This window comes from Sphingomonas phyllosphaerae 5.2 (genome assembly GCF_000419605.1).
GTDB classification, from domain to species: domain Bacteria; phylum Pseudomonadota; class Alphaproteobacteria; order Sphingomonadales; family Sphingomonadaceae; genus Sphingomonas; species Sphingomonas phyllosphaerae_B.
Map to the genome: position 1 here is coordinate 111,031 of NZ_ATTI01000001.1, position 54,639 is coordinate 165,669.

59 protein-coding genes and 2 pseudogenes (2 of these 61 cut by a window edge) are annotated in these 54,639 nt (G+C 69.6%); 20 read left to right on the forward strand and 41 right to left on the reverse strand.

Annotation, left to right across the window (positions count from 1 at the left end; all coding sequences use genetic code 11):
- Both SPHPHY_RS18725 and SPHPHY_RS0100590 read right to left on the reverse strand, forming a co-directional pair.
- Window positions 1-266, reverse strand: the 5' portion of a protein-coding gene (locus tag SPHPHY_RS18725) for an RNA-binding S4 domain-containing protein (RefSeq protein ID WP_419554960.1). The gene continues 55 nt to the left of window position 1, outside the view; only the first 266 of its 321 coding nucleotides appear in the window; its start codon is at window positions 264-266; its stop codon lies off the left edge, out of view.
- A 14-nt stretch (window positions 267-280) separates the two neighbouring features.
- Window positions 281-2,764 (reverse strand): helicase-related protein, encoded by a 2,484-nt coding sequence (locus SPHPHY_RS0100590; protein WP_022684776.1) that lies wholly within the window; start codon window positions 2,762-2,764, stop codon window positions 281-283.
- A gap of 206 nt (window positions 2,765-2,970) precedes the next feature.
- Here SPHPHY_RS0100590 and SPHPHY_RS0100595 point away from each other — a divergent pair, with 206 nt between their 5' ends.
- Together SPHPHY_RS0100595 and SPHPHY_RS0100600 are read left to right on the forward strand one after the other, a co-directional pair.
- On the forward strand, window positions 2,971-4,431 hold the full coding sequence (locus SPHPHY_RS0100595) for a M23 family metallopeptidase (protein WP_022684777.1): 1,461 nt from the start codon (window positions 2,971-2,973) through the stop codon (window positions 4,429-4,431).
- A gap of 162 nt (window positions 4,432-4,593) precedes the next feature.
- Window positions 4,594-5,001, forward strand: a complete 408-nt coding sequence (locus SPHPHY_RS0100600) for a DUF1489 domain-containing protein (RefSeq protein WP_022684778.1) — start codon at window positions 4,594-4,596, stop codon at window positions 4,999-5,001.
- Window positions 5,002-5,054: 53 nt separating this feature from the next.
- On the opposite strand, the gene SPHPHY_RS0100605 is transcribed toward SPHPHY_RS0100600, so the two are convergent.
- From SPHPHY_RS0100605 to SPHPHY_RS0100630, 5 genes are all read right to left on the reverse strand, one after another.
- Complete coding sequence (locus tag SPHPHY_RS0100605; protein WP_022684779.1) at window positions 5,055-5,963, reverse strand: prephenate/arogenate dehydrogenase family protein; 909 nt, start codon at window positions 5,961-5,963, stop codon at window positions 5,055-5,057.
- Window positions 5,963-7,111, reverse strand: coding sequence for a histidinol-phosphate transaminase (hisC, locus tag SPHPHY_RS0100610; RefSeq protein WP_051148244.1), 1,149 nt, complete (start codon window positions 7,109-7,111; stop codon window positions 5,963-5,965). The genes SPHPHY_RS0100605 and hisC overlap by 1 nt, the downstream gene beginning before the upstream one ends.
- Window positions 7,112-7,502: 391 nt before the next feature.
- Window positions 7,503-8,273: an alpha-ketoglutarate-dependent dioxygenase AlkB family protein gene (locus SPHPHY_RS18730; protein WP_022684782.1), complete on the reverse strand. Its 771-nt coding sequence runs from the start codon at window positions 8,271-8,273 to the stop codon at window positions 7,503-7,505.
- Window positions 8,266-8,499 (reverse strand): hypothetical protein, encoded by a 234-nt coding sequence (locus SPHPHY_RS22160; protein WP_022684783.1) that lies wholly within the window; start codon window positions 8,497-8,499, stop codon window positions 8,266-8,268. The genes SPHPHY_RS18730 and SPHPHY_RS22160 overlap by 8 nt, the downstream gene beginning before the upstream one ends.
- 26 nt (window positions 8,500-8,525) lie before the next feature.
- Entirely contained in the window at window positions 8,526-9,023 is a 498-nt protein-coding gene (locus tag SPHPHY_RS0100630) for a hypothetical protein (protein WP_022684784.1), read from the reverse strand.
- Window positions 9,024-9,195: 172 nt separating this feature from the next.
- Here SPHPHY_RS0100630 and metX point away from each other — a divergent pair, with 172 nt between their 5' ends.
- Genes metX through SPHPHY_RS0100645 form a run of 3 tightly spaced genes read left to right on the forward strand, consistent with a single transcriptional unit; the run spans window position 9,196 to window position 11,354 of the window.
- Window positions 9,196-10,326, forward strand: a complete 1,131-nt coding sequence (metX, locus tag SPHPHY_RS0100635) for a homoserine O-acetyltransferase MetX (protein ID WP_022684785.1) — start codon at window positions 9,196-9,198, stop codon at window positions 10,324-10,326.
- Window positions 10,323-10,916 (forward strand): methionine biosynthesis protein MetW, encoded by a 594-nt coding sequence (gene metW, locus SPHPHY_RS0100640; protein ID WP_022684786.1) that lies wholly within the window; start codon window positions 10,323-10,325, stop codon window positions 10,914-10,916. The genes metX and metW overlap by 4 nt, the downstream gene beginning before the upstream one ends.
- A gap of 24 nt (window positions 10,917-10,940) precedes the next feature.
- Window positions 10,941-11,354 carry a response regulator gene (locus tag SPHPHY_RS0100645; RefSeq protein WP_043130171.1) on the forward strand — a complete coding sequence of 138 codons (414 nt, stop codon included), beginning with the start codon at window positions 10,941-10,943 and terminating at the stop codon, window positions 11,352-11,354.
- Here SPHPHY_RS0100645 and SPHPHY_RS0100650 read toward each other — a convergent pair.
- From SPHPHY_RS0100650 to SPHPHY_RS0100680, 7 genes are all read right to left on the reverse strand, one after another.
- The gene (locus SPHPHY_RS0100650; protein ID WP_022684788.1) at window positions 11,332-12,888 is read right to left on the reverse strand and encodes a PAS domain-containing protein; all 1,557 of its coding nucleotides are present in this window, start codon (window positions 12,886-12,888) and stop codon (window positions 11,332-11,334) included. The genes SPHPHY_RS0100645 and SPHPHY_RS0100650 overlap by 23 nt on opposite strands.
- An 11-nt stretch (window positions 12,889-12,899) precedes the next feature.
- The gene (gene ssb, locus SPHPHY_RS0100655; protein ID WP_022684789.1) at window positions 12,900-13,457 is read right to left on the reverse strand and encodes a single-stranded DNA-binding protein; all 558 of its coding nucleotides are present in this window, start codon (window positions 13,455-13,457) and stop codon (window positions 12,900-12,902) included.
- Window positions 13,458-13,557: 100 nt separating this feature from the next.
- Window positions 13,558-15,408: a ferrous iron transporter B gene (gene feoB / locus SPHPHY_RS0100660; protein ID WP_022684790.1), complete on the reverse strand. Its 1,851-nt coding sequence runs from the start codon at window positions 15,406-15,408 to the stop codon at window positions 13,558-13,560.
- A 22-nt stretch (window positions 15,409-15,430) separates the two neighbouring features.
- On the reverse strand, window positions 15,431-15,694 hold the full coding sequence (locus SPHPHY_RS0100665) for a FeoA family protein (protein ID WP_022684791.1): 264 nt from the start codon (window positions 15,692-15,694) through the stop codon (window positions 15,431-15,433).
- A 48-nt stretch (window positions 15,695-15,742) separates the two neighbouring features.
- Window positions 15,743-16,396: a COQ9 family protein gene (locus SPHPHY_RS0100670; RefSeq protein ID WP_022684792.1), complete on the reverse strand. Its 654-nt coding sequence runs from the start codon at window positions 16,394-16,396 to the stop codon at window positions 15,743-15,745.
- The gene (locus SPHPHY_RS18735) at window positions 16,393-17,319 is read right to left on the reverse strand and encodes a DMT family transporter (RefSeq protein ID WP_051148344.1); all 927 of its coding nucleotides are present in this window, start codon (window positions 17,317-17,319) and stop codon (window positions 16,393-16,395) included. The genes SPHPHY_RS0100670 and SPHPHY_RS18735 overlap by 4 nt, the downstream gene beginning before the upstream one ends.
- A gap of 225 nt (window positions 17,320-17,544) precedes the next feature.
- A complete protein-coding gene (locus tag SPHPHY_RS0100680) occupies window positions 17,545-18,147 on the reverse strand; it encodes a TlpA family protein disulfide reductase (RefSeq protein ID WP_022684794.1) in 603 nt (200 codons plus the stop codon).
- Window positions 18,148-18,163: 16 nt separating this feature from the next.
- On the opposite strand from SPHPHY_RS0100680, the gene argH reads away from it, so the two are divergent.
- From argH to SPHPHY_RS0100705, 5 genes are all read left to right on the forward strand, one after another.
- Window positions 18,164-19,522, forward strand: a complete 1,359-nt coding sequence (gene argH / locus SPHPHY_RS0100685) for an argininosuccinate lyase (protein ID WP_028056332.1) — start codon at window positions 18,164-18,166, stop codon at window positions 19,520-19,522.
- Window positions 19,519-19,758, forward strand: coding sequence for a hypothetical protein (locus tag SPHPHY_RS0100690; RefSeq protein WP_022684796.1), 240 nt, complete (start codon window positions 19,519-19,521; stop codon window positions 19,756-19,758). The genes argH and SPHPHY_RS0100690 overlap by 4 nt, the downstream gene beginning before the upstream one ends.
- Window positions 19,759-19,778: 20 nt before the next feature.
- The gene (gene lysA, locus SPHPHY_RS0100695) at window positions 19,779-21,035 is read left to right on the forward strand and encodes a diaminopimelate decarboxylase (protein WP_022684797.1); all 1,257 of its coding nucleotides are present in this window, start codon (window positions 19,779-19,781) and stop codon (window positions 21,033-21,035) included.
- A gap of 94 nt (window positions 21,036-21,129) precedes the next feature.
- Complete coding sequence (locus tag SPHPHY_RS0100700) at window positions 21,130-21,885, forward strand: precorrin-2 dehydrogenase/sirohydrochlorin ferrochelatase family protein (RefSeq protein WP_022684798.1); 756 nt, start codon at window positions 21,130-21,132, stop codon at window positions 21,883-21,885.
- On the forward strand, window positions 21,882-22,838 hold the full coding sequence (locus tag SPHPHY_RS0100705; RefSeq protein WP_022684799.1) for a zinc transporter ZntB: 957 nt from the start codon (window positions 21,882-21,884) through the stop codon (window positions 22,836-22,838). The genes SPHPHY_RS0100700 and SPHPHY_RS0100705 overlap by 4 nt, the downstream gene beginning before the upstream one ends.
- 43 nt (window positions 22,839-22,881) lie before the next feature.
- Here SPHPHY_RS0100705 and SPHPHY_RS0100710 read toward each other — a convergent pair whose 3' ends face one another.
- From SPHPHY_RS0100710 to SPHPHY_RS0100795, 18 genes are all read right to left on the reverse strand, one after another.
- Window positions 22,882-23,280 (reverse strand): flagellar protein FliS, encoded by a 399-nt coding sequence (locus tag SPHPHY_RS0100710; protein WP_022684800.1) that lies wholly within the window; start codon window positions 23,278-23,280, stop codon window positions 22,882-22,884.
- Window positions 23,281-23,299: 19 nt separating this feature from the next.
- Window positions 23,300-24,820: a flagellar filament capping protein FliD gene (fliD, locus tag SPHPHY_RS0100715; protein WP_022684801.1), complete on the reverse strand. Its 1,521-nt coding sequence runs from the start codon at window positions 24,818-24,820 to the stop codon at window positions 23,300-23,302.
- A 34-nt stretch (window positions 24,821-24,854) separates the two neighbouring features.
- Window positions 24,855-25,979, reverse strand: a complete 1,125-nt coding sequence (locus SPHPHY_RS0100720) for an EscU/YscU/HrcU family type III secretion system export apparatus switch protein (RefSeq protein WP_022684802.1) — start codon at window positions 25,977-25,979, stop codon at window positions 24,855-24,857.
- On the reverse strand, window positions 25,979-26,752 hold the full coding sequence (gene fliR / locus SPHPHY_RS0100725; RefSeq protein ID WP_022684803.1) for a flagellar biosynthetic protein FliR: 774 nt from the start codon (window positions 26,750-26,752) through the stop codon (window positions 25,979-25,981). The genes SPHPHY_RS0100720 and fliR overlap by 1 nt, the downstream gene beginning before the upstream one ends.
- 117 nt (window positions 26,753-26,869) lie before the next feature.
- Window positions 26,870-27,151 (reverse strand): flagellar biosynthetic protein FliQ, encoded by a 282-nt coding sequence (locus SPHPHY_RS0100730; RefSeq protein WP_022684804.1) that lies wholly within the window; start codon window positions 27,149-27,151, stop codon window positions 26,870-26,872.
- Between the two features lie 149 nt (window positions 27,152-27,300).
- Window positions 27,301-28,194: a flagellar type III secretion system pore protein FliP gene (fliP, locus tag SPHPHY_RS0100735; protein ID WP_022684805.1), complete on the reverse strand. Its 894-nt coding sequence runs from the start codon at window positions 28,192-28,194 to the stop codon at window positions 27,301-27,303.
- Window positions 28,191-28,469 carry a flagellar biosynthetic protein FliO gene (locus SPHPHY_RS0100740; RefSeq protein ID WP_022684806.1) on the reverse strand — a complete coding sequence of 93 codons (279 nt, stop codon included), beginning with the start codon at window positions 28,467-28,469 and terminating at the stop codon, window positions 28,191-28,193. The genes fliP and SPHPHY_RS0100740 overlap by 4 nt, the downstream gene beginning before the upstream one ends.
- 14 nt (window positions 28,470-28,483) lie before the next feature.
- Window positions 28,484-28,774, reverse strand: a complete 291-nt coding sequence (gene fliN, locus SPHPHY_RS0100745; RefSeq protein ID WP_022684807.1) for a flagellar motor switch protein FliN — start codon at window positions 28,772-28,774, stop codon at window positions 28,484-28,486.
- On the reverse strand, window positions 28,771-29,709 hold the full coding sequence (locus SPHPHY_RS18740) for a flagellar motor switch protein FliM (protein WP_022684808.1): 939 nt from the start codon (window positions 29,707-29,709) through the stop codon (window positions 28,771-28,773). The genes fliN and SPHPHY_RS18740 overlap by 4 nt, the downstream gene beginning before the upstream one ends.
- 6 nt (window positions 29,710-29,715) lie before the next feature.
- Window positions 29,716-30,396: a flagellar basal body-associated FliL family protein gene (locus SPHPHY_RS0100755; RefSeq protein WP_022684809.1), complete on the reverse strand. Its 681-nt coding sequence runs from the start codon at window positions 30,394-30,396 to the stop codon at window positions 29,716-29,718.
- A gap of 16 nt (window positions 30,397-30,412) precedes the next feature.
- Complete coding sequence (locus SPHPHY_RS0100760) at window positions 30,413-32,791, reverse strand: flagellar hook-length control protein FliK (protein WP_022684810.1); 2,379 nt, start codon at window positions 32,789-32,791, stop codon at window positions 30,413-30,415.
- A gap of 55 nt (window positions 32,792-32,846) precedes the next feature.
- On the reverse strand, window positions 32,847-33,254 hold the full coding sequence (locus tag SPHPHY_RS0100765; RefSeq protein ID WP_022684811.1) for a hypothetical protein: 408 nt from the start codon (window positions 33,252-33,254) through the stop codon (window positions 32,847-32,849).
- On the reverse strand, window positions 33,247-34,575 hold the full coding sequence (locus tag SPHPHY_RS0100770; protein ID WP_419554962.1) for a FliI/YscN family ATPase: 1,329 nt from the start codon (window positions 34,573-34,575) through the stop codon (window positions 33,247-33,249). The genes SPHPHY_RS0100765 and SPHPHY_RS0100770 overlap by 8 nt, the downstream gene beginning before the upstream one ends.
- Window positions 34,572-35,342, reverse strand: coding sequence for a flagellar assembly protein FliH (locus SPHPHY_RS0100775; RefSeq protein WP_022684813.1), 771 nt, complete (start codon window positions 35,340-35,342; stop codon window positions 34,572-34,574). Before SPHPHY_RS0100775 ends, SPHPHY_RS0100770 begins: the two co-directional genes overlap by 4 nt.
- Window positions 35,335-36,363, reverse strand: a complete 1,029-nt coding sequence (gene fliG, locus SPHPHY_RS0100780; protein ID WP_022684814.1) for a flagellar motor switch protein FliG — start codon at window positions 36,361-36,363, stop codon at window positions 35,335-35,337. Before fliG ends, SPHPHY_RS0100775 begins: the two co-directional genes overlap by 8 nt.
- Window positions 36,360-38,111, reverse strand: a complete 1,752-nt coding sequence (gene fliF, locus SPHPHY_RS0100785) for a flagellar basal-body MS-ring/collar protein FliF (protein WP_022684815.1) — start codon at window positions 38,109-38,111, stop codon at window positions 36,360-36,362. Before fliF ends, fliG begins: the two co-directional genes overlap by 4 nt.
- A gap of 1 nt (window position 38,112) precedes the next feature.
- Window positions 38,113-38,475: a flagellar hook-basal body complex protein FliE gene (fliE, locus tag SPHPHY_RS0100790; RefSeq protein ID WP_022684816.1), complete on the reverse strand. Its 363-nt coding sequence runs from the start codon at window positions 38,473-38,475 to the stop codon at window positions 38,113-38,115.
- On the reverse strand, window positions 38,472-39,743 hold the full coding sequence (locus SPHPHY_RS0100795; protein ID WP_022684817.1) for a sigma-54 interaction domain-containing protein: 1,272 nt from the start codon (window positions 39,741-39,743) through the stop codon (window positions 38,472-38,474). The genes fliE and SPHPHY_RS0100795 overlap by 4 nt, the downstream gene beginning before the upstream one ends.
- Window positions 39,744-40,014: 271 nt before the next feature.
- Here SPHPHY_RS0100795 and SPHPHY_RS22365 point away from each other — a divergent pair.
- Both SPHPHY_RS22365 and SPHPHY_RS22370 read left to right on the forward strand, forming a co-directional pair.
- Window positions 40,015-40,422: pseudogene (locus tag SPHPHY_RS22365) on the forward strand (flagellin protein FlaA); the annotation flags it as partial.
- Window positions 40,423-41,157: 735 nt separating this feature from the next.
- Window positions 41,158-41,409: pseudogene (locus SPHPHY_RS22370) on the forward strand (flagellin); the annotation flags it as partial.
- Between the two features lie 649 nt (window positions 41,410-42,058).
- Here the strand turns inward: SPHPHY_RS22370 and SPHPHY_RS22620 are convergent.
- The 9 genes from SPHPHY_RS22620 to SPHPHY_RS18745 all read right to left on the reverse strand — a co-directional run bounded on the left by SPHPHY_RS22620 (window position 42,059) and on the right by SPHPHY_RS18745 (window position 48,481).
- Window positions 42,059-42,193, reverse strand: coding sequence for a hypothetical protein (locus SPHPHY_RS22620; protein ID WP_022684819.1), 135 nt, complete (start codon window positions 42,191-42,193; stop codon window positions 42,059-42,061).
- Between the two features lie 52 nt (window positions 42,194-42,245).
- Window positions 42,246-43,019 carry a sigma-70 family RNA polymerase sigma factor gene (locus SPHPHY_RS0100810; RefSeq protein WP_022684820.1) on the reverse strand — a complete coding sequence of 258 codons (774 nt, stop codon included), beginning with the start codon at window positions 43,017-43,019 and terminating at the stop codon, window positions 42,246-42,248.
- The gene (gene flhA, locus SPHPHY_RS0100815; protein ID WP_022684821.1) at window positions 43,016-45,079 is read right to left on the reverse strand and encodes a flagellar biosynthesis protein FlhA; all 2,064 of its coding nucleotides are present in this window, start codon (window positions 45,077-45,079) and stop codon (window positions 43,016-43,018) included. The genes SPHPHY_RS0100810 and flhA overlap by 4 nt, the downstream gene beginning before the upstream one ends.
- Before the next feature lie 4 nt (window positions 45,080-45,083).
- Window positions 45,084-45,950 carry a hypothetical protein gene (locus tag SPHPHY_RS0100820; RefSeq protein WP_022684822.1) on the reverse strand — a complete coding sequence of 289 codons (867 nt, stop codon included), beginning with the start codon at window positions 45,948-45,950 and terminating at the stop codon, window positions 45,084-45,086.
- A gap of 103 nt (window positions 45,951-46,053) precedes the next feature.
- Window positions 46,054-46,365: a flagellar protein FlgN gene (locus tag SPHPHY_RS0100825; RefSeq protein ID WP_022684823.1), complete on the reverse strand. Its 312-nt coding sequence runs from the start codon at window positions 46,363-46,365 to the stop codon at window positions 46,054-46,056.
- The gene (gene flgM, locus SPHPHY_RS0100830; protein WP_028056335.1) at window positions 46,352-46,660 is read right to left on the reverse strand and encodes a flagellar biosynthesis anti-sigma factor FlgM; all 309 of its coding nucleotides are present in this window, start codon (window positions 46,658-46,660) and stop codon (window positions 46,352-46,354) included. The genes SPHPHY_RS0100825 and flgM overlap by 14 nt, the downstream gene beginning before the upstream one ends.
- A 68-nt stretch (window positions 46,661-46,728) precedes the next feature.
- Complete coding sequence (locus SPHPHY_RS0100835) at window positions 46,729-47,244, reverse strand: flagella basal body P-ring formation protein FlgA (RefSeq protein WP_022684825.1); 516 nt, start codon at window positions 47,242-47,244, stop codon at window positions 46,729-46,731.
- Window positions 47,241-47,786, reverse strand: coding sequence for a flagellar motor protein MotB (locus SPHPHY_RS0100840; RefSeq protein WP_022684826.1), 546 nt, complete (start codon window positions 47,784-47,786; stop codon window positions 47,241-47,243). The genes SPHPHY_RS0100835 and SPHPHY_RS0100840 overlap by 4 nt, the downstream gene beginning before the upstream one ends.
- Window positions 47,783-48,481: a motility protein A gene (locus SPHPHY_RS18745; protein ID WP_022684827.1), complete on the reverse strand. Its 699-nt coding sequence runs from the start codon at window positions 48,479-48,481 to the stop codon at window positions 47,783-47,785. The genes SPHPHY_RS0100840 and SPHPHY_RS18745 overlap by 4 nt, the downstream gene beginning before the upstream one ends.
- 401 nt (window positions 48,482-48,882) lie before the next feature.
- Between SPHPHY_RS18745 and flgB the strand changes: the two genes are divergently transcribed.
- The 8 genes in view from flgB to SPHPHY_RS0100885 are tightly spaced (at most 32 nt apart) and all read left to right on the forward strand, a layout consistent with a single transcriptional unit that may run on beyond the window.
- A complete protein-coding gene (flgB, locus tag SPHPHY_RS0100850) occupies window positions 48,883-49,236 on the forward strand; it encodes a flagellar basal body rod protein FlgB (RefSeq protein ID WP_022684828.1) in 354 nt (117 codons plus the stop codon).
- A 3-nt stretch (window positions 49,237-49,239) separates the two neighbouring features.
- Window positions 49,240-49,650 (forward strand): flagellar basal body rod protein FlgC, encoded by a 411-nt coding sequence (gene flgC, locus SPHPHY_RS0100855; RefSeq protein ID WP_028056337.1) that lies wholly within the window; start codon window positions 49,240-49,242, stop codon window positions 49,648-49,650.
- A 2-nt stretch (window positions 49,651-49,652) separates the two neighbouring features.
- Window positions 49,653-50,360 (forward strand): flagellar hook assembly protein FlgD, encoded by a 708-nt coding sequence (locus tag SPHPHY_RS0100860; protein ID WP_022684830.1) that lies wholly within the window; start codon window positions 49,653-49,655, stop codon window positions 50,358-50,360.
- A gap of 24 nt (window positions 50,361-50,384) precedes the next feature.
- Window positions 50,385-51,689 carry a flagellar hook protein FlgE gene (locus tag SPHPHY_RS0100865; RefSeq protein WP_022684831.1) on the forward strand — a complete coding sequence of 435 codons (1,305 nt, stop codon included), beginning with the start codon at window positions 50,385-50,387 and terminating at the stop codon, window positions 51,687-51,689.
- A gap of 32 nt (window positions 51,690-51,721) precedes the next feature.
- Window positions 51,722-52,474 carry a flagellar basal body rod protein FlgF gene (locus tag SPHPHY_RS0100870; RefSeq protein WP_022684832.1) on the forward strand — a complete coding sequence of 251 codons (753 nt, stop codon included), beginning with the start codon at window positions 51,722-51,724 and terminating at the stop codon, window positions 52,472-52,474.
- Between the two features lie 15 nt (window positions 52,475-52,489).
- The gene (gene flgG, locus SPHPHY_RS0100875) at window positions 52,490-53,281 is read left to right on the forward strand and encodes a flagellar basal-body rod protein FlgG (protein WP_022684833.1); all 792 of its coding nucleotides are present in this window, start codon (window positions 52,490-52,492) and stop codon (window positions 53,279-53,281) included.
- An 8-nt stretch (window positions 53,282-53,289) separates the two neighbouring features.
- Window positions 53,290-54,021, forward strand: a complete 732-nt coding sequence (locus SPHPHY_RS0100880; RefSeq protein ID WP_022684834.1) for a flagellar basal body L-ring protein FlgH — start codon at window positions 53,290-53,292, stop codon at window positions 54,019-54,021.
- On the forward strand, window positions 54,021-54,639 hold the 5' portion of the coding sequence (locus tag SPHPHY_RS0100885) for a flagellar basal body P-ring protein FlgI (protein ID WP_022684835.1). Its footprint extends 476 nt past the window's final position; only the first 619 of its 1,095 coding nucleotides appear in the window; the start codon lies at window positions 54,021-54,023; its stop codon lies beyond the right edge, outside the window. The genes SPHPHY_RS0100880 and SPHPHY_RS0100885 overlap by 1 nt, the downstream gene beginning before the upstream one ends.

Genomic DNA, 54,639 nt, shown 5'->3' on the forward strand with positions numbered 1-54,639 from the left:
GTAGAAAGCGGCGCGGCCAGTGCCAGTTCCTGATAGCATTCCTGCGCTTCGGGCGCGGCACCGCGACGAACGGGCAGCGCTTCGACGCGCAGCACGCGCACGCGGCCGCCGTGAAAGAAGGTGAGGATGTTGCCGACCCGCACCGGTGCATGCGCGCGGTCGATCGCGCGTCCGTCGAGCCGCAGGTGGCCGTTGCTGGCGAGCGCCTGCGCCACGTCACGCGTCTTGGCGAGTCGCGCGAACCACAGGAAACGGTCGAGCCGCATCGTGTCGGCGCCGCTCATCGCCCGACCAGCCCGGCAAGCGCGGCGAAGGCATTGCCGGGATCAGGCGCGATCGCCTTGGCGCGTGCGCGCCCGCGCCACACATAGTGCGGCGCTGCGTCCGGGACAGTCACGGGGCGGAAGCCGAGCTCCGCCATCAGCCGCGCGACCGTCGCCGGCTCCAGCCCGATCGAGACGGCGAGCGCGGGATCGGGGGCGAAGGGCGCGCGGCCGCTCGTCCCGCGCGCATCGTGCGCGGCACGGGCGACGCGTTCGACCAGGTCGATGCGCACCGCCTGCCCGCCGAGCGCGCGATATCCCATCAGCGGCACCGCGCCCGGCGCGCCGCGCGGCAGCGTCGTGGCGCCCGGCCGCGGTAGCGGGAGCGGTGGCGTGCCATCGGCGGCGAGCAGCGCGCGCCGCCAGCCTTGCGCGGCGGGCTTGAGCAGTCGCGCATCGAACAGGTCGAGCGCGCCGATTGTGATCCGCTGCTGCCGCAACCAGTGGCGTTGGCCCGGCGAAAGCGATTCGATCGCGTCCCGGAGCGGCAGGCGTTCCGCAAATCCGGCACCGGCCTCCATCGCGCCGGCGATGCTGCGCAATGCGGGGCCGGCGTCGGCAGCACGGCTCGCGGTCGCCAGCGCGGCGACCGCTGGCAGGGTGCGCGCGATCGTGTCGGCGGTCCAGCGCCGCAACCGCTCGATCACGCGCGTCCGCAGCGCCGCGTCGAGACAGTCGAGCGCGTCGTCGAGCACGACCTGCGGACGCGCGAGCGAGGTGCCGCGCGCGAGCCGCGCGACCGCCAGCCCGTCGACCGCGATCGCGCCGTCCTCGCTAAGCGCGAGTCGCGCATCGTCGCTGGCGATCAGCGCCTCGGCACGGCGGCGGCGCTCACCGGCGAGGCGCTTCTCGGCGGTGGCGAGCAGCAGCCGCTTGTCACTGGCGCGCGCGTCGGGCGCGACCACGAAGCGGAAGCCGTCGAGCCGGCCGATCGTGTGCGTGTCGATCGTCACCTCGCCCTGCGCGTCGATCTCGACCGGCAATGCGCCGACTCCACCGCCGATCTTGCGGGCGAGCGCCGTGGTCCGCTTGTCGACGAACCGCTGCGTCAGTCCGGCATGGAGCGCGTCCGACAGCCGCTCCTCGATCTCCAGCGTCCGCGCCGCCCATGTCTGCGGATCGGCGAGCCAGTCGGGGCGCTGCGCGATATAGGCCCAGCTGCGGATCGCGGCGATGCGCCCGGCGATCGTCTCGACATCGCCCTCGATGCGGTCGAGCCGCGCGACCTCGTCGGCGAACCATTGGTGCGGGATGTGGCCGTGCGACAGATAGCCGAACACGCGCCCGACGAAGCGCGCGTGCGGGTCCAGCCCGAGCTTGGCGAAATCGGGGATGCCGCATGCCGCCCACAGCCGCGCGACGTTGCCACCGCGTGCGCGGTCGCGAACGCCGGCCTCTTCGGCGAGCCGTTTCAGGATCTTGAGGTCGAGCGCCTCGGGTGCGGCCCGCAGCCGGTCGCCGTCGGGTCGCTCCGACAGACTGGCCACCAGCGCATCGATGCTCGACAGGTCGGGGCTGCCGTTCCGCCAATAGAGCCAGTCGAGCTTCGGAAAGCGATGCCCCTCGATCGCGGCGACCTCCTCGGGCTCGAACGCATCCGGGCCTTCCTCGGTAAGGGCGCCGAACGTGCCGTCGCGCTGGTGGCGACCGGCGCGGCCCGCGATCTGCGCCATCTCCGCCACCCGCAAGCGGCGGCGCTGCTGCCCGTCGAACTTGTGTAGCCCGGCAAAGGCGACATGTCCGACGTCGAGGTTCAGCCCCATGCCGATCGCGTCGGTGGCGACGAGATAGTCGACCTCGCCCGCCTGGAACATCGCGACCTGCGCGTTGCGGGTGCGCGGGGAGAGCGCCCCCATCACCACCGCCGCGCCGCCGCGCAACCGCCGCAGCATCTCCGCGGTGGCGTAGACCTCCTCGGCGGAGAAGGCGACGATCGCCGAACGCCGCGGCAGGCGCGACAGCTTCCTGGCGCCGACGTAACTGAGCGTCGAGAAGCGCGGACGCTCGACGATCTCGATGCCGGGCACCAGCGCGCGCAGCACCGGACGCAGCGAATCGGAACCCAGGATCATCGTCTCTTCGCGGCCGCGCGCCCGCAGGATCCGGTCGGTGAAGACATGCCCACGTTCACGGTCGCTGCCGAGTTGCGCCTCGTCCAGCGCGACGAACGCGACGTCGCGCTGCATGGGCATGCTCTCGGCCGTGCACAGGAACCAGCGCGCGTCCTTCGGAACGATCCGCTCCTCGCCGGTGATCAGCGCCACGCGATCCGCGCCCTTGATCGCGACGACGCGGTCATAGACCTCGCGCGCCAGCAGCCGCAGCGGAAAGCCGATCATCCCACTGGAATGCGCGCACATCCGTTCGATCGCGAGATGCGTCTTCCCGGTGTTGGTCGGCCCCAGCACGGCCGTAACGCGGGGTCGGTCGATAGCCACCATGACTCGCCCTACATCGGGGCGCGAAGGCGTGGTTGCAATCGTCGCATATCAAGCGCCTCCACTTCGCCGCTGGTCATAAACGCTTTGCCGCAGCGCTGCGCTCCGCATGCCGGGGTTAATTTGACTTTAGCGAATCGCCTTCACAACGCTGCGCCAGTCACATGCCGCATGGGCGGCGTGCTTTTCGTCAGGGGCGGGACGCCGGCGTGTTCTTGCGCGAGCATCAGGGTCTGGAATGGGCGGGCGCCGCGGGTGCGCGCGTGTCCGGCCGGACGCTGGTGCCGCTGGCCGAGCGCAGCACGATCGACCGGTTGCGGATCGCCGCGGCGCAGACCGACTGGGTGCCCGATCTGGGGCGTGACATCGGCAGCCGCACCTGGTGGCGCGGCATGGCGACCTGCACCGCGCTATGCGCCGGCGCCTGGTTCCTGTCGCCGGGCTGGCAGCCGATCCTGGGCCATGGCGCGCCGGTGATGACGGAGGCGGCGTTCGAGGAAGCGCGGACGCAGTCGTTCGCACCGCTGGCGCTGGGGGCGACCACCGGCCGGCGAATGGCGGCGGGTGCGCTGGTGCGGCCGCTGAAGGAAACCCCCGAGCGCCCGCAGATCGAGCTGACCGCGGCGCTGACCGATGGCGACACTCTGCCGGGCGCCTTGCAGCGTGCCGGGGTGGGCGGGCACGAAGCCACGCGGGTCGCGGCGCTGATCGGCGGGGCGACCTTGCGCCCCGGCACGATCCTGTCGCTGACGCTGGGACGCCGTCCGACCAGGTTTCAGCCGCGCCCGCTGGAAAAGCTCGATTTCCGTGCGGCCTTCGACCTGAACATGACGGTGCTGCGCGCCGGCGACGCGCTGAGCGTGATCCGCCGCCCGATCGCGATCGACCGCACGCCGCTGCACATCCGCGGGATCGTGGGCGCCAGCCTCTATCGCTCGGCGCGGGCCGCCGGGGTGCCGGCGCGGGTGGTGGAGAATTATCTCAAGGCGCTGGGCGCCCACATGCCGATCGAGCGGATCGCGGCGAGCGACACGTTCGATATCGTCGCCGACCAGCAACGCGCCGCCACCGGCGAGGTCGAGGTCGGCCAGCTGCAATACGCCGGGCTGGACCAGGGACGCCGTGCGATCACGCTGGTGCGCTGGGGCGACCGCGACGGCAGCGGTGGCGAGCTGATGAACCCTGGCGGGCAGGTCGAACGGCGCGGGACGATGGGGATGCCGGTCGCCGGGCGCGTCACCTCCACCTTCGGGATGCGGATGCACCCGCTGCTGGGCTTCATGCGGATGCACAAGGGCACCGACATCGGTGCGCCCTATGGCAGCCCGATCTATGCCGCCATGGACGGGGTGGTGCAGTTCGCCGGGCGATCCGGCGGGTACGGCAATTTCGTCAAGCTGGCGCATGCCGGTGGACTGGCGAGCGGTTACGGGCACATGAGCCGCTTCGCGGTGCGACCGGGAATGCGCATCGAGCGCGGGCAGGTGATCGGCTATGTCGGATCGACCGGCATTTCCACCGGGCCGCACCTGCATTGGGAAGTGTGGCAGAACGGGCGTCCGGTGAACCCGCGCTCGATCGCGATGAGCAGCCTGCAGGCGCTGCCCGCAGCGACGATCCGCGCGATGAAGGCGAAGATCGCGCGACTGGCAGGCACGCCGCTGCAATAGGGACTGGCGACGGCGCGGTTTGCGTTTGCCGGTGTCCGGTCGCTGTCGCCGCGGGCGTCCTCTACAATTCCGCACTACGTCCGCTCGCCCGGTCCGGCTGAAATACGCGCGGTGTCGTAAATGCTTGCGGGATGCGCCGGCGCGACCCACATCGCGCCTCCCATGCCGCTCCATCTCACCAAGGTCGCGTTCGGCGCGGCCAGCGTCGACCTGCTGGCCGATCGGTTGCGCGCGCGTGCCGCTGCCGGGCCGGTGTTCCTGACGACGCGCTATCTGCCCAAGCGCCACGAGGAAGTGGCGGGGCAGGGCTCGCTGTTCTGGATCATCAAGCACCAGCTGGTGGCGCGTTCGCCGATCCTGTCGTTCGGCGATGCCGAGGGCGGGCGCGTGGCGATCCACATCGATCCCGAACTGCGGCTGGTGCTCGCACAGCCGCGGCGCGCGCATCAGGGCTGGCGATACCTCGAGGCGGGCGATGCGCCGCTCGACCTGGGCGGTGACGTGGCCGACGGGCTGGCGGCGATGCCACCGGCGCTGATGGGGCAATTGAGCGCTTTGGCGCTGATCTAGGGCGCGCCCGTCATCCCGATCATCGCGGGGTATGACCGGCGAGTGCGTTGTCTTCAGTCGTGCTTGCGCCCGAAATCGGCGGCCGCATCGTCCTGGCCCTGGTCGACGATCGAGCGGCGGATCGCGCGCGTCCGCGCGAAGCGATCGTGGAGCGCGTCGCCGTCGTCCCAGCGGATCGCGCGCTGCAATTGGCTCAGGTCCTCGCTGAAGCGTTGCAGCATCTCCAGCACCGCTTCCTTGTTCGACAGGAACACGTCACGCCACATCACCGGATCCGAGGCGGCGATCCGCGTGAAGTCGCGGAAGCCGCCGGCCGAGAATTTGATCACCTCCGACTGCGTCACCTGTTGCAGGTCGTCGGCAGTGCCGACGATCGTATAGGCGATCAGGTGCGGCAGGTGGCTGGTCACCGCGAGCACGAGGTCATGATGGTCGGGGGCCATCCGCTCGACGTCCGCGCCCAGCCGGCGCCAGAATTCCTCCACGCGCACCGTGGCCGCCTCGTCGCTCTCGGGCAGCGGGGTGACGATGCACCAGCGACGGCGGAACAGTGTCGCGAAGCCCGCCTCCGGGCCGCTCTGCTCGGTGCCGGCGACCGGGTGCGCCGGGATGATGCGGGCGGGCGGGAGTACCGCCGACAACGCCTGCGCCACCGACGCCTTGCAACTGCCCACGTCGCTGACGATCGCGTCGGCGGGCAGGTCGGCCGCGATCTCGGCGGCGACCGCGCCCATCGCGCCGACCGGCACGCACAGGATCACGAGATCGGCGTCGATCACCGCCGCGCCGGCGTGGTCGGCGACGTCGTCGAGCAGGTCGATGCGCCGCGCCGTCTCGCGCACCGCGGCGCTGGCGTCATGCCCGGTCAGCCGCACGGTCGGCATATATTGCCGCACCGCCCGCGCGATCGAGGAGCCGATCAGCCCGAGGCCGATGATCGAGACGCGGGCGAACGGCAGCATCAGCCGCGCTCGATGCCCTTGTCGGGTGCGGTGGCGTGGGCCGGGGCGGCGCCGCGCTCGACGATCCCGCGCAGCGCCGCGGCGACGCCGCGCGTCTCCTCCTCGGTGCCGATCGTGATCCGCAGCCCTTGCGCCAGGCCCTGGCCGGGGAGCCAGCGGACGATATAGCCGGCGTCCATCAACCCCTTGTAGGCGGTCTCGGCGGTCACCGCCCCTTCGAAGACGACGAGCACGAAGTTCGCTTCGCTGGGGATCGCGCGCAGCCCGGCATTCCCGAGCCTGGCGATCTCGTCCGAGAACCAGGCGCGCCACGTGGCGTTGTGGGCGCGGGTATGTCCGACGAACGCCGTGTCCTCGATCGCCGCGACGGCGGCGCGTTGTCCGCCGATCGTGATGTTGAACGGCAGCCGGATGCGGTGCAGCGCCTGGATGATGTCGACATGTGCATAGCCCCAGCCGATCCGCTCGGCAGCGAGGCCGTGGATCTTGGAGAAAGTGCGCGTGACCAGCACGTTGGTGGCGGTCTTCGCCAGCGCCAGCCCGCCGTCGTCGTCGGCATCGGCGAGGTACTCGGCATAGGCCTGGTCGAGCACCAGCAGCACGTTTGCCGGCAGCGCGGCGTGGAGGCGGGCGATCTCCGCGGCCGGTGCGAAGGTGCCGGTCGGGTTGTTGGGATTGGCGACGTAGACGACGCGCGTGCGATCGGTGACGCAGGCGAGGATCGCATCGACGTCGGTCGCGTAATCGCGATCGGGCGCGATCACCGGGGTGGCGCCGACGCGCCGCGTCGCGATCTCGTACACCGCAAAGCCGTAGCGGACGAAGATCACCTCGTCGCCCGGACCGGCGAACGCGCCCGCGACGAGGTGCAGGATCTCGTCCGAACCATTGCCGTAGATGATGCGCGCCGGGTCGAGCCCGAAGCGCGCGCCGATCGCCTCGCGCACGATCGCACCGCTGGCATCGGGGTAGCGCTCCAGCGTGTCAGCGGCCGAGGCATAGGCGGCGCGCGCGGCGGGCGAGGTGCCGAGCGGGTTCTCGTTCGAAGACAGTTTCGCGACCGTCCGGCCATCGTCGGTGGTCGATCGCCCCGGGATGTAGGGTGCGATGTCCATGATCCAGGGCTTGGGCGTGGGAGCGTTCGTCATGGCCGATGCGGGTAGCGCGCGCGCGGGCGCGGGGGAAGTGGGGACGCGACCGGGATCGGGCGTGTAGGTTGTGAGCGTCCGGACCACGTGGCACTTGCCGGTCGGCAGGGGCGACGCCGGGCGGCTTGCCAGCTACGATCCAGACGCCGGTATGACGCCATGGATCGTACGAAAGGTCATGTTGAAGCGTGAACCGTCCACGGTCGCACGTTTCGGCACGGCATGTTTCCAGTGCCGCTGAAGCTCGCCCCGCATCAATGGCCGATGCGGGTAGCGCGCGCGCGGGCGCGGGGGAAGTGGGGACGCGACCGGGATCGGGCGTGTAGGTTGTGAGCGTCCGGACCACGTGGCACTTGCCGGTCGGCAGGGGCGACGCCGGGCGGCTTGCCAGCTACGATCCAGACGCCGGTATGACGCCATAGATCGTACGAAAGGTCATGTTGAAGCGTGAACCGTCGACGGTCGCACGTTTCGGCACGGCATGTTTCCAGTGCCGCTGAAGCTCGCCCCGCATCAGGAGCAGGGTACCGTGCTGCAGGGGGATGGTGATCTTCTCGGCATGATCGCTGTTGCGGCGCAACTGGAAGTCGCGCGTCGCGCCGAAATTGGCGGAGGCGATCACGGGATCCACGCCCAGTTCCTTTTCGTCGTCGGCGTGCCAGCTAAGGCTGTCCTTGCCGTCGCGATACCAGTTCAGCAGCACGCAGTTGAACGTGCTGCCGCTGGCATCCTCGATCCGATCTTTGATATGAAGCAGGCCGTCGGTCCAGGGATTGGGCTCGGACTTTATACCCGAATAGGTATAGGCGGCGCCGGGATCGCCGTACCACGCGGTCAGCCGCGGCAATGGAATATCCTTGCCGTACAGTTTCATGCTGTCCTGCTTCCAGCGGACGTTCGTGAAGCCGATCTGCCCGAGCGCTTCCGCCGACACCTTCCGCCAGTCGATCGTGCGCCAGTCGGCGCTGTCGTTCTCCTGAAGGTAGGCGAACATGCGGTCGCTCCACGCCTTGCTGAAGAAATGCTCCGCGTAGAAGAACGCGCCGCCCGGCACCGTAACGTCGAAACCGTTGCGATCCTTATTCCACGACACGTCGTACCCCGGAGCGGCCGGCAGGACGAAGGGCGGTGTCGGCGCCGCCGGAGCAAAAAGATCAGCCATCCTTGACCTCGAACTCGCACAGCCAGCCGATCCCCGCGGACCGGCCGGGATTGTCGCACGTAAATCGCTCCACCGTCGACCGGCAATCGATCAGGTGGCCGTCCTTTCCCGCTTGCGTCATGGTCGCCGCGAGTGCTTCGACCTGCGGCGATCCCCCGTTGAAGTCGCGGTCGTGACTGACCGACAGTATCGTATGCCGGCCCGCCCGCACCGTCGCTATCAGCAATGTCAGCGCATCAAACCCGGGTAAGTCTAGGAATTGGAAAACAGGTGCAGGGTCGCGCCCGGTGAGGTGGCAGGTACCTGTTCCTTGTCCACCTCGTCGAAGCGCCGGTTGATGGCGGTCACCTTCGCATCAGGCGCCAGGCGCGCGTATAGCGCCACGGCCCGCGCCAGCGCGAGCGATGATGGTTCGACCAGTACGATGTCGCGCGCCTGCCCGAAAAGCCGGCCCCTGGTCAGATCGTTGGCGAGAAGGCCCGCCAAACCCTGTCCGCAGCCATAATCGAAGACCGTCGTCGGTGGTTCGACGGCGGCGAGCAGGTGTGAGATCCTCTCCCACTGGCTACGGATCATCGGCCCGTAGCTGTGGAGATACTGGTCCAGATCGTCTGTCGTGCCGATCACGGCGTGTCCGAAGTCCAGCGCACCTTTCGCTCCATGATCCCGCCTGAACGCGGATCTGAACCACGAAAAGTTCAGCTCGCCACGCGCCACGTCGCCGATCGCGCCAATCGCCCTGTCGTCCACCGCAAACCTCTCGCCACCCGAGCGCGGCTAATGTGCCGCGTTCCGGAGATAGACCGGCGGCGGCCTGTCGACGGCGAAGGCGCCTCCATTCCGGAGCAATCCCGGGAAGGGGGCACCATGCGCCTTCCCGTCTCGACACCCCGCCCCCGCCGCGCGTAAAGGCAGGGGCTCGATGCTCAGCACGCCTTCCTCGCTCGACCAGCGGTTCGGCCTGTCGCGGCGTGTCGCGCTGCCGGGGCCGCTCAGGCTCGACGGCGGCGCGCTGCTCGCGCCGGTCGAGATCGCCTACGAAACCTATGGCACGCTCGCGCCCGGTGGCGGCAACGCGATGCTGGTGTGCCATGCGCTGACCGGCGACCAGCATCTGGCGAGCGCGCATCCGCGCACCGGCAAGCCGGGGTGGTGGCAACGGATGGTGGGGCCGGGCCGGCCGATCGACACCGATCGCTATTTCGTGATCTGCACCAACGTGCTCGGTTCGTGCATGGGAACGTCGGGGCCCGCGAGCATCGATCCGGCGACCGGCCGGCCGTTCGCGATGACGTTCCCGGTCATCACGATCCGCGACATGGTGCGCGCGCAGGCACTGCTGCTCGATCACCTCGGCGTGGCGCGGTTGGCGGCGGTGGTCGGCGGATCGATGGGCGGGATGCAGGCGCTCAGCTGGGCGGCGACCTTCCCGGAGCGCGTCGCGAAATGCGTCGTGATCGCCTCGACCGCGCGCCATTCGGCACAGAACATCGCCTTCCACGAGGTTGGACGACAGGCGGTGATGGCCGATCCGAACTGGCGCGGCGGCGACTATTACGACGGTGATCCACCGGCGGCAGGCCTGGCGGTGGCGCGGATGGCGGCACACATCACCTACCTTTCGGAGGCCGGGCTCACCGAGAAGTTCGGGCGGCGCTTGCAGGCGCGCGAGCAGAAGTCGTTCGGATTCGACGCCGACTTCCAGGTGGAGAGCTACCTGCGACACCAGGGGCTGGCGTTCTCCGACCGCTTCGACGCGAACAGCTATCTCTACATCACCCGCGCGCTCGACTATTTCGACCTTGCCGAGGAGCATGGCGGCATGCTGGCGAACGCCTTCCGCGGAGCGGCGACGCGGTTCTGCCTCGTCAGCTTCGATACCGACTGGCTGTACCCGACCTCCGAGTCGCGCAGTATCGTCCATGCCCTGATGGCGGCCGGCGCACCGGCGAGCTTCGTCGAATTATCGAGCCCGTTCGGGCATGACGCGTTTCTGCTCGAGTCACCCGAGCTGGACCGGGTGATGCACGGCTTCCTGAGCGCCGCGGCATGAGCCTGCGCCCCGATCTCGCGATCATCGCCGGGCATGTGCCCGCGGGCGCGCGGGCGCTGGACGTCGGCTGCGGCGACGGCGAGTTGATGGCCGCGCTGCGCGACGAGGCGCGCGTCGACGTGCGCGGGCTGGAGATCGACGCTGCGAACGTCGCCGCGGCGGTCGGGCGCGGACTGTCGGTCATCCAGGGCGATGCCGATATCGATCTCGCCGGCTATCCCGACCAGAGTTTCGACTATGCGATCCTGAGCCAGACGTTGCAGACGGCGCGCGCGCCCGATCGCGTGCTGGACGAGTTGCTGCGCATCGGGCGCTTCGCGTTCGTCAGCTTTCCCAACTTCGCGCATTGGCGGGTACGGCTGTCGCTGTTGTGGGGCGGGCGGATGCCGGTGACGCGGCTGCTGCCGGAACGCTGGTACGACACCCCGAACATCCACCATGTGACCATCGACGATTTCCGCGCGCATCTTGCCGAGCGCGGCGTGATCGTGGAGCGCGCGTGGTTCCTGTCCGGCGACAAGCGGACCGGCGGCGCGGCGGCGAACATGTTCGCCGAACACGCGGTGTTCCTGCTGCGACGGGAACCATGACGTTTGATCTCGGTTAAGATCGGCGTGACCGACCATTCCGCACCCCCCACCGCGCTGATCGTCGAGGACGAGATTTTCGTCGCGCTCGATCTCGAGCGTATCCTGGAGGATGCCGGCTATACCGTCGTTGCGATCGCGGCGGACGCCGCATCAGCGCTGAGCGCAGCACCGGGATGTTGCTTCGCATTCGTCGACGTCAATCTGCGCGACGGCGCGACCGGGCCGGAGATCGCCGAGCGTATCGCGCGCGAACACGGCGTGAAGGTCGTTTTCGTCACCGCCAATCCGGGTCAGATCACCAACCGCGACACCGCGCTCGGCTATGTTCGCAAGCCGTTCAACGAAGAGGCGATCCTCGCCGCCGCACACACCGCTTCACGCGCGGTCGACGTTGCCGGCGACAATATCGATTTCGTCAGGTGGTCGCCAGTCGGCTGAACGCCTCGCGTGGGACGCGCACCTCGACCCGCAGTCCGTCCGCATGCCATTCCCGCACCAGCGTCCCGCCCAGCTGACGCTTGGCGCTCATTTCGATCAATTGCGAGCCGAAGCCGTGCTGCGTCGGTGCGTCGTGAAGCGTCGGCCCGCCCTGTTCATGCCATAGCAGGACGACGTCCCGACCGGTGTCGGTGACGATCATCGTTACCCGCCCGTCGATGCTGGACAGCGCGCCATATTTGCTCGCGTTGGTCGCCAGCTCGTGGAAGATCAGCGCCAGCGGGGTGGCGGCGCGATCGTCGACCACGACATTGTCGCCCTTGATCGTGAAGCGCTCGCCGCTGCGCGACTGATAGGGGATGAAAAGCTCCTCGAGCAGGCCGTGCAGGCTGTCCTGTCGCACGCTCGGGCGCGACTGGTCGCTGTGCGGGCGGACGAAATCATGCGCGCGGCCAAGCGCGGTGATGCGCTGACGCAGCTCGCCCAGCAGCCCGGCGAGCGGCGGGTGCGTGCGCCCGGTCAGGTGCACCAACCCCGCGACGACCGAGAAGATGTTCTTGATGCGGTGGCTCAGTTCCTGGCTGACGATCTCGCGCTCCTCCATCGCCAGCCTCTGCTGATGGATGTCGGTGCAGGTGCCGAACCAGCGCGTGATCGTGCCCGCGGCATCGCGGATCGGCAGCGCGCGGCCCAGCACCCAGCGATAGGTGCCGTCATGGTGCCGCAGCCGATATTCGATCTGATACGGCTCGCCTGTTCCCAGCGCGTGGCGCCACGCCGCCCACGCACGCTCCTGATCGTCGGCGTGGAACATCCCGTTCCAGGCTTCGCCGTCCGTCGAGCCCTCCGGCGTGCCGGTGAAGGCGTACCAGCGCGCATTATAGTAATCGTGATAGCCGTCCGGCAGCGTCGACCACACCATCTGCGGCATGGTGTCGGCCAGGATGCGGAAGCGCGTCTCGCTATCCTCGGCCTCGCGGCGCGCGACCTGCGAGACGGCGTGATCGCGCGAGCCGTGGACGCGCGCCATGACGGCGGCCCCCAGCACGCGCAGCCCGCCCAGCTGGAGCGCGGTCAGCCCGGCCGGGCGTGGCGACGTGCCGAGCACGCACAACGCCCCGAGCGGGACTCCTTCCTCGGTGACCAGCGGCGCGCCGGCATAGAAGCGCACGCCCGGATCGACGAGCAGTGGATTGTCGGCGAACCGCGGGTCCTGCGTCGCGTCGGGGACGACCATGATGTCGTCCTGCCACATCGCATAGGCGCAGAACGACATCGCGCGCGGCGTGCCGTCGAGGTCGGTGCCGGTCGCGGAGAGGAACGATTGCTCGTCCTCCTCGACCAGCGAGACCAGCGCGATCTCCGCCTCGCACAATCGTGCCGCGAAGTCGGTGATCTGCTTGAGCGCGGCGGCGCGGCGAAGCGCGACGAGATTGTACGCGTCGATCGTCGCACGACGCTGCCGCTCGTCGATCGGGCCGGCACCCGCGATCGTGGCTGGCGCGGCATCCGCGGGGCAGAGGGGTGCGCTCACCGGCACGGACCTCAGAACGGTACGTCGTCGTCGAGATCGTCCGCGAAGCCGCCGCCGTAGCTGCCACCGCGCGCCGCACCGCCGCCAGCGGACCCGCCGCCGCTCGCGCCGCGCGAACCGCCCGCACCGCCGCCACGCGGGGCACCGCCGCCGTAACCACCACCGCCACCGAAGTCATCGCCGCCCATGTCGTCACGAGCGCCGCCGCCACCGCCGCCGGGGCCGTCGAGCATCGTCAGCACGGAGTTGAAGCCTTGCAGCACCACCTCGGTCGAATAACGATCCTGCCCCTGCTGGTCCTGCCACTTACGCGTCTGCAGCTGGCCCTCGATATAGACCTTGCTGCCCTTGCGCAGGAACCGCTCGGCGACGTTGGCCAGCCCTTCGTTGAAGATCGCGACCGAATGCCATTCGGTCTTTTCCTTCTTCTCGCCGCTGTTGCGGTCCTTCCACGATTCGGACGTCGCGATCCGCAGGTTGACGACCTTGCCGCCGTTCTGGAACGAGCGCGACTCGGGATCGCGCCCGAGATTGCCGACGAGAATGACCTTGTTGACGCTGCCTGCCATCGAAACCTCTATCTGGCCGGTCCATGCCGGCGACGGTGCGGCCCGGCTTCTCGATCGACGGCGACGGGCCGGACGGGAAGCGGGCGGTGCGGCCCTTTAATCAAAGCCCGGCGAGCACCGCCAGCCAATACGTGATCCCCGCCATCACATAAGCGGTCACGAACAGATAACCGAGCATGAACATCGGCCATTTCCAGCCGTTCGTCTCACGCCGGGTCACCGCGATCGTGCTGATGCATTGCGGCGCGAACACGAACCACATCAGAAAGGCGAGTGCGGTGGGCAGCGACCAGCGCCCGCGCAGGTGATCGACCAGGCTTTTCGATCCGGCCGCATCCTCGGTATCGTCGATCGCATAGGCCGTGCCGATCGCTGCCACCGCCACCTCGCGCGCCGCCATCGCCGGGATCAGCGCAAGCGCGATGTCGTGATTGAAGCCGATCGGCCGCACCACGACCTCCAGCCCGCTGGCGATCCGTCCCGCGATCGAATATTCGACCTGGCTCTGTCCGCGCGGCGCCTGCGGGAAGCTGAGCAGCGCCCACAGCACGATCGTCGTCAGCGCGATCGTCGTGCCGGCGCGCTTCAGGAAGATCGCCGCACGGCTCCACAGCCCGATCGCGACGTCACGCAGGCGGGGCAGCTGATATTTGGGCATTTCCATCATGAAGCCCGACGATTCGCCCTTCGTCACCGTGCGGCGTAGCAGCAGCGCGGCGACGAACGCCCCGACGATGCCCAACAGGTACAGCGCGAGCAGCACCAGTCCCTGCAAGCCGACGAACGGCACCACCTCCCGCGCGGGAATGAATGCACCGATGATGATCGTATAGACCGGCAGCCGCGCCGAGCAGGTCATCAGCGGCGCGATCAGGATCGTCGTCAGCCGGTCCTTTTCGTCGTCGATCGTGCGCGTCGCCATGATCCCCGGCACCGCGCATGCGAAGCTGGACAGCAATGGGATGAACGCGCGCCCCGACAGCCCGACGCCAGCCATCAACCGATCCATCAGGAAAGCGGCCCGGACCATATAGCCCGAGGCCTCCAGCACGAGGATGAAGAGGAACAGGATCAGGATCTGCGGCAGGAACACCACGACCGCGCCGACCCCGGCGATAACGCCATCGGTCAGCAGCGAGCGCAGGAAGCCGGCGGGCAGCGCGCCCTTGATCGCCGTCTCCAGTGCGGCGAAGCCGTCCTCGATCCAGCCGATCGGCGCTTCCGACCAGCTGAACACCGCCTGGAACATCACGAACAGCAGCGCGACGAGCAGGATCGGGCCGAACACCGGGTGGAGCGCGACTCCATCCAGCGCGTGGTGCCAGCGGCGCGTCGGCGTCTCGCTGACGGTCGCGGCCTTCGACAGGTCGCGTGCGCGGCGTTGCAGCGTCCGAATGTCCTCGTCGGGCGCGGCGGCGACCGCGGCATCGGGTGCGATGCCGACGATCCCGGTCAGCGCGGCGCGCAGCACGTCGATGCCGCGCCGCCGCACCGCGACGGTTGGCACCACCGGCACGCCTAGTTCGCGCTCCAGCACCGCCGCGTCCAGCACCAGCCCGTCGCGCTCGGCCAGGTCGACCATGTTGAGCGCGACCACCACCGGCAGCCCCAGCGCGATCAGCTGCATCGCGAAGCGCAGGTGATTGTCGAGGTTGGCGGCGTCGAGCACCACGACCAGCACGTCGGGGCGGCGTTCGCCCGCCTGTGCGCCGAGCAGCACGTCGCGCGTCACCCGCTCGTCAGGGGAAGAGGGGTCGAGGCTGTAGGCGCCGGGCAGGTCGACCAGCTCGACCGGGCGGCCATCGTCCAGCACGAGCCGGCCGGAATGGCGCTCCACGGTGACGCCGGGATAATTGCCGACCTTCTGCCGCGCGCCGGTCAGCGCGTTGAACAGCGCGCTCTTGCCGGCATTGGGATTGCCGACCATCGCGACCAGCGGGGGCATTTCCATCAGGATCGACGCGGCGAGCCGCTCACTCGGCCGGCAGCGGTTCGACCGAGACGCGGATCGCCCCGGCGACCGCGCGGCGCAGCGCCACCGTCATCCGCCCGATCCGGCACGCCACCGGTCCGCCGCCGATCTGCGCACGGTGCAGCACCTGCACCGCGACGCCGGCGTCGAAGCCCAGTTCGCGCAACCGCCGCGCTTCGGGCGTGGCAAGGCGGGACCAGTCGATGGTGTCGACGATGGCGGCCTGATGCCGCGGGAGCGTTTCGAGGCTGATGGGCAGGGTCACGCGGCTTGTATAATGGCAGTGCGATTGATTATCAATTAGCGATTGCCGTCACACCACCGGGTAGCGCAGCCGGCCGATGAACCGGCTGAGGCTCGGGCGGTGCTGCGTCCGCCGCGTGAACTGTGCCTTGGCCTTTTCGAACCGCATGATCCCGTCGATGCGCCGCGACAGGAATGCGCGGGTATCGGCCTGCCCCTCGCTGTCGTCATCGAGGAACACGGTGGTCGTCGCGGTGTAGACGGCCAGCAGCATCGCGCGCTTGGTGTAATGGTTATAGTCGGTTGCGGTGTCGCCGGCCAAACGCCACATCCGGTCGACGCTGCGCCAGCCGAGCTTCGCGGCGCGCGCGACGTTGTTCGGCAGCGCCAGCACCGCACGCGCCCGCCGCAACGCCTCGCGTTCGGGGGCGAGCACCGCCAGCCGCGCCTCGACCAGCGCGGTGATGCGTTGGCGGATCTTCATCGCCGTCAGTCCTTCGGGCGGAAGGGCACGCGCCATTTCCGCGTCGATATGCTCGAACCACGCATCGATCATCGCCACCGCGCCGTCCGCGAAGGCGAGTCGCGCCACGTCGGGGTCGATGCCCTCCAGCTCGGCGGCGAGATCGCGCGCGGCATCGCCCCAGCCGTCGAAGGCGGCATTGGCGGCGATCGCGGGCGCAAGGCGGGCGCGTACCTCGTCGAGCGTCAGGTCCTCGGTCATCGCATCTCCTCCGGCACGGGATTGGCGGGTGGCGGCTCCGTAGCATTGCGGCGGCGGTCGCGCACCAGCACCAATGCCGCAGCGATCATCGCGATCCCCACGAAGTCGGGCGCGGCGAGCGCTTCGCCGAAATGCACCCAGCCGATCGTCGCCGCCACCGCCGGCTGGATCAGCAGCGCGAGCCCGATCACCAGCGGCGGCAAGCGGCCGAGCGCGTAGATCATGCAGCCCTGTCCGAGCAGCTGGCAGACCAGCGCCAGCGCGATCAACGGCGTCCAGTGCTGCGGCATGATCCGCTCGCCAAGGATCAGCGCGTAACCCAGCAGCGGCAGCAGCGCCGCCAGCGACGACAGCGCCAGTGCCGGCCAGGGGGCGAGCGCGCGCCGCACGTCGGACATCAGGATGAAATACAGCGCGTACAATATCCCGGCCAGTACGCACAGCAGGTCGCCGGCAAGGTGGCGCGGATCGAGCTGGTAGGACCGCCCCATCAACAGCGCGGCGCCGGCGGCGGCGAGCAGCAGCGCGACGCCCTGCATCCGCGTCGGCCAGGCGCGCGCGACGAGGAACCCCCAGAGTGGAAAGAGGAACGTCGCCGAATTGCCGAGCAGCGTGGCGTTCGCCATCGTGGTGTGCAGGATGCCGAGGTGCCATGTCCCCAGGTCGGCGGCGAAGGCGACGCCGGCGAGCCCCACGAACAACCATATCCGCGACGTGGGCGCGCTGCGCGAGGCCGGCCCCGGCAGCGCCAGCGCGGCGATCGCGAGCAGCGGCACCGCCAGCGCCATCCGCCAGAACGCGGCGGCGACCGGGCCGGTGTCGGCGAGCCGCACGAACAGCGGCCCGAACGCCAGCGCGGCATTGGCGACGACCACCGCGACGAAGGCGGCGGGATTGCCGGTGGGGGCAGGGGAACGGGGCATGCTGTCCGGGTGCTTTCGTTCGTCGTTCCTGGGCGGCTCGGCGCTCGGGCGGTTCGCCGTGCCGCCCATTTACGTCATTCCCGCGCGGCGCGGCGTCCAGTCTTCAGCCGGTCCCGCCCGCTTCGTCATCCCCGGGGCACCAAGAGGCCAGTTGCGCAGCTTCTCGAAAGGACCACGGGCTGGATTACCGTGCGCGTGAAGGACGCCTTTCCGGGAATTCGCCGCTTACGCCGCCTCGGCCAGCAGCTTCTTCGCCTCGGCGCCGGTCCAGTCCATGTCGCCGGTGACGCGCCAGATCTCCTTGCCGTCGGCGCCGTAGAGGATCGTCGTCGGCAGGCTTGCGCCATAAGCGGTGCTCAGCGCCAGCTTGGCGTCCAGATACGGCTTCAGGTGCGTGAACTTGCGCTCCGCCAGGAAGGCATTCGCCTTGGCCGGCTCCATGTCCTGGCTGATCGCCAGCACCGGCACCTTGTCGCCCAGCGCCGCGGCGGCGGCGTCCAGCGTGGGCATCTCCTTCACGCACGGCGCACACCATGTCGCCCACAGGTTCACCAGCACCGGCTTGCCCTTGAACGACGCCAGCGTTGTCGGGCCGCCGGTCCCGCCCGGCGCTGCGAAGGACACGGCGGGCGCGGCCTCGCCCTTGTGGCTGCGGTCGATCTTGTCGGCCTTCGGTGCGCCGGTCGCGGGTGCTTCGTCGCTGCTGACTTCGTCGCTGCCGGCGATGTCGGCGGCCGGCGCTTGCCCGTTCGACGGCGACCCCTTATCGCACGCCGCAAGGGCCAGCGCGGTGCCGAGGAGACAGACGATCGCGACGCGGGATGCCATGAGCGGTTCCAACCAGATGTGGGGTGGGCGGTTCGCCGAAGGGCCAGCCGCTGTCATGCGCGAGATAAACGCGTCCATCCCCTTCGACAAGCGGATGTGGCGGCAGGACGTGGCCGGCAGCCGCGCGCATGTCGCGATGCTGGGCGCGCAGGGCATCGTCTCCGCCGGGGACGCCGCCGCGATCGGCGCCGGGCTGGAACAGGTTGCGCAGGGCTATGCCGATGGCGGCGTGCCCGATGATCTGGCGATGGAGGACATCCATATGCTGACGGAAGCGCGGCTGTCCGACGCGATCGGCGCCGCGGCCGGACGCCTCCACACCGCCCGCAGCCGCAACGATCAGGTCGCGACGGACTTCCGCCTGTGGGTGCGCGATGCGACCGACCAGGTGCTCGCCGCGCTCGCCGCGCTGGACGACGCGTTGCTGGCGCGCGCGGAGGAACACGCCGATAGCGTGATGCCGGGCTTCACGCACCTGCAATCGGCGCAGCCGGTGACGCTGGGTCATCACCTGATGGCCTATCACGAGATGGTGGCGCGCGACGTGTCGCGCTTCACCGACAATCGCGCGCGCGGCAATCTCTGCCCGCTGGGCGCTGCCGCGCTGGCGGGCACGGGCTTTCCGATCGACCGCGCGGCGACCGCCGCCGCGCTCGGCTTCGACGGACCGACCCGCAACAGCCTAGATTCGGTCAGCGATCGCGACTTCGCGCTCGATTACCTGATGGCGGCGGCGCAATGTTCGCTGCACCTCAGCCGCCTCGCCGAGGAGTTCGTGCTGTGGGCGTCGCAGCCGTTCGGGTTCGTCTCCCTGTCCGACCAATGGTCGACCGGCAGCTCGATCATGCCGCAGAAGCGCAACCCCGATGCCGCCGAGCTGGTGCGCGGCCATGCCGGGCGGATCACCGGCTGCCTCGTCAGCCTGATCGTGACAATGAAGGGGCTGCCGCTCGCCTATTCCAAGGACATGCAGGACGACAAGCCGCCGGTGTTCGAATGCCATGACCTGCTGGCGATCTCGATCGCGGCGATGACCGGCATGGTGGAGAGTGCGACGTTCCGCACCGACCGGATGCGCGGCCTCGCCGAAAGCGGCTATGCCACCGCCACCGATCTGGCCGACTGGCTGGTGCGTGAGGCCGACGTCCCGTTCCGCGAGGCGCATCATATTACCGGACGCGCGGTGGCGCGCGCGGAGGCGCTGGGCTGCACGCTCGACAAGGTGCCGCTCGCCGATCTGCAGGCGATCGACCCGCGGATCACCGACAGCGTTTACGGCGTGCTGTCGGTCGACGCCTCTGTCGCGAGCCGCAGGAGCTTCGGCGGGACCGCGCCCGACAACGTCCGCGCCGCCATCCGGGCGGCACGCGCGTGAGGGCGCTGCTGCTGCTGCTGCTCGCGACCCTGCCGCTCGCGGCCTGCGGTTCGACGCAGACGCTCAAGCCCGCCGTCGGGAAGTCGATGCCGGTGACGCCCTATGGCGCGCCGCAGCAGCCGGCCGTCGCCGATCTGCTCACCCCCTCCGTCCAGGCGCGCCCGCAGCGTACCGGCGAGGTGCTGAGAAGCTCGCAGGAACGCGCTCGCGACCCGTTCGACCTGCCGCCGCGCTGACTCTTTTCGTTCGGGTGACCATGGACCATTTTCATTATCGCGACGGTGCCTTGTGGTGCGAGGGCGTGCCGCTGACCCGGATCGCCGACGAGGTGGGGACGCCCGTCTACGTCTATTCCGCCGCCGCCTTCCGCGCGCAGGCGCGTGCGTTCCGCGACGCGCTGGCGGGGGTGCCGGACGTGCACCTCGCCTATGCGATCAAGGCCAACCCGAACCTCGCCGTGCTGCGCGTGGTCGCCGCTGAGGGTTATGGCGCCGACGTCGTCTCGGGTGGGGAGATGGCGCGTGCGGTGGCGGCGGGCATACCGGCGAGCGGGATCGTCTTCTCCGGGGTGGGCAAGACCCGCGCCGAGTTGCTGCGCGGGCTGGAGGCCGGGATCGGCCAGTTCAACCTCGAGCTGGAGGAAGAGGGCGTCGTGCTGGCGCAGCTGGCCCACGAGCGCGGGATGACCGCGCGCGCGGTGCTGCGCGTCAACCCGGACGTGGATGCCGGCACGCACGCCAAGATCTCGACCGGGCGCAAGGAGAACAAGTTCGGCGTGCCGATCGATCAGGCACCTGGAATGTATGCGCGCCTGTCCACGCTGCCCGGCCTGTCGATGCAGGGCGTGGCGATCCATATCGGCAGCCAGTTGTTCGACCTCGCCCCGCTGGAGGCGGCCTATGTGCGCGTGAAGGCGCTGGTCGACGAACTCCGCGCCGCCGGCCATGCGGTGGCGCGGGTCGATCTCGGCGGCGGGCTGGGCGTGCGCTACAAGGCGGGCGACGACCCGCGCAGCCCGGCCGAATATGGCGCGATGGTGGAACGCGTAACGAAGGACTGGGGCGTCCAGCTGATGTTCGAGCCCGGTCGCGTGATCTCGGGCAATGCCGGCGTGCTGCTGACGCGCGTGATCTGGGTGAAGCCGGGGGTGGTGCACCCCTATGTCATCGTCGACGCGGCGATGAACGACCTCGCGCGCCCGGCGCTGTACGATGCGTGGCACGATGTCGACGCGGTGGTGCCGACCGGCGAGCGGATGACCGCGAACGTGGCCGGGCCGGTGTGCGAGACCGGCGACACCTTCGCGATGGCACGCGAGATGGACGCGGTGAAGGGCGGCGACCTGGCGGTGCTGCGGACCGCAGGGGCGTATGGCGCGACGATGGCGTCGACCTACAACAGCCGCCCGCTGGTGCCCGAGGTGCTGGTCGACGGCGATCGCTATGCGGTGGTCGCGGACCGGATTGCGGCGGAAACGATCCTCGCCGCCGAGCGCGTGCCCGAGTGGTTGTAGGCAACAGATCTTTCTGCCGCCGCCCGGATCGCTGGCCGGTTTCCGACGGCGCTTGTGGCGTGGCGGGATGCTTTTTCGCTTCCGGGCGTAACGCATGACGCTGCATAGCCTTCCGCTGTTCGTACGGCTGAACGGTCGCCCGGTGATCCTTGTCGGCGCGGGGGAGGCAGCCGAGCCGAAGCGGCGGTTGCTGGAGCGTGCCGGGGCGATCGTCGTCGGCGAGGATGACCCGGAAGCCCGGCTCGCGATCGTCGCTGACGACGACGCGGCGGTGGCGCGGCTGAAGGCGCGCGGCGTGCTGGTCAACGCGGTCGACCGGCCCGAGCTGTGCGACTTCACGTTGCCCGCGATCGTCGACCGCGCACCGGTGCTGGTCGCGATCGGCACCGGCGGCGTGTCGGCGGGGCTGGCGGCGGCGGTGCGGCAGCGGCTGGAGGCGGTGCTGCCGGCGTCGCTCGGCCGGCTGGCTGAGGCGTTGCACGGTGCGCGCGCCGGGTTGCGCGCCGCGCTGCCCGATGGCGGTGCGCGACGGCGGGCGATCGGCGCGGCGCTGGCGCCGGGTGCGGCGCTCGATCCGCTCGCCGACTACGACGGGCGCGATGCCGCGGCGGCGGTGCTGGCGAGTGCGGCGGCGGGCGGGGTGGTGCGGCTGGTGCTGGCGTCGCGCGATCCCGACGATCTCACGCTGCGGCAGGCACGGCTGCTCGCCGCTGCCGACCGCGTCACGCACCGCGCCGACGTGCCCGCGGCGATCCTCGACCGCGCGCGCGCCGATGCGCTGCGGATGCCGTGCGATGCTGCGCCGGTATCCGGCGAGGGGCTCACCGTCGACGTGGCGATGCACGCATGAGTGGCTTCGCGTGGCGCGTTGCGGCCGACGGCAAGACGACCCGCGTCTCGGCGACCGACTCCCTTCGCGACGAAGCACAGTTTCTGTGGGTGCATCTGGCCACCAATGCCGAACATGCGCAGGCATGGTTGCGCGACGAGGCGAAGCTGGAGCCGTTCACCGTCGACCAGCTGACCGCCGCCGAAACGCGCCCGCGCGCCGACAAGATCGGCGCCGGCGCGTTCGTCAACCTGCGCGGGCGTACCGACGAGGAGCTCGATTCGTCCGACATGCTCGCCTCGATCCGGATCTGGGCGACCAAGGGCCGCGTCATCACCGTCTCTCGCAAGCGGCTCGTGGTGCTGGAGGATGTCGAGGAACAGGTGTCGCACGGCACGGTAAGCGACCCGGGCGACCTGATCGCGGCGTTTGCGACGGCGATCACCGAGGATCTCGATCCCGTCGTCGCCGACCTTGGCGACGGACTTGACGATTGCGAGCAGGGGTTGAGCACGCACCGCGTGTTCGAACTGCGTCGCGAGGTCACGCGGGTGCGGTCGGAGGCGATCAACTATCGTCGCTTCCTCAGCCCGCAGCGCGCCGCGCTGGAACGGCTGGCGACGCTGCCGGGGGACTGGCTGGCCGAGGACGACCGCGCGCATCTGTCCGCCGCCGCCGACCGCGCCGCGCGCATGGCCGAGGAAGTCGAGGCGATCCGCGAGCGCGCCGCGCTGATGCACGAGGCGTTGACCGATCTGCGCGCCGAACAGCTCGACCAGCGCAGCCTGGTGATCGCGATGGTGGCGATGATCTTCCTGCCGCTGACGTTCCTGACCGGATTGTACGGGATGAACGTGAAGGGGCTGCCCTATGCCGAGGCGCCGTGGGCGTTCGATGCGATCGCCGGCGTCTGCGCGTTGGTCGCGGCGGGCATCGTCATCTGGTTCGTGCAGCGGCACTGGTTCCGCGGGTAGCTCGCGGCTCACCCCGACGTTGCCGGGGTGAGCGATGCGGGCGTTACGCCGCGCGCGCCTGCCGCCATGCGCCGGCGATTTCCTCCAGCTCGGCGGCGACGGCGCGAAACGGTGCGCCGTCGGTGCCGACGCTGGCGTCGATCACTTGCCGGCGGCACCCGGCATAGAAGCGCGCGAGGACCCGCGAGACGTCGCCACCCTTTTCGAAATCGAGATTGGCCTCCAGCGCGAACAGGATCGCGGTAGCGCGCGTGACGCGTTCGCTGCGGGTCGCGAACTGCTTGCGCTCCGCCGCCCAGGCCGCGACGCGCAGCGCCTGGGTCAATTCCTCATAGAGCAACTGGACCAGTGCCGGGCCGTCGGCGGCGGCGGTACGACCGGCCAGGTCGATCTCGCGATAGGTGCGCGCCGGATCGCGCAGCAGGGAAGAGGCATAGGCCATGATGGGTCGTCCTTTCCCGTCAGTTCGACTTGTACCAGCCGTCGATCTGCTGCGTCATGAACGACTGGGTCGCCTTGTACGCCGAGACGCGGGAATTCATGCTGGCATATTGCTGCGTCAACCGCGCCGAGAAGCGCGTCGATTGATCGTCGATCTTCGAGGTCTGCTTGGTCAGGTCGTCCTGCGCCGCGCGCAGCCGCGTGTCGGTGGCGGTCAGGCCATATAGCGAGCTGCCCGACGAAAGCTTGAGCGACTGCATCGCGGCGTTGATGCCGGTCGCGCCGAAGCTGTTGGGCGTGAACATCGCCTGGATCGCGTCCGGCGTGTCCTTCATCGCCTTGGTCAGGGCGGCGTCGTCGATTTCCATCGAGCCGTCGGTCTTGTTGGTGCGGATGCCGATTCCGGCCAGCGTCGACGGCGTGCCGCCCGCGGCGTCGGGGAGCAGCGTCTTGCTCGCGAAACCCTGCAGGTTGCGCAGCAGCTGCCGCGCGGCCGGATCGGCGCGCAGCGGCCCGTCGATCGCATTGGTCTGTGTCTTCACCTCGGTGAGCAGCTGGTTGAAGGTCTCGACGAAATCCTTGACCGCGTTGGTCAGCGCCGCGTCGGGGCGCGTGCCGCTCAGCGTCATCGTGCCGATGCCGGCCAGCGTCAGCTTCACGCCGGGGACGAGATCGCTGATCTCGTTGCTGGGCCGTTCCACCGCGACGCCGTCGACCGACAGCCTGGCGTTGCCGGCCTGGCCGCCGACCGCCAGCTTCGTGGTGGCGGGCGCGTCCTTGCCGACGCTGAGCGTGTCGAGCGTGCCGCCGGTGCCGGTCAGCGAGAACGCCTGAGCGTTGCCGCTCTGCCCCTTGAGCGACAGGAACGCGCCGCCGTCGGCATCGGTGATGACCGAGGCGGTGACGCCGGTGCCCCTGGCGTTGATCGCCGCGGCGATGCCGGCCGGCGTGTCGTTGGGCGGTGCGATCGCGATGTCGAACGACAGGTCGGTGCCGTCGTCGGCCTTGCCCGGCGTCAGGTCGGTCATCTTGCCGTTCGCGTCATAGGCGGCGGTGCCGATCTTCAGCGTCAGCGTGCCGGTGCCGAACGCGTCGGCCTTGCCCAGCTTGCTGCTGGTCACGGTCTGCACGGTGGCGAGCTTGTCGACCTTGACGGTCGCCGAGGCGCTGGCCGACATCGGCGCACCCGATATCGCGGTGGCGCCCGCGACCTTGGAGTCGCTGACGTTCGGCTGCGTGGCGAGCGTGCCGCCGCTGACCAGCGTGTTCACCGCCTTGGCGAAGTCGCTGACGAAGCTCTTGAGCGTCGCGGCGCCGGAGATCTGCGCGGTCAGCTTCTCGGATTTGGCGGTGATCTGCGCCCGCTTGGCGGCGAATTGCGCATCGACCAGCTTGCCGACGAGCGAGTCGGTATCGACCCCGGAGCCTGACCCCAGCGAGGTGAGGATCGAGTTCGCCGCCGATTTGGTCGTTGCCGCCGTGCTGGCCGGCTTGGACGTGGTGGGCGTTGGTGTCGCCGTGCTGCTGGTGATCGTCGCCATGATGCTCTCCTAAACGGCCGCGCGCGGCGATTCTTTATGATGGTTGGACACCATTTTCGTCGAAACGTGCGGTCGGCGGCACATCGATCGGCGGCTGCGTGCCTCCGGCCGCCGCATTGAGCCCGAACACGAAGGCGAGAACGGTCGCGATCGCGAGATACAGGTCGTCGCGGACTTCCTGCCCCTCGCGGCTGGTGTAGTAGACGGCACGGGCGAGTGCGGGGTATTCCAGGATCGGCAACGAGCGATCCTTCGCGGCCTCGCGGATCGCCAGCGCCAACGCGCCGCGGCCCTTCGCCACCACCACCGGCACCTCGTCGCGCCCGCGATCGTAGCGCAGCGCGACCGCGAAGTGGGTCGGGTTGGTCAGCACGACGTGCGCCTCGTCCAGCGCCTTGTGCATGCCGCCCGACATCATCTCGCGCTGCCGCATGCGCATGTGCCCCTTCATCTCGGGGTTGCCCTCGCTCTCCTTGTGCTCGTCCTTCACTTCCTGCTTGGTCATGCGCAGCTTGCGCAGCAGCTGCATGATCTGCGTCGGCACGTCGATCATGCCGATCGCGACCAGACCCATCGCCATCACGAGCAGCACGTGGGTCAGCGTCGCGCCCAGCCCGGCGAGCGCGACGGGCAGGTTGGAGGCGGCGAGCCCGAAGCTGAAATGCGCGGTTTGCCACAGCATCCACGCGCCGATCGAGCCGAGCAGCGTGACCTTCAGCAGCGACTTGCCGAGTTCGATCCAGCCCTGCATCCCGATGATGCGCTTGATGCCCGAACCGGGATTGATGCGCGACGCCTTGGGGGCGAGCAACCCGGCGTTGAAGCCGAGCGAGCCGAGCCCGGCCTGGCTGGCGACCGCCGCGCCGATCGTGATCGCGAACAGCGTGCCGATCGGTGCGGCCAGCTTCCACCCCGCCTGGATAAGCGGGCGCCACGGCTGGAAATCCTCGACATCGGCGCGCCCGAAGCTGAAGCTGGCCGCCATCACCTCCTTGCACGCGGCGAGCAGCGCCGGACCGAAGAACATCATCCACGAAATGCCTGCCAGCACCACCAGGGCGGTGGCGAGATCGCGGCTCTTGAGGACGTCACCCTTCTCCCTGGCGTCGTCGCGACGCTTCTGGGTCGGGGCTTCTGTCTTGTCGCCACCCTCCGACATCAGCCGAGCACCAGGCTTTTCGCCGCGGCGAGGCCTTCACGCACGATCACCTGCATGTAGTCGCCCATCGCGGGCAACGCGATCGCGAGGCTGACGACGCCGACCGCGAGGCTGGCGGGCAGGCCGATCGAGAACAGGTTGAGCGACGGCGCCGAACGCGACACCATTCCCATCACGAGGTTGAGGCACAGCAACAGGAAGCCGACCGGCAGCGCGAGCAGCAGCCCGGCCATGAAGGCATAGCCGCCGAACAGGGCGATGTCGCGCAACTGCCCGGCCGCTAGCCACGCCGCGCCGGGGGGCAGCGCGGTGTAGCTTTTCACCACCATGTCGACGAGCACGAGATGGCCGTCGAGCGACAGGAACAGCAGCGTCAGCAGGATCGACAGGAACTGTCCGACCGCCGGGCTGGAGCGGCCGGAATTGGGATCGATCATGTTGGCGAAGCCGATCCCCATCGATCCGCCGATGATCTCGCCCGCGACCAGCGGGGCGGCGAACGCGATCTGGACGATGAAGCCCATCGCCAGCCCGACCAGCGCTTCGGCCGCGACCGCGACGAAGGTGGCCAGCGCGAAGATCGTCGGCGGGGTCTGGATCGTCGTGGTGCCGAGCACCAGCACGCCGACCGCACCCGACAGCGTGATCCGCGCGGGCAACGGTACGGAGACGTTGCCGAACACCGGCGCGGCGATGAACGCCGCCCCGACGCGGATCATGACGAAGATCAGCGCCCACAGCTGCGTCTCGATCGAGAGGCCAAAGCCTAGCATCGTGCCAGCTCCCCGCGCGCACGCGCGTCGCGGCACAGGGGCCAGCGCGGCCGGCCGGCGCCACGCGCCCGTCCGACGACGCGGCTTTGCCGCGGCGCTGATGCCCCCGTCGTCACGTCAGCGCACCAGATCCGGGATGCGCGCGAAGGTCTCGGTCGTGAAGTCGCTGAGCAAGCCCAGGATCATCGCACCGAACACCATGATCGACACCGCCACGACGACCAGCTTCGGCACGAAGCTGAGCGTCTGCTCGTTGATCGAGGTCGCGGCCTGCACCATGCCGAGGATCAGCCCCGACAGCAAAGCCGGGATCAGGATCGGCGCGGCGGCCAGCGCCAGCACCCACATGGTCTGGTTGGCGATGGTCAGGAAGTAATCGGCATCGACGAGCGGTTGCATGGGATGGGCCTTGCGAGAACTGGTTGCGCGAGAATTGGTGCCGTTCGGGGTGAGGGGCGCTGAACCTCTCAAAGCTTCGTCTCGAATCATCACGTCGTTCGGGATGCCGCTTGCACTTCGCCTGGCAGCGCCCCGGGGCGAACGGACCGCTACGTTGCGAAACTGTTCGCGAGGCTGCCCATCGTCAGCGCCCAGCCGTCGACCAGTACGAACAGCAGCAGCTTGAACGGCAGCGAGATGATCGTCGGGCTCAGCATCGCCATGCCCAGCGCCATCAACACGGTGGCGACGACCAGGTCGATCACGATGAACGGCAGGAACAGGAGGAAGCCGATCTGGAACGCGGTCTTCAGCTCCGAGGTGACGAACGCCGGCAGCAGCACCGAATAGGGAATGTCGTTGGGCGTCGCATAGGGGCCGGACTTCGCCATCTCCGCGAACATCGTCACGTCCTTGATACGGGTCTGCTTGGCCATGAAGGCGTGGAGCGGCGCGGCGGCGGTCTGGATCAGCTGCGTGCCGCCGATGCGGCCCTGCGAATACGGCTGGATCGCGGTCGTGTTGATCTGGTTGATCGCCGGCGCCATGATGAAGAAGCTTAGGAACAGCGATAGCCCGATCAGCACCTGGTTCGGCGGGGTCTGTTGCAGCCCCATCGCCTGGCGCAGAATCGACAGCACGATGATGATCCGCGTGAAGCTGGTCATCATCAGCACGATGCCGGGCAGCACCGTGAGCAGGCCCATGATGATGAGGACCTGCAGCGACAGCGACAGCGATCCGGTGCCAGGCGTCGCGCCGGCGTCGCCGCGCGACAATTGCCCGAGCGCGCGGTCCACCGCGTCGCCGACGCCCGGCGCCGGCGCGGCGGGTGCGCCTTGCACCGCCGGCTGCGACGGGGCGGGGAAGGTCTGCGCCAGCGCCGGCATCGCGACGCACAGCGCCACGACGATCGCCAGCAGCGCGAGGATCAGGTGCGAACGCCGCGTGCGCGCCCGGGGCGCGCGGATCAGCGTGCCGGTACGGATCGCCGAGACGCTCACTGGCCGAGGTCCACCGGCACGCGCGCATCGGACTTGTCGACCAGCGTCACGCCCGCGCGATTGACCGAGACCAGCAGGCGCCGGCCCTCGAAATCGACCACCGCCAGCTTGACCCCCGGCGAGATCATCATCGTCTCGCGTACGGCGATCCCGCGTGCGCTCGGCTTGCCCGGCATCCGCGATTCAAGGCGCCGCCACAGATAGAGGCACCCGATCATCAGCCCGCAGACCAGCGGGAGCATGACGACCAGCTTCAGGATATAGGTCCACATCATCGCCCGCGTTTCCCTCAGCCGCGCTTTTCGGGAGAGACCAGCTCGGTCATCTTCACGCCGTAGCGCTCGCCGACGGTCACGATCTCGCCGCGTCCGATCAACGTGCCGTTGACCAGCACGTCGAGCAGCTCGCCCGCCTGCCGGTCCAGTTCGATCACGCTCGATTCGCCAAGTGCCAGCAGCTCGCGCAGCGACAGCGTGGTCGATCCGATCTCGACGGTCAGCCGCACGTCCACGCCCTGCAAAAGCCGCAGATTGCTGGCGACGGCGGCGTCGATCGCAAATCCGCCGGTCATGTCGTTCATTGCAGGGGTCCTTCGAACTTGGAGATGCGGATGGCCGCGCGGCCGTTGGACGTGCCGACGGTGCCCAGGCCCAGTGCGACGCCGCCGATCACGATCGGCACGTCGACCCCGAAGCTGATCGGGATGACGTCGCCTTCCTTGAGGTCCATCAGCCGCGACAGCGTGATCGTCGGCTCGGCGAGTACCGAGCGCACCGGCAGCCGCACCGCCATCGCCGCACGCGTCAGCTGCGTGCGCCATTCGGCGTCGACCTCGGCCGGCTTGGCGACGACCTTGCCGGTCAGCGCCACGGTGTGCGGCTTCAGCGTCGCGACGGGGTAGAGGATGTCGACGAACGCCGGCTTGGCGGTGCCGCGCGCGATCGCGAAGCGGGTGGCGATCACCACCTCGTCGCCCTCGACGCCGGGGATCATGCTGGAGCCCAGCTCGCATGGCTCGGCGGCGAAACGCGCGCGCGCCAGCGGCTCCCACGCGGTCTCCAGCGCGCGTGCCATGCCCTTGGCGACGCGCGCGACGATCACGTCGGCGGCGGGGGTGAATTCCAGCGCCAGCATCGGCGAGACGTCGCCGGTGCCGCCGAAGAACAGGTCGATGATCTCGACGACGAACTGGCTGTCGAGCACGCACAGCGCCGGGCGGCCATCCATCGACAGCGGAAGCCACGCCGTCAGCTTGTCGCCGCGCGCAGCCCGGTAATCGGCGAGGCGCAGCACCTCCAGCGGCTCGGCCCAGGCGCGCGTCTCGGCGCGCCAGTAACCCTCGAACGCCTGCCGCACCCCGCGCGCCGCGCGCGCGGACAGGTGCTGCAACGTGTGCAGGTCGCCGAACGGATGCAGCTTCGCGGGCGTCGCCGGCCCCCCACCCAAAGCGGCAGCGGCGCCGATCGGCGTGCCGGTGTCGAATCCGGTTTCGAGGGAGGCGGGCGTGTTAACCATCTATCTTCACTGAACCACGAAATTGGTAAAGTAGACGTTACTGATCCCCCCAAAGCCTTCCTTTTCGCGCAGAATCTGGTTGATCGTCGCGGCGAGCCGCTTCTGGAGCCGGATCTTGCCGTCGCTGGTGAATACCTGATCCTCGGGCGTGTCGCCGAGCGTCAGCAGGATCGCCGAGCGAATCGCGATGTCGTTGGTCTTCAGGTTGGTGATGACCTTGTCGTCGTACGGCGTCGACACCGCGAGGCCGACCTGGACGAAGTGGACCGAATCCTGGAGGTTGGAGGTGAACTCCTTCTCCATCGCGAAATAGTTGGAGGCATAGGGCTCGCCGCCGTGCCCTTCCGGTGTCGGCGCCCCCTTGGCCTCGCCGCCGGCCTCGCCTTCGCCGCCTTCGGCCGCGGCCTCGCCGCCGCCATGGCCGCCTTCGCCACCTTCGCCCTCGGCACCTTCGCCGGCGTGCTTCTGCTCGCTCTTGGGAACGAGCTTGGGCTTGTTCGGGTCGGCGTGTTCGGCACCTTCCTCGGCCTTGGCGTGGCCGCCGACCATGCCGGAACCGGCGGCGTACAGGCCGGCGCCGACCCCGCCGCCCAGCAGGACGACGACGCCGACGACGCCAATGATGATCATTTTCATCTTGCCCTTTTTCTTGGGCGCGGCCGCTGCGGCGTCGGGGGTGTCACTCATCGTCGTGGTTCCTCAATCAAGCGATTCGCTGGTCGGTGTCGTCGGCCTCCGCCGCGGCGGCGCGGCGCGCCGACACGGGGGCGGCGGGAAGGGGGGCGCCGCGCTGCTGCTGCTGCTGCTGGCGGTCGCCCTGCGGGGTCGCGCCACCGCTGCCGGTGCCGGCCGGGGCGTGCTGCAGCTTCAGTCCGCGCGCCTCGGCCATCTCGGTCAGCCGCGGCTGCGCATCGGCGAGCAGCGCGCGGGTCTGCGGCTGTTCGGCGGTCAGTTGCACCTGCACGCTGTCGCCGTCGCGACGCAGCGCGACGTCGATCGTCCCCAGTGCGTCGGGGACGACGCGGATGCGCATGTCGTTCGCGTCCGCCATGTCGCGCAACTTCTCGATGTGCTGGATCATCGCACTCGGCCAATGCGGCTGGCGCATATCGAGCGTTTGCTGCTGCGCCTGGCCCGTCGCGGTGACGGCGGCGGTGGTGAGCGCCGCGGTCGCCTGCGGCTGCCCGACCGGCGCGGCGGCGTCGGCCGGGCGCGCGTGGTCGTCGGCAGTGACGGCACGGTGGATCGCCTCCGCAAAGGTGCGCGCGGCGCTCGCGATCACCGGCGCGGGCGGCTCGCCGGGCAGCGGCGCGGTCGCCGGCGTCGGCACGCGGCCTGGTTCGCGGGTGACCGCGGGCTCGGGCGCGACGATCGCGGCCTCCGGCGCAGCGGCGATCGGCGCCGCCGCTTGTGGCGTGACCGGCAGCGGTGCGTCGACGCGTAGCGGGGCGGCGGCGGCGATCACCGGTGCGGCGGGCGCGGCCGGCACCGTCGCTTCGTGCGGAGCGGCGGGGCGCAACGGGGCTGCTGCGTCGGGTGCGATCGGAGCAGGCGTCGCGAGAGGAACGTCGGCGCGCAACGGTGCGGTCGTCGCGCGTGGCGCGGCGCTCGGCGAGAGACTCGCAGCCGCCGTGCCGTCCGTGCTCGCAACCGGGGCCGGCGCGGCGAGCGGGGCCGTCGTGGCGATCGGGGCGGTGGCCGCGAGAATCGTGCCGGCCGGTGCGGCGGCAGGGACGCCGGCGGCAGGCAGTGTCACGGCCGCAGCGGTGGCCGGGGGCAGGTCGACCACGATCGGCGCCGGTGCAACGCGGGCGGCAGTCGGAGCGGTGCTCCGATCGGTGACGGCCGGCGTCGCGCGTGTCGGACGCGAGGCGTCGGGGGTCGGGCGGCTGTCCACTGCCACTGCGGGAACAGGAGCGATGTCGGCCACGGCGACGATCGGCGCCCCCGCGATCTCCGGACCGATCGGTGCGGTGGTCGGACGAGCGACCACGGTCGCGGTCGGCTCCTTCGGCGCAGGCCTGGCGCGATCGCTGCGACCTGCCACTGCCGGCGCCTCGGTGCGCGGCGTCGGCGAGGATGGCGTGCTCGCGCTCGTTGCAGTTCGCGGCGCGGTCGACGCCGCCGGGGCGTCGATACGGACCGGCGTCACCGGTGCGGGCTCGATCGCTGCCGGTGCCACCGCATCGGCCGGTTTGGGGAGCGGCGCGGAACCTCCAACAATTTTCGGCGTCACGGAAGCGTGGGCTGCGGGCGTGGGCGATGCCGCAATCTCCGCTGCCGGCGGCGTCCGGCTCGAGCGCACAGCGGCGGGCTGTTGCGGCACATCGGTCGCGGGCCGCGACGCGACGGCGGGGGCGGTGATCGGATCAGCGGGAGCGTCCGCCGGCGCGGGCGCCCGCGACAAAGTCGTCGCGTCGATCGCGACCGTGGCCGGGCGCGCGGTGGCGGGTGCCGGCACGCCGGCATGCGCAGGCTTGTCGACGGCATCGATCGACTGCGACGATGCCAGTTCGGCAGCGACCGGTGCGTCGGGCGCTGTCGTCGGTCGCGGTGCCGGCGGGATCGTCACGTCGGCCATCGGCGGGACGGGAGCGGGGACGACCTCGGCGGTGTCGCGCGACGCTGGCTCGGCGGCGGCATCGTCCTTCACGGAGGGCGCGTCCTTCGCGGGCGCAGTGGCCGGCACGTCGGTCGCCGACACCTCCTTTTCGTCGGCCGGCAACTTCGCCACCAGCCGCAGCCGCGGCGTCACCGGTGTCGGCGCCATCGGCCGCTCGGGTATAACCGCCGGCGTCGGCGCCGGCGGCACCTCCACCCCGGTCGCGTCGGCGAGCCAGGCGAGCGCGGCGTCGCCGGCCGGGATCTCGGCATCGGCAAGCGGCAGGCCGGTGCCGGGGGCGGCAAGTTCCTGCCGGGCCGGGTCGGTCGCGCTACCAGCGGCAAGACCGTCGCCACAGCCGGGTACCAGCAGCTTCAGGAAGTCGCCCGCCGCGCCACCTGCGCCCGGCGCGTTGCCCGGGGCACCCGGCAGCATCGCGCCCGGCGCCGTCGTCGTCAGAAGGCTTGCGATCGTGGTCAAGGTGGGTCGCTTCCGTGCTCGGGGTCTGCGAGCATCTTTGCAAGGAGCGTGCCGTTTACCGCTTGGGGCGGGCGGGCACGTCTTCCAGCGCCTTCATCTCGGCGCGCAGGTCAGCGGCGTGCTGCCGCTCGAGCAGCTTTTCGACCGCGCTCTGGTCCCGACGTGCGCCGCGCGTCGCCTCGGCGCTGCGCTCGACCTGCTGCTCGGCCATCCGTACGCGGTTCAGCGCCGCCTCGGCAGAGCGATGCAGCCGGTCGCGGAAGTGCGCGGCGGCGGCCAGATTGACCGCGCCAGCGGCACTATGGGGAGTCGGCGCGACGGCGCTGGCGAGCTGCGCGATGCGCTGCGCCAGTTGCGTCTCGCTGCTCAGCTGCGCCTGCGTGCGCGACTCCTCGGCGCGCGCCAGCCCCAGCTGGAGCGTGCGGACGCGGTGCAGGCGCTTCAGCCGCTTGGCGTCAGGCATCGCCGAAGACGCCGGTCAGCTCCATCGCGGCGTCGGCGAGCGAGACCATCTGGTGCGTGTCCTGGCGCACGAATTCCATGATCGCGGGCTGATAGGCGATCGCGGCGTCGATCGCCGGATCGCTGCCGCTGCGATACGCGCCCATCAGCACGAGGTCGCGATTCTCTTCGTAGGTCGCGAGGTGCCGGCGCAGGATCCGCGCCGCCTGCTGGTGTTCGTGCGGCACGATGTCGTTCATCACGCGGCTGATCGACTTGGAGATGTCGATCGCCGGATAGACGGCGCGCTCCGCCATCGCGCGGCTGAGCACGATATGGCCGTCGAGGATCGAGCGTGCCGAATCGACGACCGGATCGTTGCCGTCGTCGCCGTCGGCGAGCACGGTGTAGATGCCCGTGATCGACCCGCCGGTGTTCACGTCCGATCCGGCGCGCTCCAGCAGATTGGGGAGCATCGCGATCGCCGACGGTGGATAGCCGCGCGCCGAGGCGGGTTCGCCCAGCGCCAGTCCGATCTCGCGCCCGGCGTGCGCGACGCGGGTGAGCGAGTCGATGATGAGCAGCACCTTCTTGCCCTCGGCGCGAAAGCCTTCTGCAATGGCGGTGGCGCGCAACGCGCCGCGGATGCGCAGCACCGGCGAGTGGTTGGCGGGGACCGCGACAACGACCGAGCGCAGCCGCGCCGCCCCCGCCACCTTGGTCTCCAGGAAGTCCGCGACCTCGCGACTGCGCTCGCCGATCAGGCCGATGACGATCACATCGGCCTGCGCCGCGCGCACCATCATGCCGAGCAGCACCGACTTGCCGACGCCCGATCCGGCCATGATGCCGACGCGCTGCCCCTGTCCGACCGTCAGCAGCCCGTTGATCGCGCGCACCCCGACGTCCATCGGGGCGAGCACGCGACCACGGTCCAGCGGCGACTGCATGTGTCCGGCCAGCGGCCAGCGTCCTGCGCCGCGGATCGGGCCGAGCCCGTCGATCGGATTTCCGGCGCCGTCGACGACGCGGCCCAGCATCGCCGCACCGACCTCCGCCTCGCCCGGCGGGCCGAGCGGGCGGACGGGTGCATTGGGGAGGAGCGCGGCGGGGCCGCCGAGGTTCATCATCAGCGTGCGGCCGTTGCGGAAGCCGATCACCTCGGCCTCGACCTGGCCGCCGCCGTCCGCGCCGACGCGGCAGACGGTGCCCACCGGCAGCGTCAGCCCGACGGCTTCCATCAGCAACCCGTCATACGACGACAGCCGCCCCGACACGCGCGGCTTCGGCCGTGCGCCGGACAGTGCGATCGTGCCGAGGTAATCCTCCGCGAACTGCGTCAGCACGCCGGCACCGCCGCGCGCTCGATCGCCGCGGTCAGCTGCTCCAGCCACATCGCCGGGCCGTCCTCGACGATCGTCGAGGCCGCTTCCATCACGAAGCTGCCCGGCGCGACGTTCTCGTCACCGACCGGGAAGACGGTGCCGGGCACGCGGCCCTCCAGCAGCGGCAGGTCGTCGGGGTGCACGCGCAGCATCGCCGACTCGCTGGCGTCGGCGAGCAGTTCGGTCGCGGCTTCGACACGCGCGGCGAGCAGGGGCGCGGACACCCCGATCTCGCCGACCAATTGCGTCACCAGCATCGTGACCGTGCGGCGCAGCGATTCGGCCAGCGCGACGCGGTCGATCGCGCCGCCGCTCTTCATCGATCCCACCAGCGCTTCGAGCAGCTCGCGCTCACGCGCGACCACCGCATCGGCGGCGATCGCGGCATCGGCGAGTCCGTCCTGATAGCCGGCGATCCGCGCGGCCTCGATCTGCTCGACGCAGGCCGGGATCGGCGCGTCGGCGTCCAGCATGTCCCAGCCAGCGGTCGGATCGGCGTCGCGATCGGCCGGCGAGAAGTGGCGCGGCTGTTCGCCGACCGGTTCCGACGCCGCGGCATCGCCCGTCGCCGGCGCGGGCGAACGGGCGCCGAACGCCTGCTCGATCCGCGCGATCAGGTCGGCGGGGGTGAAGCCCGGCGCGACCGAGGATTGCGCCAGGGCGCGGCTGGTGGCCGCGGCATTGGCGCGCGACGGCATCCCGATGACGAATTCCGCCTCAGACATAATCGTCGTCGCCCGCCCCGAGGTTGATCGTCCCGTCCTTCGCCAGGTTGCGCGCGATCTGGATGATCGCCTTCTGCGCTTCCAGCACTTCGCTCAGCTTCATCGGTCCACGTGCTTCCATGTCGTCGCGGATGCCGGCCGCCGCGCGGGCGGACATGCAACCCAGCATCCGGTTGCGTGCCGCCTCGTCCACGCCCTTCAGCGCACGCGCCAGCGTGTCGCCGTCGATGTTGCGGATCAGCGTGCCCAGGCCCTTGTCGTCCAGCTCCAGCAGGTTGTCGAAGACGAACATCGCCTCCTCGATCTGCCGCGCGATCTCGCGGTCCATCTTGAGCAGCTTGGGCATGACGCGCTGCTCGACCGACTTGCGCGCGCCCTGCAGGATCTTGGCCGCTTCACGCGCGCCGCCCAGCTGGAGCGAGGTGGACGAGCCGCCGCCGCTTCCGCTCCCGCCGCTGGTGCGGCTCGCGATCAAGGTGCGCAATGCCTCGACCGCGTCGGGCGTGATCGGGCCAAGTCGCGCGATGCGATGCAGGATGTCAGGCTGCACGATCTCCGGCAACAATTCGAGCACCTGGCTGCCGATCGCGGGATCGAGGTTGGCGATCATCACTGCGGCGATCTGCGGATGCTCCTTGTCGAGCATCGCGGCGATCTCGCTGGCGTCGAGCCAGTCGAGCAGGTCGATCTCGCACACCGCCTCGGGCGGGGTGATCTGCGCCAGCACGCTCTCGGCCTTGTCGCGGCCCAGCGCGCGCGTCATCACCGCCTCCACCTTCGGGCCGGGGTTGAAGGTGATGCCGGTGCGCTCGCGCGCCTTGCCGACGAAATCGTCGAGCACCAGGTCGACCTCTTCCTCGCTGACGTCGGCGACCGCGAACATCGCGCTGCCCAGCTTGCGGACTTCCTCGGGATCCAGCTTCTGCAGGATCGCGGCGGCTTCCTCCTCGCCGAACAGCATCATCAGTACGGCGGCGCGCTCGACGCCGGTGAAGATGCGCGGGGTGGCGGCCTCGCTCACGGCTTGGCGTCCGCGCCGAGCATGTCACGCACCGCCAGCGCCGCACGCGCCGGGTTGTCGCGCGTGAAGCCGCGCACCGCGTCGATCCGCTCCTCGTAGCTCTGGCTGGTCTCGATCTGGTCGAGGCTGACGGGCGAATGGATCGCGATCTGCTCGCCATCGGGGCCGATGGTCGTCGCGCCGGCGGAAGCGGCGGTGCCGTCCGACAGCGCCGCGGCATTGGCGGAAGTGCCGTCGCCCAGCGCCGCATCCTTCGCGCCCGCGGCGCCCGCATCTTCGCGCTTCTTCATCAGCGCCTTGGCGATCGGGCGCACGCCGAGCAGCAGCACGAGCAGCGCGATGACCACCGCGGTCAGGTTGCGCGCCATCATCGGGACCAGCGCATTGTCGTACCATTTCGGTCCGGCGGCGGCTTCGGTGGCGGTGTCGGCGAACTTGCGGCTGATGACGGTGACGTTGTCGTTGCGCGCCTGATCGAAACCGACGGCGCTCTTCACCAGGTCGTTGATCTGGTTGATCTCCATCGCGGTGCGCTTGCCCTTGTCGGGATCGCGCAGCAGCACCGCGACCGACAGCCGCTTGATGTTGCCGGGTGCGGCGCGCGTGACGGAGACTTCCTTGTTGAGGTCGTAGGCGCGCTGGAACGCGTCGGTCTGCTTGGCTGGATCGGGTGCGGGGCCGCCCGCGGTCGGCGCGGTCGGCACGCCGGGGTTGCCGGTCGCGGGTTGCGGGGTCGACAGCTGCGAGGCGGGCGGCGGTGTGTTGCTGAGCGCGCCGGGGATGCCGCCGGGCGTCTGGCCGTTCGCCATGTTGCCGGTCCAGTTGCCGGTTTCGGCGCGCAGCCGGCCTTCCTTGTCGAAGCTCTCGCGCGTGGCGCTGGTCTCGTCGAGGTTGACGTCGGCCTGCACCTCGGCGGTGAAATTGCCGGCGCCGACCAGCGGCGTCAGCAGCTGGATCAGCTGCTGGCGATACTTGTCCTCGACGCGGCGCTGGAAATCGATGCGCTTGTCGTTGGCGCTGTCCGCGCCGTCGCCCGACTTGGTGAGCAGCCCGCCCATCTGGTCGACGACGGTGACCGCGTCGGGCTTCAACCCCGGCACGGACGAGGCGACGAGGTTGACGATCGACTGCACCTGCGCGTCGCTCAGCGAGCGGCCGCCCTGCAACTTCAGCACCACCGACGCCGATGGCGAGGCGTTGTCGCGCACGAACACGCTGGCTTCCGGCGTGGCGAGATGCACGCGTGCCTCGGCGACGGCGTCGATCTCCTGGATCGAACGCGCCAGTTCGGTCTCGCGCGCCTGGCGGAGGCGTTCGCCCTCGACCGCGCGGCTGACGCCCATCGGCAGCTCGTCGAGGATCGCATAGCCGCCCGGCGCCGCCTTCGGCAGGCCCTGCCCGGCGAGCAGCAGCCGCGCCTTCGAGAAATCTTCCTCGTTGACGGTCAGCGTGCCCGCCGAATCGTCGATGTGGCTGGTGATGTTGGCGGCGCTGAGCGCCGTGGTGACCGCGGCCTTGTCCGAATCGGGCAATCCCGCGAACAGCGTCTTCTGCGGCGGGGTCGACAGCGCCGACCAGGCGAGCCCGGCAGCGCCGATCAGTCCGACCATCAACGCCATCGGACCGGCGCGGCGCACGGCCGGCTGCGCCATGACGCCCTGGATCTGGCGCAGCGGATTGGCGAACTTCTCCGGCACGATCGTGACGGACGCAGGGTTCTGCGGCGAGGGGGAGAGAGCGTTGCTCATGTCAGACCGGCATGCTCATGATGTCCTTGTACGCGGACAGGATCTTGTTGCGGACCTGCAAGGTCGCCTCGAAACCGACCGACGCTTCCTGACGCGCCAGCATCACCTTGGCGATGTCGACGGTCTCGCCGCGCTCATATTGTTCCGACAGCGCCGACGCCTTCTGCTGGCCGTCGTTCACCTTGGCGATCGCGGTCTGCATCGTGTCGGCGAAGCTGGTGGCGCTGGCCGCGCCGCCGGTGGCCGAGGCAGGTGCGCCGGGTGCGGCGTTGCCGACGCGGTTCAGCGCGGCGTTGCGCTCCAGGATCTGCGCGCGCAGCGCCATCACGCGGTCGACGCCGCCGATGCCTCCGACGCCGCTCATGCCGACAGCATCCGGCTGCTGCCGGCCGCCAGGTCGTCACCCTGCTCGCGCGCCTTGGCGAGGCGGTAGCGCAGCGTCCGCTCGGAGATGCCGAGGCGCTTGGCGGTCTCGATCCGGCTGCCGCCGCATGCCGCCAGCGTCTCGCGGATCGCCGCAAATTCGGAGAATTGCACGACCTGGCCCAGCGTGGCGTCGTCGCTGCCGGTGCCGCCCGGCGCCGGCTTCGCTGCGGAAGGCCGGTCGAACACGATGTGGCTCACCTCGATCGTGTCGCCGCCCGCGAACAGCAGCGCGCGCTGGATCACGTTCTCCAGCTCGCGGACGTTGCCGGGCCAGTCGTGCGCGATCAACGTCGCGATCGCCTCGTCGCTGGGCCATGGCACCACGGCGCGGTTGCCGGCGTGGCGCAGGATCATCGTCGCGGCGAGCGCGGGGATATCCTGCGGGCGATCGGCCAGCGACCGCGTCGCCAGCGGGAACACCGACAGGCGGTAATAAAGATCGGCGCGGAAGCGGCCGGCCGCCACTTCGGCTTGCAGGTCGCGGTTGGCGCAGGCGACGACGCGCACGTCGACCGGCTGCGGCATGGTCGCGCCGATCGGCACCACTTCGCGCTCCTGGAGCACGCGCAGCAGCTTGGCCTGGAGGTTGAGCGGCATTTCCGCGACCTCGTCCAGCAGCAGCGTGCCGCCGTTGGCCGCTCGGAAGAAGCCCTCGCCGCCCGACGACGCGCCGGTGAACGCGCCCTTCTGGTGGCCGAACAGCATCGCCTCCAGCATCGTCTCCGGCAGCGCGGCGCAGTTGATCGCGATGAACGGACCGTCGCGACGCTCCGAATTCAGGTGGATCGTACGCGCCAGCACTTCCTTGCCGGTGCCGGTCGGGCCGTTGATGAGCACCGTGATGTCGGCCTGCGCGACCCGCTCGGCGAGCGCCAGCAGCGCCAGCGACTCGGGATCGGCGGCGGTCGGCAGCTCGGGGCCGCCGATCAGCGCGCGGGCGAAGGCGTTGCCGACGTCGGCGTCCTCGTGCCCGTAGGAGACGCGGGCCGGCTGGCCGTCGCGGTGCGGGATGACCTGCCGCCCGCTGTTGCCGACGATCAACGTGCGCGCCGGTGCGGGCACCGCCTCGCCGTCGCCGACGAGATAGGCGACGTTCGGCTGCGGCCGCGCGGCTGGCGCCTGCACGGCGAAGCCCTGCGCGCGCAACGAGGACACGAGCGTCAGGTGCGCGCGTTCCACGGTGGCTGTCGGCATGATCGAACGCATGGCGAGAATTTCCCTCGAATCAGTGCGATCGTGATGCGGCCCAACTGGTTAATGCGCGGTATATTGCCGCTTTTGCCGGCAGGTTTTTTCCGGGCGCATGGGGGCACGCGCGCGCGTGTACGTATTGGGACGGGGGGCAGGGGGTCGGCCCGAAAAAAGCTTTGCGAAAAGCGCTAAAGGTCTTCCGCAGGCTGCCGTTTGATGCGGTGACGGCACGGCCACCTGCTCATCGGGGGCGGCGGGACGGGCCGGGCAGATGGAGTTTTTTCCCATGACCGTGATCAACACCAACACCGCAGCGATGCGCGCCACCAACGCTTCGACCAGCGCCAACAAGATGCTGTCGACCTCGATGGAGCGCCTGTCGACCGGCAAGCGCATCAACTCGGCCAAGGACGACGCCGCCGGCCTCGCGATCGCCAACCGCATGGCGAGCCAGACCAAGAGCATGGCGATGGCCGTCCGCAACGCCAACGACGGCATCAGCCTGGCGCAGACCGCTGAAGGCGCGCTCGGCGAAGTCACCAACATGCTGACCCGCATGAAGGAGCTGTCGACGCAGTCGGCCAACGGCACGCTGAAGGACTCGGACCGCAGCGCGCTGCAGTCGGAGCTGAGCCAGCTGACGCAGGAAATCTCGAACGTGTCGAAGACGACCTCGTTCAACGGCGTCAACCTGCTCGACGGCAGCGCAGATGCGGTGAAGTTGCAGACCGGCATCAATTCCGACCAGACGATCAGCATGAAGCTGACCGACACCCGCACCTCGTCGCTGGGTTTGACCGCATCGGTCCAGGGCGGCGCCATTAACACCACCGCGATCGCAGCGAACGACGTCAAGATCAACGGTCAGGACCTCGGCATCATCGCGACGGGCGACAAGGATGCGGCGAAGATCGCGGCAGCCGTCAACGCCACGACCGCAAACTCCGGCGTCGTCGCGACGGCGAAGAACACGGTCACCGCAACGCTTGACCCGACGAAGCTCGTCGCCGGCAAGAAGCTGACGGTCGGCACCACCGAAGTGACGCTGACGGCCGCAGAGTCGGACGCCACCTCGGTCGCCGCCCGGATCAACGCCACGCTGAACGGCGTCACGGGCAACCAGATCACGGCAAGCGCCGACAAGGACGGCAAGCTGGTCCTGTCCAGCAAGGATGGCAGCAACATCGCCATCACTAACACCGACGCCACGATCGTCAGCGCATCGAGCCCGCAAAATGCGACGTTGATCGCTGCCTCGGCGACCACCGCCGTTACCGCAGTTGGCGCCGTCGCGCTGGAGGATATGTCGGGTTCGGGTATCAACATCACCGGAACCGACCCGACGAAGGCCGGCTTCACGGCAGGCAAGACGGCGGGCACGGTTTCGATCGCGACCCAGGCCGGTGCATCGGCGGCGATGGCGGTCATCGACAAGGCGCTGGACACCGTGTCGGCATCGCGCGGCGATCTCGGTGCGGCGCAGAACCGGCTGGAATCGACGGTCAACAACCTGACCACCACCGCGACCAACCTGTCGGACGCCAAGAGCCGTATCGAGGACGCGGACTTCTCGACCGAGACGACCGCGCTCGCCAAGGCGCAGATCCTGAACCAGGCGTCGACCGCGATGCTGGCGCAGGCCAACCAGTCGCAGCAGGGCGTGATGAAGCTGCTCGGCTAAGTCCGGCAGCCGATCACCGGCCTCTTGCCCCCGATCAGAGCGGGGCCGGTGCCGGACAAGGAACCCCCGTCAGCCCCGTGGCTGGCGGGGGTTTCCCGTTGGCGGGTGAGGGGGCGGGCGGTGTCGATGCCGGGCCGGCGCGCCGCAGGATGTGGACATCGATGCCGACCAAGGGACCGGCGCGCGGAGCCGATCGGCAGCGACGCATCGGGCCACGCATCGGGCCACGCATCGGATCGTCGCCCCGGATCAGGTCCGGGATGACGGGAATGGGCGGAAGGTGACGGGTGGCGGCGATAGAGACGGTGGCGCGATGCAGTCGCGTCGCACGTTCCCCCACGATGATCCGGTGACCGCGCGGCGAGGCGGCCTCCGCCCGCTGCGACATAGCGGGACCAGCGCGGCGCGCGCCGCCTGGAATCGGATGACGTCGCGTTGCTCCGTCATTGCGAGCGCAGCGAAGCAATCCAGCGCCGGACCACGACGCCCTGGATTGCGTCGCCGCGCTCGCAATGACGGACATCCGGTTCGACCTGATGTCATCCGATCCCAGGCCAGCGGTATCGGAAGGTCGCCAGCACGACCGCGCACGCCCGGCCGCCCCGCAAGCAAAAACCCCGGCGGCCGCATCCGGCCACCGGGGTTTCGTTCATTCGTCGCCCTCGATCGTCAGATCGTCGGGGTTGTCCTCGGGCGCGCTCGCCGGAAGCTCGTCGGGATCGGCGCCGGCGTCCGGATCGCGCTGCTCTTCGCTCAGCGCCGGGTGGCTGCGTGGTTCGGTCATCGCTTCCTCCTCTAATCCGCGTGTAACGCACGCAGCGGGAGAAAGGCGCACCTCACCGCTGCGCCATCGCCTTCTTCAGCTTGGCATGTGCCGCGCTCTTGATCTGGCAGACGCGCGCGGCGCCGATGCCGAGCACCTGGCCGATCTCCTCCAGGTTCAGCTCCTCGACGTGGTACAGCTGGATCACCAGCTGCTCGCGCTCCGGCAGCCCGGCGATCGCCGCGACCAGCCGGGTGCGGGTCTGCGTGTCGGCCAGTTGCTCGAACGCGTCGGGCTCGTTGCTGGCGAACCACGGCTGATCGTCGGCATAGACCTCGTCGATCGATTCGTACTTCACCGCCTCGGCGCTGGCATATTCGGTGCGCAGCTTCTCGGGGCTGATCTCCAGCCTCGCGGCCAGCTCGCGCTCGGTCGGGGCGCGGCCATATTCATGGCTCAGCTGGTTGACCGCGCGCGTATATTCGCGCTTCCGGCGGATCGCGCCGCGCGTCATCGCCGCGTGGCGGCGCAGTTCGTCGATCATCGCGCCACGCAGGCGCGTGACCAGATATTGCTTCAGCGTCACCTGCCCGCGATCCTCGAAGGCGGCGACCGCCTCGACCAGCGCGACCAGCCCGACCTGCACGAGATCCTCGACCTCGATCGCGGTCGAGACGCTGCCATGGACGTGCCACGCCAGTCGCCGGACCAGCGGCAGGTGCTCGCGCACCAGCGCATTCTCGTCGCGCGCGCGGGCGCGCGGCTTGTAGGTGAGCGGCGCGCCGCCCCCCGGCATGGTCAGCGACTGGCCGTCGGCGAAGGCGTGCGGCATCGGTTCGGCGCTCATGCCGCCAGCGCCTGCTGCGGGGCCTGATTGCCGATGATCGCGACGACCTCGACGGCCTTGTCCTCGGGGACTTCGAAGAAGCTCATGACGGGCGTATCCGGAAGAACGGTGCGGATGAGTTTGCGGATCGCGACGCGGATCGCAGGCTGGACGACCAGCGCGAACGGCTTGGCCTCCGCGATCAGCGGCTGGGCCGCGGCTTGCAGCGCGTCGACGATGCGACGGCCGAGTTCGGGTTCGATGACGTGGCGGCCCGGATCGTTGCGCGCGGCCTGGCCGAGCAATTGCTCCAGCCCGCCCTCCAGCGTCATCACGCGCAGCGGCTCGCGCACGCCGGCCAGCTTGGCGATGATGAGCGAACCCAGCTCGGGGCGGATCAGCTCGACGATCTCGGCGGGGTCGTGGCTGCGCTGCGCGGCGATCGAGATCGCGGCGGCGATGCGGCGGAACTCGCGCAGCTGGATGCCCTCGCCGAGCAGCCCCTTGAGCACGGTCGCCAGCGCCGTCAGCGGCAGCGGCGCGAGCGCGCCGACCAGCTGCGGCGCCCGCTCCTTCAATTCGTCGAGCAGCGACTGCACCTCGTCCGCGCCCAGCAGGTCGCCGGCGTTGGCGCCCAGCGCATGGTTCAGGTGCGTGGCGATGACGGTGCCCGAATCGACGACCAGATAGCCCTGACCGGTCGCGACGTCCGCGTCGCCGATCGAGATCCACGTCGCGTCCAGCCCGAAGGTCGGGTCCTTGGCCTTCTTGCCGATCAGCTCGCCGAAGCCCTGCCCGGTGTCCAGCGCCAGCATCTCTTCGGGCGACACCTGGTCCTCGCCGACGCAAACGCCGCCCAGCATCACGCGATACGTATAAGGCGGCAGGTTGATGTCGTCGCGGACGCGCACCTGCGGCACCACGAAGCCGAGCTCCTTCGACAGCTGGCGCCGGACGCCGGTGATGCGCCCCATCAACGGCGCGCCGCGGCGCTCGTCGACCAGCGGCACGAGGCCGTAGCCGATGTCGAGGTTGACCAGCATCGTCTCCGACACCTCGTCCCAGCCGATCTTGGAAGGATCGGGCGCCTCTACCGGCGCCGGCGGCTCGACCACGGGGGGGCGCTTGGCGATCTGGTGCAGCTTCCACGCGGAGAAGCCGGCGGCGGCGGCGAGCGGCAGGATGACGAAGTGCGGCATCCCCGGCAGGACGCCGAGCAGCGTCAGGATCACCGCGACGGGCGTCCAGGTGCGCGCCGAGCCGAACTGGCTGCCGATCTGCCCGGCGAGATCCTTTTCGGATTTCACGCGGGTGACGATGGCGGCGGCGGCGATCGACAGCAGCAGCGCCGGCACCTGCGCGACCAGCGCGTCGCCGATCGCGAGCATGGTATAGGTCTGTGCGGCCTTGGCGATCGTCAGCCCGTGGCTGACGGGGCCGAGGATCAGCCCGCCGACGATGTTGGCGGCGAGGATCAGCAGGCCGGCGACCGCGTCGCCCTTCACGAACTTGGACGAACCGTCCATCGAGCCGTAGAATTCGGCCTCGGTGGCGACGTCGACGCGGCGCTTCTTGGCCTCGTCGGGGGTGATCAGCCCCGCGTTCAGGTCGGCGTCGATCGCCATCTGCTTGCCGGGCAATGCGTCGAGGGTGAAGCGCGCGGACACTTCGGACACGCGGCCCGCGCCCTTGGTGACCACGATCAGGTTGATGATGACGATGATCGCGAACACGAACAGGCCGACGACATAGTCGCCGCCGATCACGAACGATCCGAACGCCTCGATCACATGCCCCGCCGCCGCCGAGCCGGTGTGGCCATGGACCAGCACGATGCGCGTCGAGGCGACGTTCAGGCCGAGCCGGAACAGCGTGGCGAACAGCAGCACGGTCGGGAAGGACGAGAAGTCGAGCGGCTTCTCGGCGTTCAGCGCGACCATCAGCACCGCGAGGCTGATCGTGATGTTCATGATGAAGAACACGTCGAGCATGAAGGCCGGGATCGGCACGATCATGAGCACGACGAGCAGCAGGATCGCGGTCGGCAGGGCGCCCTGGCGCGCGGCGGCGAGAATCTTCATCGCGTCAGCGCCCCATGCCTGCGAGCATCATATAGGCCAGCCGCGCATTGTCGGGCGACGGGCGCAGCAGGCTGCCCTGCGCCGCCCGGCCGATCCCGACCTGACCTGCACCGATCTGGCCCAGCGTCGATTTCGCCCAGTCCATCGCGTCGCTGGCGCTCTGCCCGGTGCCGGTGACGACTGTGGCGTCATCGCCCATCGCCAGCGCCTGCGCGGCGAACTGCCACTGGTTGTTGGCCTTGGCCGTGGCGCTGGCGTCCGATCCGCCGCCCAGCTTGTCGGCGAAGCGCTTGTAGACCTCCGACAGCGAGCGGGCCGAGCCGTCGCGCTCGTAGAAGACGCTGCGGTTGGCGCGCGCGGCGGCCGGAAAGACCGCGGCGGCGCTGCGATCCGGGCTCGCCTGCATCGCGGAGAGAAAGTTGCGCGCGCCGCCCAGCCCCAGGAAGTGCGCCATGTAGAGGTCGGTGCCGGTCGCCTCGCGGCCGGTGACGGCCTCGATCGCGCCCTTGTTGTCGCTGGCGTGCTCGGCGGCCATCAGCGCGGAGACGTCGGGGTTGTTGCGCAGCCCGAGGATCGCATCGCGGTTGCCGCCCGACACGGTGTAGCGCCCGCCCGACTTCTGGATGCTGTCGGCGGCCCAGCCAAGCCCGTGCTCCGAGCCGTGCTTCTTGACCACCGCCAGCCAGCTCTGGTCGAGGAACTGGTACAGCCCGGTCGCCGAGGACGTGCCCGAGCGCGCGCTGGCGTTCAGCCCGCTCTCCAGCTTCGCCTGGCCCATCAGATAGTCGAAATCGACGCCCGTGCGCTGCGCGGCGCGCTGGATCGCGGAAGTGACCCGCTGGGTGGTGGAGGCGATCGCGGAAACGGTCATGCCGGCATAGCAGCAAGAGGCGTGCCAAGGTGAGCCGCGCGCCTGGAATCACAACGCCCCGGGGGTGGGCCGGGGCGTCGTCACGTCAGCGATGGGGCAGGCGTCAGGCGTAGGCGATCGTGCCGCGCTGATAGGAATTGCCGGGCTGACCGGAAAGAAGTTGCAGGCGGCGGCGGACATTTGCCGCCATCAGGTTCACGTAGATGCGGCACGTGTCGTTCAGGCGATCCGCCTCTTCGACCAGCCCGCGCAGCTCCGGCGTCGCCGGGCCGTCGCCGAGCATCTGCAGCTCCTCGATCGCGCGCAGCTTGTTGCCGGTGGCGCGCTCCAGGGCGTTCATGTCGTTGCTCTTCAGCGCGGCGATCTCGGCATGAAGCATGTCGATCACGCGCACCAGCGCCTCACGCCTGTTCATTCTGTGACATCCAATCGTAGCGCAGGGCGATGAACTGATCCGCGATCGTCGAAGGCGACAGCGGGAACGTGCCATTGGCGAGCGCGGTCTTGATCTCCTGCACGCGGTCGGCATCGACCGGCGGCGCGGCCGCCATCGCGCTGGCCATCGCGCCCGGCGCCTGCGTCGCATCCGTGCCCGTCGACTTCGCCGCGGTCGCCATCGACGCGACCGGGGCCGCGGCGCCGGCGCGCTGCACGTTCGTGACGGGCGCGATGCCCGCCCTGATCGTCGCTGATCCTATTGATTCCACCATGTCCACACCTGTCGCTTTCCGCTGACACCGGCAGAAACGACCGTTGGGGGTGTGGCTTTAGCAATTTTTTATTCCGGCCAGCCGGGCAGGGTCGCGCGGCCGGCGTCGACGGCCACCGCCTGCACCGGGCGAACGGCGTCGGTGACGCGCACCATCACGCGTCCGCCCGGTGGCGCATCGGCCATCGCAACCCCCTCGCGCGTGATCGAGAAGCCGTCCGATCCCGCCTCGATCGTCACCGGATCGCCGCGCCGGATCACCGCCTCGGCGCGTGGCGCGGGTGCGGCCCCGCCGCTGCGCACGACGGCCGGCGTGACGCCGGCACTGGCGGCGCGCGGCGGTGCGATGACGGGGACGAAGACCCGCCACGCCGGGTCGGCGCAGGCGACGACGACGGCATCGTGCGCATCGCTGCGCCATGACAGCGCCACCATCGTGCAGGTGGCGAGCCGCAGCCGCGTGTCGACGGGCGCACGCGCACCGCCCTCGCTGCCGATCGGGCGCGTGGTGAAGGCGGCGACGGCACGGTCGATCGCGGCGGTGTCCTGAAAGGACAGCGATGCGGCGGCGAGCAGGGCGATCATCGGGTGGTTCCTTGGGGCTTGGCCTCGCCGGCGAAGGCGAGCGTGACGAGCACGGTGCGCGGGCCGCGCACGGGATTGGTGGACAGCAGCAGCCGCGCGTCCGGGATGCCGCCGGCCGCCAGCGCCGCGGCGACCGCGCGCGCGCGATCGGCGGCGAGCACGGTGGCGCTGTGCGTGACGGGATCGACGTCCTGCGCACTGCCATCGGTGTTGGCGGTGACGGTCAGCCGCACGCGCGGGTCGCGAAGCTCGCCGCGTGCCCAGGCGAGCAACGTGTCGGGGCGTTCCGGCAGCACCGCGGAACCGGGCGCGAAACCGGCGACGCCGTGGCTGGCGACGGGCATCGCCGCGGGCGGCGGCGCGTCGCCGAACGTCTCGGCGCCGAATCCCTTGGCGATGCCGCGTGCCAGGTCGCGCGGGTTGAGCGTCTGGTTGGCCTGGAGCAGAACGAAGAAGCCGACCAGCAGCAGCGCGAGATCGGCGAGCGTGATCAACCACACCGGGCGCGACGGCTGGACGTCGAGCAGATCGTCGTCGCTCATGCTGCGGCACCGTGCGTCGCCACGATCGCGACCGGCGGCTCGGCCTCGTGCAGCCGTACGCGCCCGTCGCCGCGCGGCGCCTCGCGCTCGGCGAGGTCGGTAAGCGGCGCGACGAGGCGCTCGCGCTCCAGCAGTTCGGCGCGCGCAGCGATACGCAGCCGCGCGGCGATCGGCATCGCGACCAGGTTGGCGAACAGCGCGCCATATAAGGTCGCCAGCAGCGCGACCGCCATCGCCGCGCCGATCGCCTGCGGATCGCTCATCCGCGTGAACATCGCGACCAGCCCGATCAGTGTGCCGACCATGCCCATCGCGGGCGCGGTCTCGGCCATGCCGGTCCAGCATTCGACGACGATGCGGTGGCGTTCGGCACGCTGGCGACGCGCGGTGTCGAGCGTCTCGCCAACCGTGCGCGGCGATGCGCCGTCGACGATCAGGGCGATCGCGGCGGCGACGTCGCTGTCGCGGATCACGCTGCGGTCCAGTGCGTGGACGCCGTGGCGCTGCGCGATCCGCGACAGCGCGGTGATCTGTTCCAGCCGCGGATCGGCGCGGAAGCGGCGGCGCGGCAGCGTCGCCAGCGCCAGCACGGCATGCGCCAGGTCGCGCAGCGGCGTGCGCAGGATCGTCGCCAGCATCGTGCCGCCCAGCACGATCGCCAGCGCGACGGGGTCGAAGAGAAGCGCGGGAGTCATACCCTCGCCTGTGCAAGCGGCGGGCCAAGTGCCTTTGCGGCGGCGGGGCGGCAGGCGACGGGGCCGGACGGCAACCGGATTGCCGGCAACCGGCAAGCGCTTGCCGGTCGTCGGGGCGCCGTCTGGTTGACCCCGTAGCCGTTATCGCGAGCGCAGCGAAGCAATCCAGAGCCGGCTCGGGACGCCCCGGATTGCTTCGCTGCGCTCGCAATGACGGGCTGGTGCTCCGGTGGCGGACGACAAGACAGGACGGCGGCACGGTCGCCGGAGCCCCTGCCGCTACCGCCGTTCATGATCGCCATCGATCCGCCGGAATCGCGGCCGCCCCTGATCGCCGCGCCACTTGGCACGCACCTTGCTGACATGTCCCGTGCACCTGTCGTGCAAAGGAGTTCGGGTCGATGGCCGAGGGATTGTTCGGAGTTCACGCTGCCGCGCTGGAGGTGCGTTCACAGCGCATGGGCGTGCTGGCGTCGAACATCGCCAATGCCTCCACCCCCAATTTCAAGGCGCGCGACATCGACTTCACGACCGCGCTGAACGCGGTCGAAGGCCAGCCCGCCGGCACCGTCGGCGCCGATCTGGGCGGGGCGGTGAAGTATCGCGTGCCGACCAGCCCGTCGATGGACGGCAACACCGTCGAGCTGTCGACCGAGCAGACCGCCTTTGCCGAGAATGCCGTCCAGTATCAGACGACGCTGTCGTTCCTGAACGGGCGCATCGGGCAGATAACCCGCGCGCTGAAGGGGGAATAAGCGATGTCGAATTCTCCCATGACGATCTTCCAGGTCGCGGGCCGCGCGATGTCGGCGCAGCTGACGCGGATGAATACCACCGCGTCGAACCTGGCGAACGCGGGCGGCGTCGCCGGCACCGAGGACGGCGCCTACAAGACGATGAAGCCGGTGTTCCGCACCAGCTTCGACGACGCGAGCGGCCTGTCCACGGTCGACGTGCAGCAGATCGTGGCCGCGGGCGAGAAGCCCACCAAGCGCTACGACCCCAATCATCCGCTGGCTGACAAGGACGGCAACGTCTTCGATGCGGCGGTCGATGAATCGCGCGAGCTGGTCGACATGATGGAGACCGCGCGCAGCTACCAGAACAACGTCGAGGTCATGCAGACCGCCAAGACGCTGATCCTCGACACCATCAAGATGGGCCGCTGACTATGGTCGACATGATTTCAGGTACCGACAGGGCTGCGCAGGACGCGATCTATCAGGCGGCCGGCGTCGCGCAGGCGAAGCCGCAGACGAACGCCACCGTCACCACCGGCCAGTCGCAGCTGGGCCAGAAGGACTTCGTGCGCCTGATGACAGCCCAGCTGCAATTCCAGGATCCGTTGAGCCCGCAGGACAACACGCAGATGGTCGCGCAGATGGCGACCTTCTCGCAGGTCGCGGGGATCAGCGAGATGAGCAGCACGCTGCAAGGCATCGCCAGCCGGCTCGGCACGACGTCGTCGAGCGACGCGATGAGCTTCGTCGGGCGCACCGTGCTGACCGAAGGCAAGACCGCCTACGAGCGGACCGCCGGCGGGATCATGGGCGGCGTCGAGCTGGCCAATTCGGCAACCGACGTGAACGTCTCGATCACCGACAAGAACGGTCTCGCGGTCAAGGACATCCAGCTCGGCAAGCAGGACGCCGGCATGATCGATTTCAGCTGGGACGGCAAGGATGCCGCCGGCAACAAGGTCGAGAACGGCCCCTACACCGTCACCGTCGATGCCGCGAACGGCGGCACGATCGTCGGCGCCAAGCCGCTGGTGTGGGCGCCGGTCGAAACCGTCAGCCTCTCGGCCGGCACCGAACCCGTCCTCAACGTCACCGGCCTTGGCAAGGTCGATCCGTCCGCAGTCCGCAAGGTCGCCTAACCCCTTTTCCCAGGAGTACCCCCCATGTCCTTCTTCACCTCGCTTTCGGGCCTCCAGGCCATGCAGACCGACATGTCGGTCATCAGCCACAACCTCGCCAACGTCTCCACCAACGGTTTCAAGAAGAGCCGCACCGCGTTCGCCGACGTCATCTCGTCGAACGTGTCGACCGATCCGCGCAAGATGGTCGGCTCGGGCGTGTCGGTTAAGGGCACCGTGCAGCAATTCTCGGACGGCTCGTCGAACCAGACCAAGAGCGCGCTGGACATGCAGATCCTGGGCGAGGGCTTCTTCGTCGTGAAGTCGACCGGCCTGTCGGATCAGGTCAACTACACCCGCACCGGCGCCTTCACGGTCGACGACAGCCGCAACGTCGTCGATGCGCAGGGCAGCTACATGATGGTCTATCCGGTCGATAACGACGGCAACGTCACCGCGACCGGCGACAAGTCGCTGACCAACCTGCAGATCCAGCCGACCAGCGGCACGCCGAAGAAGACCGAGAACGTCGCCACCAAGGTGCAGATCCCGTCGACCGCCACCGTCAAGGATGCGACCGCGTTCAAGCGCACCGACACCTCGACCTACAACAACTCGGTCGCGACGCGTGTATACGACGCCAACGGCAATCCGATGACGATGACCAGCTATTACGTCCGGACTGCGGAGGGCGATCCGAACGCGAAGGATCCGAACGATCCGACCAAATTGAAGCCCAATACCGGGACGTGGCAGGTCTTCACCTATGTCGGCGAGACGATGCTGACCCCGGCCGGTCAGCCTAAGGCCGGCCCGGTCACCCAGACCTACGACACGACCGGTGCGCTCGTCGTCCCGACGGCGATCCAGTTCGAGCCGTTCATCCCGGCTTCGGGCGCGGCGCAGCAGTCGATCAAGCTCGACCTGACCGGGTCGACGCAGACTGCGGCGGCCTCGGCGGTCAGCGCGCGCACGCAGGACGGCGTCGCGGTCGGCCAGCTGGTCGGCATCACCGTCGACGACGCGGGGATCATCAAGGCGAGCTATTCCAACTCGGACATCGTGCCGCTCGGCAAGGTGGCGATCGCCAAGTTCTCCGCGCCGACCGGGCTGCGCCAGGCAGGCAGCAACTATTGGCAGGCCACCGGCATCTCGGGGAAGGCGACGCTCGGCTTCGCCGCCGCCGAGGGGTTCGGCAGCCTGAAGTCGGGCCAGCTCGAGGGGTCGAACGTCGACATCACCGAGGAGCTGGTCAATTTGATCGCGGCGCAGCGCAACTTCCAGGCGAACTCGAAGGCGCTCGATACCGCGACGCAGGTGTCGCAGTCGATCTTCAACATCCGCGCCTGATCGTCGCGTCGGGTCCGTCGGAGAGGATGTAAGTGGACAAGCTGGTCTATACCGCGGCGACGGGCCTGCGTGCGCACATGCAGTCGCAGGCCGCGATCGCCAACAACATGGCGAACGCCTCCACCACCGGCTTTCGCGCCGACCGGGTGGTGTTCGACCGGATCATCCTGTCCGACGGAACGACGCAGATGTCGGCGCGCCAGCCGACCTCCGAAGAGGTGCGCGACGCCGATCGCGCGCCGGGCGTCATCCAGCAGACCGGGCGCCCGCTCGACGTCGCGATGGGCGATCGCGACCAGTGGCTGGCGGTGCAGGCCCCGGACGGTTCCGAGGCCTATACCCGGCGCGGCGACCTGTCGGTCTCGGCCTCGGGGGCGCTCCAGACCGGCGACGGCTTCCTCGTCATGGGGCAGGGCGGCCCGATCACGCTGCCGCCCTACGATTCGGTGGCGATCGGCGCCGACGGTTCGATCTCGATCGTGCCGCAGGGCGACAAGACCGGGCAGACGACCGTCGTCGACCGGCTGAAGGTGGTGTCGGGCAAGGGCACCGATACCGTGAAGGGGCTCGACAACCTGATGCGCGTTCGCGGCGGCGGCACGATGCCCGCCGACCTCGACGCCGGGGTGACCAGCGGCGCGCTGGAGGGCTCCAACGTCAACATGACCCAGGCGCTGGTCGACATGATCGAGAACCAGCGCAGCTACGAAGTGCAGGCCAACTTGCTGAAAGAGGCCCGCTCCATGGACGAATCGAGCGCATCGGTGATGCGCCTGCCGGGCTGAGGAAGGATCTGACCGATGACCACTGCCGCCATGCACATCGCGCGCACCGGACTGGATGCCCAGGACACCCGGATGCGCGTCATCTCGAACAACCTCGCCAACGTCAGCACGACCGCCTTCAAGCGTGACCGTGCGGCGTTCGAGACCTTGTCGTACCAGGTCGTCACCGCGCCGGGCGCGCAGTCGACCGCCGAGAGCCAATATGCCACCGGCCTCAATCTCGGCACCGGCGTGCGCGTGCAGGGCACGTCGCGCACCGAGACGCAGGGCTCGATGAACCAGACCGGCAACAGCCTCGATCTGGCGCTGGACGGCGACGGCTATTTCCAGGTGCAGATGCCCGGCGGCCAGCTCGGCTACACGCGGGCCGGCAATTTCTCGCGCTCGCCGGAAGGGCTGCTCATCACCAGCCAGGGCTATCAGGTGATGCCGGGCATCACCGTGCCGACCAATGCGACGCAGATCACGATCGGTACCGACGGCACCGTCACCGCGACCGTAGCGGGGCAGGCCGAGGGGCAGAATCTGGGTCAGATCCAGGTCGCCAGCTTCCCCAATCCGGCCGGGCTGGAATCGAAGGGCGACAACTTCCTGCTCGAAACCAGCTCCAGCGGGGCGGCCAATATGGGCGTCCCGGGCGAGGACGGCCGCGGTCGCGTGCGGCAGGGCACGCTGGAGGCGAGCAACGTCAACGTCGTCGAGGAACTGGTCGACATGATCGAGACGCAGCGCGCGTACGAGGTCAATTCGAAGATGATCTCCGCCACCGACGACATGCTGAAATACGTTAACCAAAATCTGTCATGATTCGAATCATGACGACGATCCCTTCCTTCCGCCGGCTGCGCATGGTGCTGGGCAGCATGCTCGCCGCCGCCGCCGCCGTCGCGCTGGTGCCCGCACCCGCGCACGCCAGCATCTTCGGCAAGATCCTCAAGAAGAAGCCGGCGGAGGATTTCAGTGCCGCACGCGTCGAGCCGCTGGCGCCGGTCGCGACCGTGCCGGTGGCGAACGGCGCGATCTTCCAGGCTGCGGACGGCTATGCCGCGCTGTACGAGGGGTGGCGCGCGCGCCGCGTCGGCGATCCGCTGACGATCGTGCTGGTGGAGCGGACCGCGGCGTCCAAATCCTCCGCCTCGAAGATCGATTCGAAGGGATCGTTCGGGCTGACTCCGCCGAGCACCGGGCCGTTGAGCGGCATCCTGAACCCCAGCGACGTCGGCATGGAAGGCCGCCGCGGCTTCAACGGCACGGGCAGTGCCGATCAGGCCAACTCGCTGTCGGGCGAGGTCTCGGTGACGGTCGCCGAAGTCTATCCCAACGGCACGATGCTGGTGCGCGGGCAGAAGCGCGTGACGCTGAACCGCGGCGACGAATTCGTGCAGATCAAGGGCATCGTCCGCACCGCCGACGTCGACCGCGACAATCGCGTGCCGTCGACGCGCGTCGCCGATGCGCAGATCGCCTACACCGGCAAGGGCGACGTCGCCCGCGCCAGCCGGCAGGGCTGGCTGTCCCGCTTCTTCCAGGTGGTGAGCCCGTTCTGATGCTTCGCACGCTCTTCATCGCGCTCGTCGCGCTGCTCGTCTCGGTGCCCGCATATGCCGACCGGATCAAGGATCTCGGCGGCTTCCAGGGCATCCGTTCGAACCAGCTGACCGGCTACGGCGTGGTCGTCGGGCTGCCGGGCACCGGCGACGACAACCTCGAATATACCGTGCAGTCCGTGAAGGCGGTCGCCTCGCGCTTCGGGCTGCAATTGCCCGCCGGCGCCAATCCGGGGCTGAAGAACGCCGCGGTCGTGCTGATCACCGCCGATCTGCCGCCGTTCGCGAAGCCGGGCCAGCGGATCGACATCACCGTCGCCTCGATGGGCAAGGCCAAGTCGTTGCGCGGCGGCGCGCTGGTGCTCACCCCGCTGCTGGGTGCCGACGGGCAGGTCTATGCGATGGCGCAGGGCAACCTCGCGGTCGGCGGGCTGGGCGCGGAGGGCGCGGACGGGTCGAAGATCGTCGTCAACATCCCCTCCACCGGCCGCATCCCGGAGGGCGCAACCGTCGAGCGCGCGGTGGCGACCGGCTTCGCCGACACGCCGTTCCTCACCTACAATCTCGCCCGCGCCGATTTCACCACCGCGCAGAACGTCGCCGCCGCGATCAACCGCA

Coding starts and splice junctions, on each gene's coding strand:
- SPHPHY_RS0100590 (WP_022684776.1), bottom strand. CDS start 2,764: ATGGTGGCTATCGACCGACCCCGCGTTACGGCCGTGCTGGGGCCGACC.
- SPHPHY_RS0100600 (WP_022684778.1), top strand. CDS start 4,594: ATGCCGCTCCATCTCACCAAGGTCGCGTTCGGCGCGGCCAGCGTCGAC.
- SPHPHY_RS0100605 (WP_022684779.1), bottom strand. CDS start 5,963: ATGCTGCCGTTCGCCCGCGTCTCGATCATCGGCCTCGGGCTGATCGGC.
- hisC (WP_051148244.1), bottom strand. CDS start 7,111: ATGACGAACGCTCCCACGCCCAAGCCCTGGATCATGGACATCGCACCC.
- SPHPHY_RS18730 (WP_022684782.1), bottom strand. CDS start 8,273: ATGGCTGATCTTTTTGCTCCGGCGGCGCCGACACCGCCCTTCGTCCTG.
- metX (WP_022684785.1), top strand. CDS start 9,196: ATGCTCAGCACGCCTTCCTCGCTCGACCAGCGGTTCGGCCTGTCGCGG.
- metW (WP_022684786.1), top strand. CDS start 10,323: ATGAGCCTGCGCCCCGATCTCGCGATCATCGCCGGGCATGTGCCCGCG.
- ssb (WP_022684789.1), bottom strand. CDS start 13,457: ATGGCAGGCAGCGTCAACAAGGTCATTCTCGTCGGCAATCTCGGGCGC.
- feoB (WP_022684790.1), bottom strand. CDS start 15,408: ATGGAAATGCCCCCGCTGGTCGCGATGGTCGGCAATCCCAATGCCGGC.
- SPHPHY_RS0100670 (WP_022684792.1), bottom strand. CDS start 16,396: ATGACCGAGGACCTGACGCTCGACGAGGTACGCGCCCGCCTTGCGCCC.
- SPHPHY_RS18735 (WP_051148344.1), bottom strand. CDS start 17,319: ATGCCCCGTTCCCCTGCCCCCACCGGCAATCCCGCCGCCTTCGTCGCG.
- SPHPHY_RS0100680 (WP_022684794.1), bottom strand. CDS start 18,147: ATGGCATCCCGCGTCGCGATCGTCTGTCTCCTCGGCACCGCGCTGGCC.
- argH (WP_028056332.1), top strand. CDS start 18,164: ATGTGGGGTGGGCGGTTCGCCGAAGGGCCAGCCGCTGTCATGCGCGAG.
- lysA (WP_022684797.1), top strand. CDS start 19,779: ATGGACCATTTTCATTATCGCGACGGTGCCTTGTGGTGCGAGGGCGTG.
- SPHPHY_RS0100700 (WP_022684798.1), top strand. CDS start 21,130: ATGACGCTGCATAGCCTTCCGCTGTTCGTACGGCTGAACGGTCGCCCG.
- SPHPHY_RS0100705 (WP_022684799.1), top strand. CDS start 21,882: ATGAGTGGCTTCGCGTGGCGCGTTGCGGCCGACGGCAAGACGACCCGC.
- SPHPHY_RS0100710 (WP_022684800.1), bottom strand. CDS start 23,280: ATGGCCTATGCCTCTTCCCTGCTGCGCGATCCGGCGCGCACCTATCGC.
- fliD (WP_022684801.1), bottom strand. CDS start 24,820: ATGGCGACGATCACCAGCAGCACGGCGACACCAACGCCCACCACGTCC.
- SPHPHY_RS0100720 (WP_022684802.1), bottom strand. CDS start 25,979: ATGTCGGAGGGTGGCGACAAGACAGAAGCCCCGACCCAGAAGCGTCGC.
- fliR (WP_022684803.1), bottom strand. CDS start 26,752: ATGCTAGGCTTTGGCCTCTCGATCGAGACGCAGCTGTGGGCGCTGATC.
- SPHPHY_RS0100730 (WP_022684804.1), bottom strand. CDS start 27,151: ATGCAACCGCTCGTCGATGCCGATTACTTCCTGACCATCGCCAACCAG.
- SPHPHY_RS0100740 (WP_022684806.1), bottom strand. CDS start 28,469: ATGATGTGGACCTATATCCTGAAGCTGGTCGTCATGCTCCCGCTGGTC.
- fliN (WP_022684807.1), bottom strand. CDS start 28,774: ATGAACGACATGACCGGCGGATTTGCGATCGACGCCGCCGTCGCCAGC.
- SPHPHY_RS18740 (WP_022684808.1), bottom strand. CDS start 29,709: ATGGTTAACACGCCCGCCTCCCTCGAAACCGGATTCGACACCGGCACG.
- SPHPHY_RS0100755 (WP_022684809.1), bottom strand. CDS start 30,396: ATGAGTGACACCCCCGACGCCGCAGCGGCCGCGCCCAAGAAAAAGGGC.
- SPHPHY_RS0100765 (WP_022684811.1), bottom strand. CDS start 33,254: ATGCCTGACGCCAAGCGGCTGAAGCGCCTGCACCGCGTCCGCACGCTC.
- SPHPHY_RS0100775 (WP_022684813.1), bottom strand. CDS start 35,342: ATGTCTGAGGCGGAATTCGTCATCGGGATGCCGTCGCGCGCCAATGCC.
- fliF (WP_022684815.1), bottom strand. CDS start 38,111: ATGAGCAACGCTCTCTCCCCCTCGCCGCAGAACCCTGCGTCCGTCACG.
- fliE (WP_022684816.1), bottom strand. CDS start 38,475: ATGAGCGGCGTCGGAGGCATCGGCGGCGTCGACCGCGTGATGGCGCTG.
- SPHPHY_RS0100795 (WP_022684817.1), bottom strand. CDS start 39,743: ATGCGTTCGATCATGCCGACAGCCACCGTGGAACGCGCGCACCTGACG.
- SPHPHY_RS22620 (WP_022684819.1), bottom strand. CDS start 42,193: ATGACCGAACCACGCAGCCACCCGGCGCTGAGCGAAGAGCAGCGCGAT.
- SPHPHY_RS0100810 (WP_022684820.1), bottom strand. CDS start 43,019: ATGAGCGCCGAACCGATGCCGCACGCCTTCGCCGACGGCCAGTCGCTG.
- flhA (WP_022684821.1), bottom strand. CDS start 45,079: ATGAAGATTCTCGCCGCCGCGCGCCAGGGCGCCCTGCCGACCGCGATC.
- SPHPHY_RS0100820 (WP_022684822.1), bottom strand. CDS start 45,950: ATGACCGTTTCCGCGATCGCCTCCACCACCCAGCGGGTCACTTCCGCG.
- SPHPHY_RS0100825 (WP_022684823.1), bottom strand. CDS start 46,365: ATGAACAGGCGTGAGGCGCTGGTGCGCGTGATCGACATGCTTCATGCC.
- flgM (WP_028056335.1), bottom strand. CDS start 46,660: ATGGTGGAATCAATAGGATCAGCGACGATCAGGGCGGGCATCGCGCCC.
- SPHPHY_RS0100835 (WP_022684825.1), bottom strand. CDS start 47,244: ATGATCGCCCTGCTCGCCGCCGCATCGCTGTCCTTTCAGGACACCGCC.
- SPHPHY_RS0100840 (WP_022684826.1), bottom strand. CDS start 47,786: ATGAGCGACGACGATCTGCTCGACGTCCAGCCGTCGCGCCCGGTGTGG.
- SPHPHY_RS18745 (WP_022684827.1), bottom strand. CDS start 48,481: ATGACTCCCGCGCTTCTCTTCGACCCCGTCGCGCTGGCGATCGTGCTG.
- flgB (WP_022684828.1), top strand. CDS start 48,883: ATGGCCGAGGGATTGTTCGGAGTTCACGCTGCCGCGCTGGAGGTGCGT.
- flgC (WP_028056337.1), top strand. CDS start 49,240: ATGTCGAATTCTCCCATGACGATCTTCCAGGTCGCGGGCCGCGCGATG.
- SPHPHY_RS0100860 (WP_022684830.1), top strand. CDS start 49,653: ATGGTCGACATGATTTCAGGTACCGACAGGGCTGCGCAGGACGCGATC.
- SPHPHY_RS0100865 (WP_022684831.1), top strand. CDS start 50,385: ATGTCCTTCTTCACCTCGCTTTCGGGCCTCCAGGCCATGCAGACCGAC.
- flgG (WP_022684833.1), top strand. CDS start 52,490: ATGACCACTGCCGCCATGCACATCGCGCGCACCGGACTGGATGCCCAG.
- SPHPHY_RS0100880 (WP_022684834.1), top strand. CDS start 53,290: ATGACGACGATCCCTTCCTTCCGCCGGCTGCGCATGGTGCTGGGCAGC.